We start from the raw sequence: 57,051 nt of genomic DNA, 5'->3' as shown, positions 1-57,051 counted from the left end.
TGGTAGGTTCTACAGTATTTTTTGCCGTCGAAAGTATTCGTCTGCGAAGTATCGCTACTCAGCAAGCAAAACGAAACACTCCCATTGTGGACGATGAACGCGAGGTTAGCAGAAAATATTCTTATTCTGAGCGGCGCAACTATCAAGCTGAGATGGATGCGGATTTAGAACCGCTACCCTATGAAGAAGACGAAGAAGCCCCTCAGCGTCCGAGAATTCGCGGTAGTCGAGACGAACGTTCTACCCGTGATGACTATTACGAAGATCAGCCACCACGCAGTTCACCAAACTCACGTACCAGGGAAAAACCAGAATCACCAGAAAGAAAGCGTCGTAACAATTCTGGGCGTTCAGTCAGTCGTCCCAGTGAGGGTTATGAAGATGAAAATTGGGGTTCTACTCCCAAACCAGTTGACGATTGGGAAACTTCAAATTCCCAAGATGCAGTGAGAAAACCAGCACGTCGCAATACTGGCAATAATCGCCCTCAACGCCAAGAAAATCGTGAGGATGATATTACACCTACTGCTAGACCAAGAAAACGTCGTCCACCTAGAGATTCAGTTTCTCCCAGAAGACAGGATGATGATGAAGCTATCCCAACGGAATATGTTCCTTATAATCCCATTAACAAGCCAAATAACGAGCCAGATAATTCCGATTTTGATGATGACATTTAACACGTTTGGGGTTGACGACGGAAAACAGTAATGTGAAAACATTTACACCTAGCTTCTGGCTCCAAAAGTCAATTTATTGGAGCCTAATTTTTGGTTTGACAAGCTTGCTGATATCTTGTAGTGCTGATAATATCCCCCTGGGAGTTACTTCTCTGAATAGCCGATATACTGAAGAACAACCTGCTATCAGTGGTAATGGGCGTTTTTTGGCTTTTGTCTCCAATCGTTCTCGTTATCAGCAGTTGTTATTATACGATTTAGAAAATCAAAGTTTTATTCCTACACCAAGATTAAACAGACAGTCAGTAATTATAGAAAGTCCTAGTTTGAGTTATACAGGCCGTTATATTTGTTATATTACCAGTGATCAAGGTAGACCTGTTGTTGCACTTTACGATCGCGCTTCCCAACAATCACAAGTTCTGACCCCTACTTATCGTGGTTGGGTGAGAAATCCTAGTATTAGTCCTGATGGGCGTTATATTGCGTTTGAATCCTCCAGTCGTGGACAATGGGATATTGAAGTTCTTGATAGAGGTCCAACTATTGAATTAGATATTCCTAATGGTGCAAGGGTGTCAACTAAAAATTGACCGAAAAAGTTTAGATTTTAGATTTTGGATTTTAGCTTAAATATGTCACATTTGGAGTTTTCGGTACAGATTCCCCGCCTCTTCAGGGCGGAATTAATCAAAAATACTCGCTGCGCTGCGTACGCTTCGCTAACGCCAATCTAAAGTCCTCAAGCTGCACACTTTAGCGTTGGAAAATTTCTACACTTACCTGAATATTTCAATTGTATATCGTCACTAATATCTAGTATCAATAAAAGCTAATTTTATGTTCCCTAATCTAAGACAATTTGGTATTTTAACCGTGTTTATGTTTTTTGTTCTTTCGACAAGATACCTAACTGTATCTTCGGTTCTCTATTGGTTACTTTGGGTTCGTCGTCCCCCGTCTTGGGAGGTTCGTCGTCTCCATGATATGAACAAACGCAAAAGTAAAATGAAGAGTGAAATCAAATGGTCTCTTTTTTCCTGTTTTATTTTTGCATTACCAAGTGCTTTTATGATCGAAATGATCAACTTGGGATATACCAAGGTTTACTTAAATTTTATGGATTATGGTTGGGTTTATTTACCTTTGAGCCTATTTATATACTTGATTCTCCACGACACTTATTTTTATTGGACTCATCGCTGGTTGCATATTCCTAGTATATATCGCCGCTTTCATCAAGTCCATCACGAATCTATCAACCCTACACCTTGGACTTCTTTTTCTTTTGATCCTGTTGAGAGTATTATTCAGGCAATTATCATTCCTCTGATGGTTTTTATTATTCCCGTTCACATTAGTATAGTGGGATTATTACTAGCCTTAATGACGATATTTGGTGTTGTCAATCATACGGGTTATGAAGTTTATCCATATTCATGGATACGTGGTTTTTGGGGTAAACATTGGATTACACCAACGCACCATACTATTCATCATCACAAGTTTAATTGTAACTATGGTCTTTATTTTCGGTTTTGGGATAAATTAATGAACACCGATATAATGGTCAAAACGCAGATAAACGCAGATAAACGCAGATAAATTTGTACTTCGTTAGACTAGGAAATACTATAAAAGATGATGGTTTTTGAGGATAAATAGAGCTTTGCCCATGTGACAATTGCAGACTTGGGTATAAAATAATGTTTTTTAATAATAGTAATAGAAAAATAATTCTCAACTACTTGGCAAATAAAAAATCATCTGCTATATTTAGAGCATACCCAAAAACCTAATCCCCTAATCCCCTGTCCCTACGGGGATGTAGAGACGTTCCTCGGAGCGTCTCTACTCTTTTGTATTCACCTAATCAGCATTAAGAATTTTGGGAACTCGGAAAAAATCTCCTTCCTGTTGAGGCGCACTGTTGAGGATTGCTTCTCGTTCGGGATAGGGTTGGAGAATATCTTCTCTGGTGACGTTGCTAACATCAATAGCTCTGGTTGTCGGGGCTACATTAGTGACATCCAGTTGATTTAGTTGTTCTATATAGTCTAGAATACCACCCAGTTGAGTGGTAAATTGTGCCTCTTCGTCTGCTGTTAATTCTAAACGAGCGAGATTAGCGACTTTACGAACTTGTTCACTATCAATCATAATTTGTTAATTGTCAGTTGTTAGTTGTCAGTTGTCAGTTGTCAGTTGTTCTTTGTCAGTTGTTAGGCAAACTTTTACAACCGACTAATGACTAATGACTAAGTTAAAAGAATATGTCAATTTGCGATCGCCCGGTGGTTTTTATCCAGTTCTGAGCTTCAATATAGTTATTGGGAGCCATACGAATCGCTCTAATCCAATAATCCGCTGCTTGATCAAGTAATGCTTCACCACCGTCATTATCCCCTGCTTCCTTAGCTCTCTCACCTTGAAAATGATAAATCACGGCAATATTATTCAAGGCTTGGGGTAATTGTGGATTTAATTCAATGGCCTGATGATAATACTCTAAAGCCTTATTATGATCGCCGTTACTGGCATAAATTAAACCCATGTTATAAAGGATATAACTCCGATCATTAGAGTCTTCCTCCATTTCTAAGGCTTCTGTATAGTAGTCTAGTGCTTCGGCATATTCGCCTTCTGCCTGTGCGGACATTCCATCTCGATAATAAACAAAGGCTTCTTTCGCCTTTTTGTTGGTTGGCAATATCTTGAGAATGATATCTGCCATTACTGTAAAGGATTTGTCAACAAAGTTATCGTTTTTCTGTGTTCTTGGCATATTTGTCTCTATGGTTGCTTAATTGCAGCATACCGCTAATTTAACTAATTTTTGGAGGTTTGAGTTATCCCCAGAAATATGAAGTAAGATTTTCAGAATTATTGACCGCAGATAAACGCAGATAAACGCAGATAAATTAATAGTTTTATTTAAATTTTAAATTATTTCGTTTCCATTTCCGAAACGGAAGTAAATACTATTGTATAACCGAGTTAAGTTAACTATTGCACACAAGCCACACCCAGCCGCGATGGTAAGAGAAATAGCAATTCGCACCACTGGACTCACTAAGCAATTTGAAAGACATATTGCTGTAAATGATGTTGACTTAGAAATCCATACGGGTGAAGTTTACGGATTAATTGGTCCTAATGGTGCAGGTAAAACCACCCTAATTCGGATGTTAGCCACTGCTGAAGAACCAACTACGGGTGAGATTTATATTAATGGCGATCGCGTAGCGGGTCCTTCGGACTATCGCCTCCTGCAAGATCAAAACAACTTAAAACTTAAACGTCGTCTTGGTTATTTACCCGATGACTATCCACTGTATGAAGATTTGACAGTTTGGGACTATTTAGATTATTTTGCCCGATTGTATCACTTACAAGGAAAGCGCCGTACCCAACGTCTCCACGAAGTTTTAGAACTGATTCAACTGGGTAATAAACGACATAGTATGATTTCTACCCTCTCACGGGGGATGAAACAGCGTTTAAGTTTAGCCCGCACCATTATTCATGAACCAATTTTACTACTTTTAGATGAACCTGTTTCGGGACTTGATCCTATTGCGCGGATGCAGTTCCGGGAAATTATTAAGGCTTTGCAAGAAGCCGGCATGACAATTTTAATTTCTTCTCATGTACTTAGCGACTTAGCAGAGTTATGTACATCCGTAGGAATTATGGAATTAGGTTTTTTAGTGGAAAGTTCTTCACTCAAACATCTCTATCAACGTCTTTCCCAACAGCAGATTTTTATCACCACTTTGGGCAATATAGATATATTAGTGAGTGAATTAAAAAATCATCCCTTAGTGGAAGAATGGGAATTAATACTTAGTCAAAATAGTGTGCGAGTAAATTTTTCCGGTAAACCAGAAGATTCCGCTGATTTATTGCGATCGCTTATCAGTGCAGGAATTCCTTTAACAGAGTTTCATTGTACACAAGAAGACCTAGAAACTATTTTCCTCAAATTAGGTCATAAACAAGCATCATAGATAATTTTAGATTTTAGATTTTGGATTTATTTTCTGCACAAACTTAAAAATTATTCCCAAATAAAACTTCTCAACTTTTAGAGGTATTGACAATGTTACTAAATTTCATAGACAGAGTTGGAGAATTAAATCCCCAGTTATTTCGAGAACTAAAAGGCAGATTCAAACCTTTTAATCTGATCATATCTATGGGTTCTTCCTTACTACTACAACTCATAGTTTTCATATTTCAATTCCGAGAATTTCCTGACGAAAACTACTATCTCCGAGCAACCTACTGCACTTTGCGAGAAGTATACCAAAATCAGGAACAAGAACTTTATAGACAACAAAACTTACTCAACCAAAAAATAACTAATTATCAGCAAATTCGACTATCAGATAATACCATAATTCCCAATTTAGAAGCCCAACTTCAGCAAGTTAAAACCGAATTAGCTGATCTTCAGAACTATTTATCGAAAAATATTTGTCCTTTAGATAAAATAGACTGGCAATTATGGTGGCGAGATCATTGGGAATACACATTTTTAACATTTAGTGTAATTTTCATTTTTACCCTCTTAGTTGGCGGAACTTATTTATTAATTAGTGATTTAGCCAAAGAAGAACAACGAGGAACATTAAACTTTATTCGTCTAAGTCCTCAATCAGAAACCAGCATTTTAACTGGAAAAATTCTCGGAGTCCCCAGTTTAATTTATCTTTTTGTCTTCACAGCCGTTCCTTTGCATTTGTGGGCTGGACATTCTGCTAAAATCGCCTTGAGTTACATTTTCAGTTATTATGCTGTGATTGCCGCAAGTTGTCTTTTCTTCTACAGTACAGCCCTAATTTTTGGTTTAGTGAGTCGTTGGTTTGGTAACTTTCAACCTTGGTTGGGTAGCGGTGCTGTACTTGTATTTTTGTTTATGACAATGACAATGGTATCTTCTTATGGAGGCTTTAATAATCCCCTAACTTGGATGAGATTTTTAAGTCCCTGGGATATCACCAATTATCTATTTCCTAATCTGTTTCGTTCCTATAAAGATTCATCAATCAGCCAACTACAATTTTTCTACTTACCAATAGGAAAAAATTTCCTTACCTTAGTCAGCTTTCATTTAGTTAATTACGGAATTTGTTCCTACGGTATTTGGCAAGCAATGAAACGCTGCTTTCGGAATACAGATAGCACAATATTGAGTAAAAAACAAAGTTATTTATTTATAGCCTTTACTCAGGTAATGTTTTTGGGATTGACTATAGGTGCAGTTGAGAACAAATCAGATATGGGCATCATCGTCCTCATGGCTTTACTCAATTTTGCCTTAGTTCTAATTTTAACTATTGTGCTTTCACCGCAGCGGCAAACTATCCAAGATTGGGCAAGATATAGACACCAAAATCATCGAGATAAATCTATATTAAAAGATTTAGTATTTGGTGAAAAAAGCCCAGCAATTGTTGCCATAGTCATTAATCTATTAATTGCTACCACACCCATAATAATCTGGATTCTGTTCTCACCTCCTAATTTTCATAATGGTAGTGTTGATAAGAACAAAGTCATATTAGCTATGGTTTTAGCTTTCACATTGATGTTGATGTATGCCACAATTGCTCAATTGATGCTACTCATGAAAAATCCCAAGCGTTATGTATGGACAGTGCTAACTATTGGTGTAGCGATGTTTTTACCGCCAATTGTTCTTGCCATTTTGGGTGTTAGTCCTTCAAAACATCCTATTTTGTGGTTATTTTCTACCTGTCCTTGGGCAGCTATAGAATATACTCGGACGACAACAATTTTTCTGGCACTTTTAGCGGAGTTAACAGTGGTAGCTTTGTTAAATTTCCAATTAAATCGCCAAGTCAAAGTTTTAGGAGAATCCGCAACCAAAGCACTATTGACCGCCCGATAATAGTTAGTGACTCGTAAAGTTTTACCGATAGGAATGATATTTAATTTTTGTATTCCTATCGGTGGACATCAGCCTTAAAGAAATGTACAATAATTAAAACAATTACCCAATTCCAATTTTAATCTCATCCAACGAAATTATTTTTAATTTATTTGATCAAATAGAATCGGCTTGCGAGTATAGATAGCCTTTTCGACAATATCAGCAGCATAATTCACTCCTCCAGCCCTAACAATTGCCTCTTTTAGCCTCAGTGCATTTTGTTTGTAAGAATATTCTGTTAAGACCCGCTTAATTATTTCCTGCAAACTCGTAACATTTAAACGAGACAAGGGTAAAAATTCTCCAGCACCTGTATAAGCTATCCGAGAAGCAATTCCTGGCTGTTCATTAGTAATCGGAATTGCTACCAGTGGAACTCCACTACTTAAAGCCCCTAAAACTGCATTCATACCACCAGGGGATCGCGGGAAGGCTGGGAGCCGCGTCTCTTTAGAGCGCGGGGGAAAGCCTACCCGTGCGGTTTTAACCGCTTCCAATATTCTCGATCATGATGCGGGTCATTAAATCTTTTCAACATTTTATTTCTCTCTAACTAATCTTTTTAAGGCTGACGAAAGACTCATTCCCCAACCTTGGGCGATATCCTCAAGTTTCTTTCTTTCAGTTTCATCTAGGTACACCGCTAGAGGTTTTTTCTTCATATACAATATTGGGTTGACATTACTGTAATACTGCCATATAATAGTTATATCGTCAATCACATCAACAAAATAAACCTGTGCAAATACGCTGGAGATTCAAGCTACAACCATCTATTGGGCAACAAGCCTTAATGTCTGAGTGGCTTGTTACTTTACGGAAACACAGAAATTATTGTTTGGCAGAACGTCAGCGCGGATTTGAAACTAATAACCAGAAATCAGACGAGTCAGTAATTTACCAATATGGTGCATTTTCAGACTTAGATACTCGTATTGAATATGGCTCTTATTGCCCTTTGACCTGCCCCGTCGTTAAGCATGGTGTAATGTCCTCTGGGTTAACAAAAAATAGTAAGAAGCATGGTTTAACCTGGGGTAGTGCGACTGATATTCAAGGCAAGAGAACAACTGAACTACGTTCTGAGTCTGAATGGTATAGCCGAATTAATTCAGATGTTTTACAAGGCAATTTAGCTAAATTAGATATTGCTTATAACGGATTTTTTCAACACAAAAGGGGTTTCCCTGCGTTTCGTAAAGCAGCCAACTTTAAAACATTTCAATTCAAGCCAGGACAAGTAAAATTAACTGTTAATCGTGAATCTAATCAGCCCCGATGCTATTCCCATGCCTACTTTCCTGGACTGGGGACTATGCGCTATTTTGATAGTCGTACTATTCCAATAGATGCTGATATTAGAACGGTGACAGTGATTAAAGAAGCTGACGGCTGGTACATGAGTGTATTACTCGAGTTACCTGAATCCCTACCTGAAGTTACAGAAATTGAAACCGTCAAATCAGCAGTAGGTATTGATGTAGGAATTAATAAATTAATTTCTTTGTCTGATGGTTCGTTTATTGAAAATCCTCATCTGGCAACTAATAAGAAAATTCGCCGTCAATTAAGAATTAGACAGCGCCGAGTTAATCGTAAAGTCAAGGGTTCTAACAATCGCAAAAAAGCTGGGAAAATAGTTGCCAAGCTACATAAAAAGATTGCAGATAAGCGAAATGATCATCAATGGAAAGCAGCCAATAAAGTTGTTAACACCGCTGAGGCAATTGTCCAAGAGCATCTAAATGTTAAGGCTATGAAGTCCCGCTGCAAACCCAAAAGGCAGCAAGGACGATTTATGGCTAATGGTCAATCTGCAAAACGTGGATTAAATCGCTCTATTTCTGATGCCAGTTGGGGCGAATTATTTTCTAAGATTGCTTGGCTGGCATTGAAGTCTGGTAAGCCAGTATTATCCGTTAATTCTAAATTTACTTCTCAAGAATGTTCGGCTTGTCATCATATTAGTAAAGCTAATAGAGATGGCGAAAAGTTCATTTGTGAAAACTGTGGTCATATTGACCATGCTGATACTCAGGCTTCTCGGACAATTTTACGAAGAGCTAATTTGAAATTCGTCAGCAACAGACGTAAAAAGCCGACGCACCAATCGTTAGTGCCTACTCCTGGACTGGGAGAAAGTAACGCCCTTTTATGCAACGATGCCGCCAGAAATGGCAAACGGCATCAGGCGGGGAACCGTACATCTAAGGTAATACCTGAAAAGCGGATATTATTCGAGCAGTTGTGTTTGCAATTATTCGATTAAGAATCCCCGTGTCTTTAGACCGGGGAGTGTCAACATGAGTAATAGTGAGAACAGATTGCGAAATCAATTGCTGTTGGGGCGCATAAGGTACGACTACAGGTGAATCTGCGAGGTTAAAATCTAATTCTTTTATTTGTGGCTGACCCAAAGAAATCACAAGTTGTACATCCAATTCCATAGATGCTTCTGCAATCATTTGAAAAATTTCCTGTTTGCGATTTTGTAAAGTACCTAATGCAGCGTAAATTAATGGTTTACCATTCAATTTCTCAAAAGGAAAAGGCATTGGTGATAATGAAAGAGGCTCTAATCCTGATGGATCTTGCAAGGGACCAGTATAATGAAATGTTTTAGGTAAACGCACTCGCGGAAAGTCAAATTCAGCAGGTAGCTGACATATCTGAGCGAGTTTTCCACCAGCATCATCACGACAAGTGTAATTTGCTAAATTCCATTGACGACGTTGATCTGCTACTAATTTCCAGATTTTTTGTGATAACTGATTAAGTAAAAAGTTACCTGCACGGTTTCGCAAAGTAGACAACCAGGCTGTATTATATTCCCAATTGGTAAAATAAGGTGGAACTCCTGGTTCCCTATTAATAAGAAGAGCATTGCATACAGTGATAAAAGGTATTTTTAGAAAATCGGCAATAGTTCCGCCTCCAATTGTTACTTGATCTACTAATAAAGCCTCTATTCCTGCTTTCGAGATTGCTGTAGGTGCTTCACCAAATAGCATCTTCGTTTCCTTTTCTAGCCAATCTATTGTAAAATTTAATGCTGCCATTCCACTCAATTCTCCTAACTGTTTGTACATTACTTCTAATGTTCCAGGGGAAAATTCAGCTTCTCCTATTTTCCAAAATTCTAATCCAGCCTTATCAACCTTAGATTGAACATCGGGGATGTGGAATAATGTAACACGATGACCACGCCGTTTTAATTCTCTTCCTAAAACAAACATTGGGTTGAGATGGCCTATTGCTGCTGGACAAAGAATACCAAAATGAGTCATAAGTTATATTTTTTGGTTAATTACAATGATTTATACCAGAAAACCGCTTTATAAATTCAAATTACATCATTTTTACTTCACTGCTTTGGTCAAGTATATAAACATACTCTCAATAAAATGATTAACACAGATCATAATGGCTAATATATGAGTTAATACTGTTTTGTCAAGAACATGAAGATCCTAATATTTTCACGTCTTCAAATTTTTCAATATAAAAGAGCTTCATTAACACCTATTTAATACAGCACCTGCAAATTAGAAGTTAAAATATTTATCTACACTCTTAGGGAACTATTTTGTTGTAATATCATTGCGTCAGACTTTCACCAAAGTCAGTACCAAGGGAGTTATGATTAAATCTTGGATGATAATTGGCACTATAGCATTCTTCGTCGGCTTCGCTGGTAACTGGATTACACCCAACCAGAGTCAATGGTTTCGGCATTTACAAAGACCTAAATGGTTAACCTTTGAATCAGCAATTCCCCTGATTTGGACTATAATTTTTATCTGTGGTGCTTGGTCAGCTTATATTATTTGGGAACACAGTCCAAATACCGATATAACTCGCCTAATGATGGGTTTGTACCTACTTCTAGAGATATTTACCATAGCCTATAGCCCCATAATGATCCGTCTTCGCAGTCTCATTGCTGGTACAATCATTGGTGGCACTGGACTACTAATTTGTATATTAATCACCCTTGCAGTCTTATCTGTATCGCTGTGGGCAGCATTACTATTATTACCTTATTTAATTTGGAGTCCCATAGGTACATACACCACATGGCAAATGAGTCGTCTTAATCCGCAAGATGCTTAAAGCAGGAAAGTTGAAAGTCTTAATGATGTTTGACCTTCAACTATTTACATTCTGCCTTTGCGTCTTTGCTCCTTTGTATCTTGGCGCGAAAAAATACTCTTTTACAAAACAGAAGATTTATTTTCTGTTGTCTGAATGAAAGTTTGAAAATCCCCATTAGGTGTCCATTGAATCGCACCATCTTTACCAGTAAAGAAAAGTTTTGTTTGTCCTTTACTTAATAAAGATAATGTTTTCTTATCTAGATTATTAGCAGGAGAAATTGCTATTTGTGGTTTGAGTGCTAAAACTAAATCTTGCAAAGATTCTGATGGACTCCACAACACCTGGGGAGAAGACAAATCACCACTTTTAATTAATTCTTTAATTTGTTGAGATTTAATATTCCCTACTAATAACCAACTTTGACCAAAAATTTGTAACTTTAAAATCGGTACTTGGTCATTAATTAATTGTGCTGTGATTGTGGGAGTATTTATAGGTTGTCCAACTCCTAAACTTTGATAAATTCCTTGCTGTTTTTGGAGTTCCTGTTGTAGTAATTGAGTTGCAATATTGTCCTCTAACTTAGGAGCATATTCATACAAATTTTTAATTGGTAGACTTTGCATAATTTCCAACCAAGCATCATTAGTATAACCTGTAAACTTACTAGCGATCGCCCAATTAATCTGATTTACCCCTTGCTGTCTCAAAAATGGCAAAATCGTAAATCTACCCGTGCCTTCATTTCCACTATTAATTACGGCAATATTTCCCCGATCTTGAATTACTAAAACAGGTTCAGTTCTAGTATCTAACAAAGTAATTCTCACCAAATTATTAGCAGAATGCCAAATGGGAACAAGTACCAAACCAATTGCTATGAAACCTGCAAACCACCAACGTTTTTGCCACCACCCGACTAACCAAACTAAAATAATTAAGATATAAATAGTGAGCATTTGCAAAATTGATATACTCCCAACTGCTACCAAACTACCTGGCAACTTAACAAAAAATTCCACCATTTGAATTAATAAATGGGTTGGATAATATAAAAAACTGGCTAAAGTGCCACCTAAATCTGGGGAAATCAAACTCACCAAACCGCTAATCATGCCCCCAATACTAATGATAGAAATAAATGGTGTCGTCAAAATATTTAGAGGCACACTATAAACGGGAATGACACTAGAAAACTCTAGCAGTCGGGGTAAAGTCCAAATTGTGGCTGCTAAGGGTACAGAAATTAAAGAAGCGATCGCAGGTGGTAGCCAATCTAAACGTTGAGTGATTGCAGATGCACTGACAATTAATCCCAAAGTCGCTAAAAAACTCAGTTGAAAACCTAAATCCCAAATCCATAGAGGATTAAATAACAATAATAATGTTGCGGCTATTAATAAAGATCCCAATTGCTTCACATTTCTTTCTAAAGCCAAACCCAACAAAGCGGCAAAACCCATAATTACGGCTCTTAATACTGCGGGTTGAAAACCTGATAAAAACAGAAAAGTAATTAATCCCAAGCTACCAAGAGTAATTTGTGTGGCTTTATTTGTACGTCTTGTTAGCTGTAAAACTACACCCAAAATTAGAGAAGTTTGAAACCCAGATGCGGCTAAAGCATGGGCTAAACCTGCTTTTACGAATAAATCCCGGATATCATAGGGTAAATCAACGGCTTTACTACCTAAGACCATTGCACTAACAAGGGGACCTTCAGGAACACCTAATAAACGAGATTGCGATCGCCCAATTTTCTCACGAACCTGCCACCATCCCCAAGGATGTTCATCATCCAAAATATTAATCTGCCTACCAATTAAACCCGCAAAAGTCCCCTCCTGCCGCAGATATTTCTGAAAATCAAAACCACCAGGATTAGAAGCCGCAGTTGGTTTATACAAAAATCCAGTCACCGCAATTTGTTGTCCAGGATATAACCCCGTAGATTGCAATATCGGCACAGTCACATATAGCCTACCCGTCACACCCTTGGGAATCCCCCCTCCCTCCTGACCCTCTTGCAGCGGCACTAGTTCCCTCCGGGACGCTCCGCGAACGCTATCATTTTTCACCTCATCTAACTGAGTCGCTGCTAACCAAAATTGTCCCCGTTGATTACGAGTTACGCGGGGATTACTATCCACCAACCCCCGTACAATCACTAATTGTTCAAGATTACTATTATCCCCAGCCGCAAACTGACTAATATCCTTAATTCCCGGTTGAGGAACACGCAATTGCCAATAAACAGTAGCCAACAAACCCACCACACCAGCAATTAACCATATTCTCGGATGAGGAGTAGCCGTCCAGTTATTAGCGATCGCCTTATCTTTGCCAACAGCACCTTCTCTTTTCAGAGCAAACTTCCGCAGATTAGCATATATGCGGCGAAAGAAAACCGCCCCAACCACACCCAATAATAAAATCCACACACCACCCCAAGGAATAGCCGTAAACAGCAAACCCAAAATATAACTAAGACAGATAATTATTCCACTCGTCTGCATCATAAGAATTTAATTGCCAAAGCACCCAGTTCAGAGAATACCGCATAAATATTTAATCTGCTTGGGAAAGATATAATTCATCTGTCAAATTTATTTTGACGGGAATGATCGGAAAAAACCTCTGTTCTTCCCTCCCCTACCCCCCTACCTCCCCTACCCCCTACCTCCCCTACCCCCTACCCCCCGCCTCTCTTCTCCCCCTGCTTGCCTTCACCCGTCATTTTCGGCTTCACAGACTACTAGGACTTACAGCAGAATTCAGGAGGTAGGGGCGCAGGTCCTGCGCCCAATCAGGAATTAAGAGTAAAACCCGCTTGCTGTCCGGGGTAGAATTTAGATTCTGTACCTCATTAATTTGCAATTTGCTGTAAGTAATTGGACAAAAATATTTGGTGTTGCTGATTAAGGGTATGAATTTTAGTCTCACGCAAAGGCGCAATCACGCTTCGTGATCTCGAAGAGTAGACGCACTGAGGTTTGAGTTTTAAAGGTTTAATTTGGGAATTTCATACCTTAGTTCAGCAACGCCAAATATTTACAGTCATTGCGAGCGAAGGGAAGCAATCACAACCCTTGGAATTGCTTCATTTCACTGCGTTCCATATGGCTAACGCCACGCTGCGCTAACGCAATGACATTGTGTAATTAATTCTGTCTCACTACTTATTTAAAATAATTTGAATTTAGCCAATTGGTTTTCAATCATTCCTGTCAGCATTTGCTTGAGTTCCGTACCATTTTGAAATTGTAAAACCTGCTGGGTAGGTAAATCAAAAGGAAACTGTCCTACCAAGTCTGGACGTTGCATTTGCACCAGCAAAATTTGTTCAGTCCGTTTACTGTGGATAGCATAACCCATTTCGACACAGACATGAGGACTGGGAATTAGTTGATTTGTTTCCTGACTGTCAATGCTAGTTATGGCAGTGGTATCAGCAATAAATAATAAACTCTTACGGATTTTTCTCATGCTGGCGCGATTTAAACGCAAACAAGCATTTTTTGGACGAGGTGATTCTACTAAAGTTAGGGGAAAATGCGATTTTTCATTTATACTTTTCAAAGTGGTAAGCAATTCTTCTCTAAGGAGATCATTAGCTGTCCCATATTCGGTTTGATAACAGAAATATATTGTCGGATCTAATTGGGCTAATACAGCCTGTTTAGTAAAATAAATCTCATGACTAATCAAGTCAATGTTAGCTACAGAATATCCACCGCTGCCTTCAATATAAAACTCAATATTTTCTCCTTCTAAATATCGCCCAAACCAAGTTGATGTTTTTACTGCGTCGCTATCCTCTAAAAAGTCTGCTCGCAATCCTGATTTTAATAAGCTTTTTTTACTCAGCCGAATATCTGGAGGACGTTTTTCCAGTTCTGTAATCGGTTCATAATCGGGTAGATACCACGCTTTGAGCGCAATAATTGACATAAGGCGCTATTTTCAATGTCTCTTTCTATTTAATTCTAGTCCAAAATTACAAACAACAACACCCAAACATCTACTCGCCTGTTGATTTCCTCTTCTTGTTGATCCTAGCCAGGGATGTACTACCTTTCACCAACTTGACAAACAAGTGATGGAAATCAGTCACAGCGCCCTCTGATCTTCAGTCATGTGAGGAAATATCAGCTTTCGCGTCGGGTGTCGTTGTTCGTTGACGAGACAGATGTAAATTAAACAGCGCTTTTACCTCTTATTTAACTTGTGGTTTCTCTCTTCTTTCTCTCTAGCTGTCGTATCTGCCAGGGAAGCTATACCTGCTTCAATTATTAGGATAACAGCTTTAAATTCGATGGGACATTTTTGCAATTAAACTTTACTAAATAAAAAACATAAGTTTGATGAAAACCTATATTTTTGGGAATTACACACTACTTTTAGCAGTAATTTTATTTTGATGCAATTGAGTAATTACTCAGGATTTTTTAAGTTTTGAAACAAAACAGATTTCACCCTCATCCACCCTAAAATAAGTAGGTAAAGAGAAAAATTTAAAGGTATGTGACGAAATGTAAATTCAATGAATGCCTTGCAAATAGGTTATTTCACGGTTTTTACAAAACTAAACATATATCGTTTTTATTATGTTTACCTACTTACCTTAAAACCCTCCTAATGCACGAATATTATCAAGAATGGTAACTTCTCCATAGGGATCGCCCACAGCCCGCATTAAAGGTAAAGCTTGGTTGTAAAAGTCCAGTGCCTTTTGCTTTTCTCGTGACATACTCCACACACTCCCTTATGCCTTGCGGCACGCTTGCGCGAACAGGTGAGTGTGGGCTTCTCGGCGACTCCTCTATGAAGACATTAACCGAGCTTTAAAGCCCTATGCCCTAGGGACTTTTTGAGATAATTTTTAACTTTTTTGATAGGCTGCTTTTCAGCATTTAATTGAGTTACACCTACCCTTGAAAATTATATCAAATATTTGAAAAAAAATCAAGAAAGTGTTCATTCCTCATCGCCTTCCTATCGGGTAGGTGAGAGGCTTCTACTGTTTAAGCTAAACAGTATTTTAATAGGCAAGCAGTATAAAATTTTTCATATTTCCAATAACTGTAACCGTATTTCTGCACGTACACTCATGAGGATTTTACCGAGGTGATTTTCTCCTGTATGATTTGCACCACATCCCCAGAAATAGTCTGTAGGCGAATTTTCTATGAGCATTTCATCACCTGTGATTAATAATATTTCCCTAATATCAGGATGAGTGATAAATTTCTTGAATACTGCCCTTCGCATCACCTGAGTTTTCACTAATTCCCAATCTGGACGGAGACGACGAGAGGGACAACGTCCTAAAGCAGCAGCTTCTTCAGGGGTAGGAGCAGCGAAGATTAAAGGTATAATCGGGGCATCTGGACTACCAACAAACTTTTGTCCTTGATAATAATGCTCAACAGTTGGCCAATAAGTACCTTCGACATCAATCCCGTGAGGAGAAAAATTAGAAAAACACCCGTATGGCTGGGAAACCTTATAAAAGTAAATAGTCATGCTATTGGAGGAGGTAGGGGTGCAGGGACTGCGCCCAGTCAGGAGGAGTGCTGTAAGGCTTTTGACTTAATTTTTGGACTTCATTCAAGTACATACCGCTATAACATTAGCAAAATCAGTAATGATGTAAATAAATAATAGGTTGAGCCATTCTGTTTTATGACTACAGATGCTTTTGAACAAACAAATTGGGTGTGGCAGTTTTCCTTATTCCAACAGCAGGTAGGAGAATGGGTAGAATACCAATTTTCCAGATTTGAAACCACCAGGGGATTGCGGGAAGGCTGGGAGCCGCGTCTCTTTAGAGCGCGGGGGAAAGCCTACCCGTGCGGTTTTAACCGCTGCCAATATTCTCAACCATGATGCGGGTCATTAATATATCTTTCTATTGTGTCGGCGGCAACATTCCCCGCAGTTGAAAAGAAATAGCTTTTTTTCATAGATTTTAGCTATTGACTTCCTTTTAATTGGAGATTAACATAGTTATATCATCAATTACATCAACAAAATAAGCCTGTGCAAATACGCTGGAGATTCAAGCTAAAACCGAATATTGGGCAACAAGCCTTAATGTCTGAGTGGCTTGTTACTTTGCGGAAACACAGAAATTATTGCTTGGCAGAACGTCAGCGCGGTTTTGAGACTAATAACCAGAAATCAGATTTGTCAGCAAAGACACTAAAAACCTACCGGGGGACTCTCGGAAAGTTACGCTTGTCAGAGATGATTCTGCCAGTAATGGCAAACAGGATCAGGGCAAGAACCGTACATCTAAGGTAATACCTGAAAAGCGGATATTATTCGAGCAGTTGTCTTGACAATTATTCGATTAAGAATCCCCGCGTCTTTAGACCGGGGAGTGTCAACTTACCAGAGTTGCCTCCTGGCTGGTCAATCAGTCCTTGGTTAAATGAATTACTAACAATCCTATTTTGGTCAGGATTGGGTTTGTTCTTGGTATGGGTAGGTTGGCACTTATGGCAAGAATTTAATCCTTATATCTATACCTGGCTGAAGGCGGTGAGTAATGCTAGGGGTTCTAGAACCAAAGCTAATTCCAGAGAAACATCCATTACCCTGTTATTAAGCCAAGCTCAGGAATTTCAACGGCAGTATAATTATAGAGAAGCCTGTCGTTGTGTTTATTTAGCAATGTTACAACAATTACATGAACAAGCGATCGCTCGCCAACAACCCAGCCGCACAGACGGAGAATATTTGCAATTACTCAAATCCTCCGTCACCCTCCTCCAACCATATCAAACATTAATCACCACCCATGAACAACTGTGCTTTAGTGAGCATGACATTTTAGCAGAAAATTATCAACAGTGTTGGCAAGCTTATAGAAAAATCCAGGAATCATTAGTCAGGAGTCAGGAGTAAAAGTTTCTTTTAAGGGACTTCCAAATAAAAATATGTCCCAAAACTAAGGCAAAAACTCTCTCTATTTCTTCTCTCTCTGTGTTCTCTGTGCCTCTGTGGTTCTTTTGTTCATTTATTGGGATAATTTTTTTTTGGAAGTTCCTAATTCAGATAAATCATGAAACGCAATCAGCGCGTTGCTTGGTTAGGTGCGATAGTCTTAGCCGTGATTATTTTACTTACCACTATAGCAGCCCCCAACACCCAAATAACTAGTGGTTCTACTTATAATCGCGGCCCTGATGGCTATGGTGCATGGTATGCCTTTATGCAAGACCAAGATATCAGTATTCAACGTTGGCAAAAACCATTTAGTGATTTACCAACCACAAAAAGCCCTATTACCTTATTACAAATTAATAGCACTCTTCAAGAAATAGAAATATATTCAGAACCAGAAGAATGGGTAAAAAAAGGGAATAACCTCGTAATTTTAGGAATTAAACAACCAGTAACAGCAGCAGTATTTGGTACACAGCAGCAATCACCCTTTGGAAACATCAAGATTGATACCCGTCGCCGATATCATACTTCAAAAGCAGAACAAGTCATATTAGGAGACGAATTTGGAGCAATAATTTGGCAGAAAAAATCCGGTAAAGGCACAGTAATTTTAGTAACAACACCATATTTAGCTGCTAATGCCTATCAAGACAATGACAGTAATTTTAAATTATTAGCAGATTTAGTCACTAAAAATAGTCAAAAAGTATTTGTAGACGAATATATACATGGCTATAAAGACAAAGATATTCAGAAAAAAGTAGGAGAAGATAGTATATTCAATTACTTCGCCAAAACTCCCCTATTACCAGCCTTTATCCAGCTAATTGTCCTATTATTGGCATTAATTTGGGCAGAAAATCGCCGCTTTGGTAAACCAGTAAACTTAGAAACACCCGTTATAAATAATAGTCAGGCTTATATTCAAGCTTTAGCGGGAGTTCTCCACAAAGCAGAATCTACCGATTTTGTCGTGGAAATGTTGGGGAAAGAAGAACAAATACAACTGCAAAAAGCTTTGGGTTTGAGTCAAATTCCTGTAGACAATCAGGTTTTACTAAAAATCTGGGAAGAACAAACAGGGAATAATACAGAAAAACTTAATGCAGTATTACAACTACAATCACAAAAACGCCGAATAAGTGAACGAGAACTGATAAGCTGGTTAGAGAAATGGCGTAATTTGTGAAAATAATTAAACGCAGATGAACGCAAATAAACGCAGATAAATACGGATGATTATGATTCTGTGCAGCTTTAGATAAATTTGGTATAGGTCTTTTGATGAATATGATATTTCTCGAAATCTTTTTTTATTCCTTTTTTTTGTGAGTGATTGATAAATATGAGTGAAACTAATAATTCGGTTTTAATTAACCTGGGAAAAGCAATTAATCAAATAGTTGTTGGACAACCTACTTTGATTAAACAGACATTAATTGCTTTATTAGCAGGTGGACATATTATTTTAGAGGGAGTTCCCGGCACAGGAAAAACATTATTAGTCAAAGTATTGGCACAATTAATAAAATCTGATTTCCGTCGTATTCAACTAACCCCAGATGTTCTCCCGTCAGATATTACAGGGACAAATATTTTTGACTTAAATACCCGCGATTTTACTTTGAAAAAAGGTCCCGTTTTTACAGAAATACTTTTAGCCGATGAAATTAACCGCACTCCTCCAAAAACCCAAGCTGCACTTTTGGAAGCAATGGAAGAAATGCAAGTTACCCTCGACGGTGAAAGTTTACCATTACCTGATTTATTTTGGGTAATTGCTACCCAAAACCCTTTAGAATTTGAAGGAACTTATCCTTTACCAGAAGCACAATTAGATCGGTTTTTGTTTAAATTAGTTGTAGATTATCCAGAACAAGCAGCCGAAAAACAAATGTTATTAAATCGTCAGTCTGGGTTTACTGCAAAACGTACAGATATTGCTAACTTAAAACCTGTCACTACAGTAATTGATATTTTGCAAGCTAGACAAGCTGTAAAACAAGTTCAGGTATCAGAAACAATAGTTGATTATTTATTAGAAATTGTCAGAAAATCCCGTCAATATCCTGATTTAGCTTTAGGTGCATCTCCTCGCGCAGCGGGTGCTTGGTTACAAACTTCTCAAGCCGCAGCTTGGTTATCAGGAAGGAATTTTGTCACTCCAGATGATGTAAAATCAGTGGCTTCACCCTTATTGCGTCATCGGTTATTATTGAAACCGGAAGCAATGCTAGATGGTTTACAAATTGATGCAGTGGTTGCAGCAGTAATTAATCAAGTTCCAGTTCCTAGATAATTCATTGATAATCTCATGTTGAACACGACTCTTATCACAAGAATTACATTCCCTAAAGAGACAAGGATAGTTAATAAAAACCATGAATGATTCAGCATTTATTATCTTTATTATTTTTGCAATAATTTGGCTTTCAATGGCAACTGCATCTGTAATTATCTTCTTAAAGTCAGATGGGCAAAAAATTCATTTTGGCAAAACCGGACTGATTATTTCTATCTCTATTATTCTCCCAATTATTATGGCTCTGAGTTATGCAGCATTTAAGGGAACATTTTGAAATTTCCCTAATAGTCTAGTTGCAATTCGTCACAAAATTGACCGCATAAGTCAGTATTCATAAATTCATCCTTGATAATATGATTCCATCCAAAAAAGTTTATTTTTTATTAATTGTGGGAATATTTATCTCCCCAATTTTATCTATGATTCTGGGAATTTATCAAACTGGAAGCATCAGCCATAACCCAATATTATCATGGATTTTGTTGGGTTTCGCTATCGCTCAACCCAACCTACATTTCCTTGGGACTTCCAATTAAAAAAATACCCAAAAATTTCTTGTGGTGCAGGACGAAAAGCCTGCTAATCATCAAGGACAGGCAGGATGCCCATCCCACAAAATTGTGATTGCTTCCCTTCGCTCGCAATGACTGTAAATATTTTTGTCCAATTACTTACCCAAAAATTTCTTGTGGTGCGGGACGAAAAGCCCGCTAATGATCAAGGACAGGCAGGATGCCCATCCCACAAAATTGGGTAATTTATTTTTTGGTGTTCCCTTAACCGACAAGTATTGCTACTTAATGGTGATTTTACCTTCAGCAAATTGGATTAAAGCTGTTAATTCTTCTGCTGATCCTACCACTAATAGGCGATCGCCTAAAAGGAGTGTAGTTTGACTATTGGGATAATCAATTTCTTCTCCATCAACCCGACAAATAGCCATTAAACTCACCCCAGTTAAATAACGCATATTCACTTCTTCTAAAGTCATGCCAATTAAAGGTGAATCTGCTGGTAAGTCATACCAACGACGATTTAGATCACGGGTGACTTTTTGTAAATATTGAGAAACTTCAGCAGCAGAACTTTCAGGGCGTAAATCCAAATAATGATCTTGGCGAATTTGTTGCATTTTCTCTTGTACCACTTCTGGTAACAAACCCACAGTAATTAAGAGATGATTTACCATTTCCAAACTAGCTTCAAATTCTGGTTGGACAACTTCCTTTGCCCCCAATTGATAAAGAAGCTCAATATTTTTATCTTGGGTAGCACGGACAACTGTATCTAATTCTGGACATACTTCCAAAGATCGTTTTAAGCATAGTCGAATACTAGCAGGATCTGGGAGTGCGATCGCCATTCCTTGAGCATGACTGACACCAGCGGTTTCTAAGACATGAAGACTCACCGCATTACCATAAACATAGGCAATTCCTGCATCCCTTAACTGTTGAATCCGACTTTCTGATTGGTCAATTACCACCACAGATAATTGATATTGCTGTAACAACTTCACCAGATTTTTACCCAGTCGTCCATAACCACAAACTACGATATGATTTTTCTGTGGCAAATCTTCCGAAAAATCACGAGCTTGGTCATCCACCAAATATGGTTTTAACCAAGGCATAGATTCAGCAAAATCGAATAAAAATGGCACTAATCGCAAGACAAAAGGAGTCAACATTAAAGTGACAGCGGTAGTTCCTAAAATTAGTAAATATACCCGCCGAGACACCAAACCCAAAGCTTGCCCTTCACTAGCCAGAACGAACGAAAATTCCCCAATTTGTGCTAATCCCAGCCCCACAATTAAAGATGTTTTTAAAGGATAGCGAAACAGACTTACTAAAGGAGTAATAATTAAAAACTTACCCACAAAAACCAAAGCCACCAATCCGAGAATCAATTCTAGATTTTGCCACAAAAATACCGGATCAATCAACATCCCAATGGCAGCAAAAAATAAACTAGCAAATATATCCCGCAATGGTTCAACAATAGTCAAAGTTTCATCAGCATATTCCACCTCAGAAATCATCAATCCAGCGACAAATGCCCCCATTTCAATAGATAACCCCAAGTATTCTGTGAATATGGCAATTCCTAAACAGATGGTGACAATACCTAATAAAAATAACTCCTTACTTTCCGTTCTGGCTAATAATCTGAGTAAGGGGGGAATTAACCAAATCCCCGCTACAACCGCACCAGCGGCAAATAAACCAATCTTTAGCAATGCCATCAACACAGCAATGCCAATCACCTCTCCTGGTTCATGGAGGGCTGGTAAGACAGCTAACATTAGTCCCAGGGCTAAATCCTGGACAACCAACATCCCCAGCATCACCTGACCGTGAGGTGTTTCCGTTTCATTGCGTTCCATTAAGCACTTGAGAACCACCGCAGTGGAAGACAGAGACAAAATCGAACCCAAAAATACACCCTTAGCGGGTAAAGTTCCCCAAGCGCCAGTGACACCGCAGACCAAAACAGTGATGAGAATAGTGAGGATAATTTGTAAAGTACCACCTCCGAGAGCGATCGCCTTAACTTTCCTAAGTTCCGTTAAGGAAAACTCCACACCCAAAGCAAACAACAAAAACGCCACCCCAAACTGAGCCAAGGTTTCCACTTGGATAAGTTCCTTAATCAGTCGCAGTCCAGAAGGACCAACAACCATCCCACCAATCAGATATCCCAGCAAAACAGGTTGTTTTAACAGCGCAGCTAATAGTCCACCGCAAGCTGCAACAGCAAACACCAAAACTAAATCAATAATTAAACGAAAATCTTCTTGCACCAGTTTTAATTAAGAACTATAAACAACCATATAGATTCAGCATACAAACTTTTAGCAATTTGCGGGGAGGGCTGGGATAGAAGAAAATATAGCAGGGGGGCAGGGGGCAGGGGGCAGGGGGCAGGGGGCAGGGGGCAGGGGGCAGGGAGCAAGGGGGCAGGGGGCAGGGGGCAGGGGGCAGGGAGCAAGGGGGCAGGGAGCAAGGGGGCAGGGGGCAGGGAGCAAGGGGGCAGGGGGCAGGGTTTATTGAAGATTCCTCTGCGCCTCTGCGAGAGCAAAAAATCTAATTCAAGTACCCAAAAATCAGCCTAAAACCCGATAACCAATATCTCGGCGATAATACATTTCATCAAATTGAATGCTCCTTATACCTGCATAGGCTTGAGCTAAAGCTGCTTGAAAATCCTCACCCAAGCCAGTGACATTTAACACCCTACCGCCATCTGTCACAACTTCCTGGACGGCATTTAACCTTGTCCCCGCGTGAAAAACCGTCGCCCCGGCGGTTTGGGCTGCGGCAAAACCAGTAATTACCTTACCCTTAATATACTCTCCCGGATAACCACCAGAAGCAGCCACCACTGTCGCCGCAGCCCCTTGTTTCCAAGCAATCGGCGGCATATCTCCTAACCGCTGTTCTATACAAGCCAAGATTAAGTCTTCCAAAGGTGTTTCTAGCATTGGTAAAATCACTTGGGTTTCTGGATCACCAAAGCGACAGTTAAATTCTAAAACCCGAAAATCCCCATCTGGTGAAATCATTAACCCCGCATACAAAATGCCTCGGTAGTCAATGCCCCTACTTTGTAAGGCGTGAATAGTTCTTTCTAATACTTCTGTTTGTACCCGTGCCATTAACTCCGGTGTCGCAATTGGCGCAGGAGCATAAGCACCCATGCCTCCAGTATTGTCTCCTGTATCACCTTCACCAACACGCTTATGATCTTGAGCAGGTAATAATGGACGAATGGTTAAACCATCGGTGAAAGCTAAAATAGATACTTCTTGCCCGACTAAACATTCTTCAATGACGACGGAACTACCAGCAGATCCAAATTGTCCTTGAAAAATTGCCTCAATTGCTGCTTCAGCTTGGGCAATGGTTTCAGCAACTGTGACACCTTTACCAGCCGCTAAACCATCGGCTTTAATCACAATGGGCGCACCTGCGGATTGAATGTAAGCTTTTGCTGGGGCTGCTTCTGTAAATACCGCAGATTTAGCTGTGGGAACTCCGGCTTCTGTCATTAATGCTTTAGCCCAGGCTTTACTTGCTTCTATTTGCGCCCCTTCCTTATTTGGACCAAATACCATTAAGCCTTGATTTTGCAAATAATCAGTAATTCCCTGAGCTAAAGGTACTTCTGGTCCAATAATTACTAGAGGAATATCATTATTTACCGCATATTGGCTAATACCTGCAAAATCATCCACTGCTAAGGGCAAGTTTTTACAACCGGGCATAGTTGCAGTACCACCATTACCTGGTACACAGACAACTTGCTCGATTTGATCAGATTGCAGCAGTTTCCACGCTAGAGCGTGTTCCCGTCCCCCATTCCCGATAACTAAAACTTTCACTTATTTCCTCGCGCGTAATCCAGCAAAACGAGAATATATGATACCATCTTCAATTGTCCAAGCTGGTAATCTGGCTAGATTTAGGGTTTGTGTGCCAAAAGAGCGAACTGCTTGCAGCAGCACTTTGCGATCGCACAATCATAATCTAATAATATGCTATTAGTTTTATCCTAGATGCTATTTATCAGCTATATTATTCATAATGGCTGTATGATAAGCTTAAATTATAGAAAATCAATAATACTTTTGATATTTATAACTTTTAGCAATTTGCCTTTAGATTTTCTTAATAATTAATTGAGAATCTTTTCTATTTATCAACGAGGTTGCTATACTTTCAGCGATTTGCTATAATTTCAGAGAATTTCATAATTAGCTTACTATTGTCAATTTTGGATTTTTCAGAAGATGTTAGTCTTAAACCCTTTATTGACAGTAGTTTCAGAAGTTAATTTCCCAGGCTAATACAAAACTTTACAAAAATTTTAGCCATAAATTTGCTCAGAAATGATCTAATTTGAGCGACAGTAAAAATTTACTATTGACAAATTGACAAATAAGTGATTGGTAACCTTTCAACGTTATTAATTTTAGTGATATGAAGTCAATATGAATCACTTTAACTTCGATATATGGTAGGGGTTTAGCACTACTCATTGGTGTCAACTTAGGTTACAGATGGCTTATTTGTTTGGCTTCTACACCCGCCAGGGAATAAATTCCCTGTCTCATAGCTCAAGTCCGTTAAAACGGACTAATGAATTTTCCTAGTATTTAGTCATCTTTTAGATGACTTTCGCTATTAGCAAGGAACTTGAGTTCCTTGCGGGATGAAGATTTTGCGTTAAGTTGACACCATTAAGCTTTTGCTTTACCCCTACCCACAGAATCAAATTATTAAGGCGTGTTGAGTATAGCATATTGCAATGACAATGACATTACGGTATTTGGTGAAAAAATCGCTATTTCTGGTAATAATTATAGCTAAACCCCGTCTAAGATGAAAACCATAGTTATTGAAAGTAGTGGGAGCATCTTGCTCCCTGCTGTTAAGTAGCAAGCAAGATGCCCGCATTACTTCAGGTTTCAAAATGGATGAGGTTTATAGCCATTAAGTAGAGATATTCCGCCGGAACGTCCTAACTACCCTGTCTGGTGCTATACAGCACTTCCTGATGTTATGAGGTACGGTTTTTTATCGCCAAACCCGTAGGGGCGCAGGGTCTGCGCCCTCCATTGCATTTCATTAGAGCGAGAATTGGGGGTTTTTGGCAAGGAAAGGTTAATATTTTTGATGATTTTGATCCGATTAGTAGGTCGCGGTTCAATACTGTTCGGTTAAGACTAAAAAACAAAAATACGTAGGTTGGGTTGAGGAACGAAACCCAACATTTTCAATGATTTTTTGGTTTTATACAATAGGTTGTTTACGTGGAAATTTTCGTTAACCGAACAGTATTGGGTCGCGGTTCGCTATCGCACTAACTTAATTGAGATTTGATATGTTCAGAAATTTGTCTTAAAATTTCTTCAATATCAACAGGTAAATATGGAAAAACGGAATCTTCAAAACCATCATGTAAATAATGGGGATAGGTTGAAATTTCAGGATGATGGGGTGCGTTATCCCAACGTTTTATTAGTTTTCTATTTTCAGTTTGTCAATGGAAACTATATTTAATTATTTCTACTTTGATGCTATTTGCAAGAATTCAAACATTTCTAAAAAGCTACCATCTTTTAATGTCAGACGATAACGTCATAGTCCTTTATCAGTTTGTGATTCTTCTCGAATAATCGTTACATTTACGACTTCTGGACAAAGTGCAATTACAGATTTTATCCATGCCAAATAGTCATTGGCATTTCTAACATTTTTCATAAAGCTTGTTCTAATTTATGGATTTTTTGTAAGATATCTTTGCGTAGTTCGCGTAAGCCGAACCATTCAAAAAAATCCATTTCATCTCCCAAATTTCCTGAGTTAAATTGTTCTAAAAATTGTTCAGAAGCGAGTTGATATTTTTTCTCAAATTTATCTATATCTAAGTTATAGATAGCGAGTTTTTGACGATAACGAGTTAAAATTACATTTAAAAGTTGTCCAATAATTCTATCTAATTCTGTGTTGTCGCTACGGGTTTCACTCAACAATTCTAATTTTTCTAATGTATTCATAATTATATATATGTTTTTAGTGAATTTTTTCTTGATCATACACTATTCGAGGCAATAAATACCATATATGGGTGCGGCTCTTTTAGGAAGACAAAATACTACATCCGCGTCTGGGGATTGTACAATTTGCCCAAACCCGCTATACTTGTACAACAAACAGTACAGGTTCTCCGCCAATGAAAATTATCTCTTTTAGCGAGGCCAGAAATAGTCTGAAAACGGTTTTAGACCAGGTGACGGAAGATGCCGACTATACAATTATCACTAGACGGGATGCTGATGATACGGTGGTGATGTCCCTGGAGTTTTTTAATAGTCTCATGGAGACTGTGCATTTATTGAAGTCTCCGGCAAATGCAGCCCATTTAGAACGTTCCATTGCTCAATTTAAGCAGGGGAAAGTGGTGCAGCGAGATTTGTTAAATGAGTAGAATGTTGGCTTGGACTGATGAGGCTTGGGGTAATTATCTTTACTGGCAAGGGCAAGACAAAAAGACTCTCAAAAGAATCAATAAGTTGATTGAGGAGACGATGCGGATGCCTTTTGAGGGTATTGGTAAACCAGAGCCTCTCAAGGAAAATTTAGCCGGATTTTGGTCACGGCGAATTGATGATACAAATCGTTTGGTTTATGCTGTTGATGATGTCTATGTAACTATTATTTCTTGCCGATATCATTATTAATTTTGCACTAAGTAGGTTGGCGTTAAAAATTGTCGTTATGACAAGGGAACAGGGGACAGGTTTTGGGAGATTTTACTTTTCTTTACACAGTTTGGTTTTATAATGTTGACCTATTTATATTATTCATAATGGCTGTATGATAAGCTTGAATTATAGAAAATCAATAATACTTTTGATATTTATAACTTTTAGCAATTTGCCTTTAGATTTTCTTAATAATTAATTGAGAATCTTTTCTATTTATCAACGAGGTTGCTATACTTTCAGCGATTTGCTATAATTTCAGAGAATTTCATAATTGACTTATTATTGTCAATTTTGGATTTTTCAGAAGATGTTAGTCTCAAACCCTTTATTAACAGTAGTTTCAGAAATTAATTTCCCAGGCTGATACAAAACTTTACAAAAATTTTAGCCATAAATTTGCTTAAAAATGATCTAATTTTAGCGATCGCAAAAATTCCTTATTGACAAATTGACAAAAAAGTGATATGTAAATTGTCAATATTATTAGTTTTAGTGATATTAAATCAACATGAATTACCTTAACTATGAAGCAATCACAACCCTTGCGATTGCGTCCCTTCGCTCGCAATGACTGTAAATATTTTTGTCCAATTACTTACCCCACCCTAACCCTCCCCGATGCTTTGGGGAGGGAACTAATTTTCCGGTTTCCCCCCAAAGCATCGGGGGGATTAAGGGGGGTAATTTAACTTGTGTGTACACGATAGCCTCTTGTAAGGGGGGTAACAATAAAATAAAAATCTGCTTCCCTCCCCTTGACAAGGGGAGGGTTAGGGAGGGGTAAAACATTTGATACAACAATCTTCAATGTTGTTAAACTTAACTAATTCATAATTATTTAATTTCCTTTTTTTCCTTACCAGATAATATATCGTGCATCTTAACGACTGCACCAATTACAGCTATTGCTGGGGCAAGAAATCCTTTTGTTTCCACTTGTTGGACAATTGTTCCTAACTCACCAATTAATTCTTCCTGTTCTAGCCGAGTTCCCCAGCGAATTAAGGCAATGGGTGTATCTAAACTCAATCCAGCTAGGGTAAATTGTTCAATAATGTAGGGTAAATTATGAATACCCATATAAATTACTATAGTTTCCGAACCGTGAGCGATCGCTTGCCAATTTACCTGGGGTTTATACTTACCAGCGGATTCATGTCCAGTTACAAAGGTGACAGAAGAACTATAAAGACGATGGGTTAAAGGAATACCTGCATAGGCGGCAGCGGCGATTCCTGATGTAATTCCGGGGACAACTTCTACCTGGATACCTGCGGCTATTAATTCCGCCATTTCTTCCCCACCACGACCAAAGATAAAAGGATCACCACCTTTGAGGCGGACAACTATGGCATGATTTTCTGCTTTTTCAATGAGTAATTGGGTGGTGACTTCCTGTAACAGTGAATGTCTACCCATACGTTTACCCGCGTTGATTTGTTCGGCTTGGGGATTGATCATTTCCAGCACTTCTGGACTCACCAAAGCATCATAAATAACCACATCTGCACAAGCTAATAAACCTTTTCCTTTGAGAGTCATGAGTCCAGGATCTCCAGGACCTGCACCGACTAAATAAACTTTACCCAACAACTTTTTCCTCTTCTGTGATGAAATTCTCAATTAAATCAGCAAATTCTCGACTTGTTCCTAATGGTTGTGCGAGTTGAAAACTGACTGATGGAAATTGTAATTTTAGCGTTTCTACTGCCAGGGCGATCGCATCAGTTATCCCACCTGTAAATAAAAAATAGGGGAAAATCGCAATTCGTCCATAACCAGCAGCGATTAATTCTTGTACTCTGACTTCTAAACTGGGAGGGACAGACCAATAGGCTGTAACTGCGCCGACGGTAGCTGCTATACTTTCGACAGAGGTATGAGAACCAGCCCGTCGGCTACCATGAGCTAAAATAATGGATACATCTGCTTTAATCGTAGTCATTATCCCCGCAAAAAACTTTTCTAAACCAGGATAACTACCAATATAAGGACGCAATTCTATTATCATTCCTTCACTGATAGCCTGTTCTGCTAGGGCGATTTCTGCGGGAATATCAGTCATCACATGAAATCCCGGTAACAAAAATAGGGGAATAATTTGCAGCTTTTTACAGCCAAAAGCCTGAACAAGATGAGCAAAATCTTGAATTTGCAGATGTAAAGGTTGGATATTTGCCTCTAGGGTAGCAACTTCTACGAAATTTTCCCCTGGGGGTAATATCTCTCTTAACAGCCTAGCTAATTGCTGCATAGCCATATCTGGACGAAGATCACGACTCCCATGAGACACTAAAAGATAAGCGGTAATGTTGTTAAGTTGCATATTAGGTAAATCAAACAAAAGCCGCAGCGGGGACTGTAAAGATTAAATCACAATTCGCCCTATACTCTGACTTTGTTCAAAATTCATTCTTGTTATAGGAAGGATAAAAATCATGAATAAACTTCTTTTATATTTTGCATTAACAACAGGTACAGCGTTAACCCTCGGACTCACAGGAATCATTCCCTCTCAGGTGGCAAATTTAATGCCAATTGGTAGCAATCCTGCTTTAGCGCAAACAAATATTGATTTGAATGTTCTTAGAAGCAATGCTTTGTCTAAACATAACGTTTATCGAGCTATCCATCGTAGTCCCAATATGACAATTAGTAATTCTGCTAATAACACTGCTCAAACCTGGGCGCAATACTTAGCAACCAATGGATTGCTTCAACACAGTGCAGCTAATCAGCGCAATAATGCTGGAGAAAACTTATATGTTTACTACACTACAGCCCCTTCGATAAGTTCAGACAGCCTGGCTAACACAGCAGTTCAGTCATGGTACGATGAAGTCAAAGCTTATAACTATAATAGTCCAGGTTTCTCTTCTGCTACCGGGCATTTTACCCAGGTTGTGTGGAAAAGTAGCACCCAGTTAGGTTGTGGTGCGGCAAGAGGCACTAAAACTATGAATGGGACTAAATTCAACGCTTTCTATGTGGTCTGTCATTATATACCCGCTGGTAACGTGCAAGGTCAGTTTCCCGCCAACGTTCTAAAACCGTAGAGAAAAAGTCATTTTTCTGTTTTCCATACTCAAAACGGCTGGGACATAAGTAGGTGAACACAATAAAACCAATCTATGTAAAGAAAAGTAAAATAGCCCAAACCCTCTTCACTCTTGCCTTTTGCATGAGTGCCTCTTGCCTTGCCATAACGACGATTTTCAATGCTAACCTACTTAGACTTTTGCAAAATTATGAAAAACTTAGTAGTTCGTCAAATTTATTTTGACGGGTAATGATCAGAAAAAACTTCTGTTCTTCCCTTCCCCCTGCCTCTCTTCTCCCCCTGCTTGTCTTCTATTGGCTTCCACACCCGCCAGGGAATGAATTCCCTGTCTGATAGCTCAAGTCCGTTTTAACGGACTACTAAAGCAGTGCGAAAGTCAAAACTAAACACGGGTGAGATTTAAATTGCCAAATGACAAAGAACCCAGATGTGTAGGGGTAAAGCAAGAGCTTCATTGGTGTCAACTTAAGCTCAAATCCCTACCACATCTCGTTCCTAGTCTCTGACTAGGAATGCAGTTGATGAGGCTCTGCCTCTAATATTATTGAAGGCAGAGCCTTTTAGAATTCATTCCCAGTCAGAGACTGGGAATGAGGTGAAAAATTTCCGGGTTATTTAGTCATCTTCAGATGACTTCTGCTATTAGACTGGGAATTCATTCCCAGGCGGGCTACAGGTTTTACGTTAAGTTGACACCTATGAAGCTCTTGCTTTACCCCTACGTTTAGAATCAAACAATCAAGCCGTTTTGAGTATAAATCTCTACTAATTCTTGATTCCTAACTTTTGATTATTTGCAATTTACCATTTTTAACTAGTTTAAATTTTGTCCCTCGCCATTCAATAGTATTACCAAAAAATCCACAACACCAAATTATAAATCTCACTATATCCGCAACAGGAATCAGCCAAAAGAATTTTTTAGTAACTGCGTCATTGAGAAGTTTTACTCCTATTACCCAAGCCATAATCAAGCGCATTAGCAAAGTGATGGAGAAAACTAAGCAAGAAAAAATAGAACCACTGCTAGTTATTAATAATAGTAAACTAGAAACTGTGCCAAAAGTAAATATTAAGCCGATATAACCCCAAGGACGAGAAACACGAATACAACGCGCCCAACGAATTTGGCGATTGATAGAATCTAATAAACTACTATGTCCTAATCCGTGTTCGACGATATAGTTAGATAATACTACTTTGTCACCTGCTTGGGTTGGTAAATAGCCGAGTTGATAATCATCTGCTAAATAATCAGCTAGAGCGGCAAAACCGCCAATTTTTGCTAATGTGGTTTTACGCATGACAATAGTTGAACCCAAAGCGAACTTTATTCCCTCTAATTGTTTACTAACTAAAATACCCGGTTGAAAGTCTGTGGCTGTACAAATAGCTTCTAAAATCGTGGCTATTCCTTCGGCTGTAGAACGATATAAACAGGTGACAACACCGACTTTTTGATCTTGTAATGGTTGAATAACTGTTTGCAAATATTCTGAACTGACACGAATATCACTGTCAGAAATGAGGAAAATATCATGTTTGGCGGTGGTAACAGCATTAGCTAAGTTACTAATTTTCAAATTAGCACCGATAATATGATCTTTCACCACTAAACTAATATCTATTTCTGGAAATTGTTGAATTAGTTTCTCAACTACTTCTATACTAGGGTCTGTGGAACTGCGGACACTAAAAATAATTTGATATTGGGGATAATCTTGTTGACAAAATGAAGCTAGGTTGGCGTAAGTCCCCTTATCAACACCACATAGGGGTTTCAGGATAGTGACAGGGGGATGGAAATCGGGGTTTATGGGAGGAGAGTCCCGCAAAAAAGCTATCGCTGTATAAACCCCATAGGTGTAAAATAAAACGGCTGATAAACAGAATATCAACATAAGCAGGGGAAATAGTTTTCCTAATGACTAATAACTAATGACTAATAACCAATGAATCTAATTTACTTTCTTTTGCGTTCTTCTTGGACAATGGTAGCGATCGCTATTATCACAGGTTTTTTGAGTGGTGGTAGTAGTGCGGGATTAATCGCCTTAATTAGTAGTGCAGCGAGTAAAAGCAATGCCGCACCTCTGACAACTATAGCTTGGGGTTTCGTCGGTTTAGTCACCGTAGCCTTAATTACTGGCGTAATGTCCCAAATCATGTTAATTCGCTTATCTCAAAATGCCGTTTTGCAATTACGAATGCAGTTAAGTCGGCAAATATTAGCATCGGAATTAAGTCATTTAGAACAATTAGGAAACCCCCGCCTATTAGCAACTTTAACAGAAGATGTCCAAGCCGTAGCAAATGCTGTCTATGTCATTCCATTTTTATGTATTGATATATCAATGGCTTTAGGCTGTTTATTATATATAACTTGGCTATCTTGGTTAGTATTTATTATGGTTGTGGTTTTAATGATTGCGGCTATTGCTAGTTGTAAATTGTTATTAGATAAGGGAGAAAAATTATTAGCTTTAGCCCGTGAAGATCAAGATAGTTTATTTAATAATTTTAGCACGATTACAGCCGGCATTAAAGAACTCAAACTTCACTATCAACGCCGTCAATTTTTCCTGAGTAATCGTTTAGAATCCACAGCCAGTAGATTTAGAAATCACAATGTTCAAGGTTTAACCTTGTTTGCGACAACTGCCAGTTGGGGTAAACTCATATTTTTCTTTGCCATTGGTTTTGTTCTCTTTATTTTACCCCATTTATTCGCCATTGATGCCGAAACTTTATCCGGTTATATTCTCACATTTACTTATTTAATGTTGCCTATGGATAATATTTCCAATAACTTACCATTAATTAGTAAAGCCAGCGTTGCCTTACAAAAAATCGAATCTTTAGATTTATCTTTAGCCAGTCGGGCGGAAATTGCCACAGCACCACCTCATGCTCTCACAAATTGGCACAGTTTACAAATGATAAATGTTACTCACACTTATTATACAGATAAAGAAGATAAAAGCTTTATTCTCGGTCCAATTAATCTTACCCTTTACCCCCAAGAATTAGTTTTTATTGTGGGAGGTAATGGTAGCGGTAAATCGTCTTTAGCGAAATTAATCACTGGGTTATATATTCCCGAACAGGGCGAAATTATTTTAGATGAAACTTTGATTACAGAAAATAACCGCGAATGGTATCGGCAACATTTTTCTGTAGTATTTTCTGATTTTTATTTATTTGAAGAATTGTTAGGATTAGAAAATAATCATAACTTAGATATTCAAGCCCAAAAATATTTAGAGAAATTACAACTTGATCATAAAGTTAAAATCGAAAATGGGCAACTTTCCACCACTTCCCTTTCCCAAGGACAAAGAAAACGCCTCGCATTACTCACAGCATATTTAGAAAATCGGTCAATTTATCTATTTGATGAATGGGCGGCTGATCAAGATCCATTATTCAAAGATATATTCTATACTCAATTACTGCCAGAATTAAAAGCACAGGGAAAAACAATTTTAGTAATTAGTCATGATGATCATTATTTTCATTTAGCCGATAGAATTATTAAATTAAACTATGGTAAAATTGAATTTGATAAACTCCCACAAACTTAAAAAATCAAGACCTACGCAAAATATCTCTCAAACCCTCTTTCTCTGCGTCCTCTGCGCCTCTGCGGTTCGTTTTCCCTAATAAATTAAAATTGTGAGGAATTAATCATGACAGAAGCTAAAAACGTACTGGGAACAAAATTAGAAATTTGCTGCACTTCTCCCATGACTGGATTTTACCGTGACGGGTTTTGTACCACAGGTGGACAAGATATGGGAATGCACGTCGTTTGCGCTCAAGTCACAGAGGAATTTTTGCAATATACCAAATCCCAGGGTAATGATTTGAGTACACCTGCACCTTATTTTGGTTTTCCCGGCTTAAAACCCGGTGATTGTTGGTGTTTATGCGCTGCAAGATGGCAAGAAGCTTTAGAAGATGGTGTTGCACCGACCGTAGTTTTAGAAGCTACCCATGCTAGGGCTTTAGAAGTTTGTAATTTAGCAGATTTGCAAAAACATCGGGTAATTCGTAATGAGGAAAATGGTTAATAATTATTAATAAATATAGCATTTGTAGGGTGTGTTAGGCAAAGCCGTAAGGCACACTAAACCTTCAAAATCAGCGAACGGACAGATTTCATTCTAGATTTAAGCAACGAATTTAGGTATTTCCAGCCATCGTGAGATAGAATTCCATCAAGCCCAAAATGGCGCATTCTCGTAAATACACAAAATGTCAGATTTTAGAATGAAATAATCCTACTAATCACGCAAAACTAATTCGGAAAGTAGTTGATAAGTGTATTCGTTTAGAGGAAAAACAACCGACTACTTCTAATGAAGGATAATGCAAAATGCAAGAATATGAATTCACTCTAAAATTCAAACTTCCCAACCCTGTTACTGATCCTGAGATGTACATTGAAGTCCTTTATGAATCAGGCTGTGATGATGCAATTATTGGTATTGGTATGAAAGGTTTTATTGGACTTGATTTTATTCGTGAGGCATCATCTGCGTGTGAGGCGATTTCCAGTGCAATAAAAGATGTAAGAAAAGCCATTCCACAAGCAGAACTTATAGAAGCTTCACCTGATTTTGTTGGTATAACAGATGTTGCAAAACTTCTAGGATGTTCGAGACAAAATATCCAAAAATTACTATCAAAAAGTAATTCAAACCTTCCTTTAACTGTTTACGAAGGATCGCAATTGGTCTGGCATCTTTTTGAAATTCTTACTTGGTTGATTGAGTCTAAGGATTATAATATTGATCAATCTCTGTTAGAAATTGCTAAAACCACGAGGAATTTAAATTTTATCAAAGAGTCCCAAAAGTTAGATCATGAGATGCAAAAACAATTCCAAGAACTCGTTTTTTCTAACAATATGTAATATCTATGAAAATACTGACACCCGATGGAAAAACCGTGATTTCTGGTTCACTTGACAAAACTATCAAAATCTGGGATTTAGCAATGGGAAGAAAAAGATCAAATTTATTTTATTTTCGCTCGTCTCCCCTATCAAAAATCCCATAGTGGCTTGTTAATTGAAGCACCTTCACAGATTTTAGATTTAGCAGATTATCCAGTGGAAAATCGGGAGGATATTCAAGCATATATTCGGAAGAAACGAACCGCAGAGACGCAGAGTTCGCAGAGAAATATAGTTGAATTAATTAATGAAAATGAAGATAATTTTATGTATGTGCAGCAGGTTTTAAAAGCTATGGCTGATGGTTTTTATTCTGTCAATAATTTTGACCAAATTCCCCTAGATTTAGAAACCTATTATCAACAACATTGGCAAAAGATGCAAGGTGATGGTTTATCTGATGTTGCGATGGATATTTTGCGGGTTTTAACTGCTGAAGAAACTCAACCAATGTCAACGGTAGCTATTAGTCAAATTATCAAAGCTGATGTTTTTGATGTGGCGGAAATTATGGAAACTTGGTTAGAATTTTTGCAAGAAACACGGGAGGGTAAGGAAACTAGATATCAATTATATCATCACAGTTTCCGGTTATATCTTCATGATTACAGCACTTTGCCTAACGGTTAAATACAAGAATTAAAGGAATAATTTTAAAAATTAAGATGAAACCTGTCCCAGTCGCGCAAAGTGTTGTAATCATGAGAATAATTCACCGCAGATAAACGCAGATAACCGCGGATGAATTAATGGATTTTATAATTCTGTGTAGGATCATATCAAGTTGGGATATAGCGGTATGCACTTGAATAAGATACAGTAATAAGCCCCCTCATCGCTTGCGGGGAGGGGGTTGGGGGTGGGGTGGATATTGTTAATTAAAATCCATCATATCTCCAAAGTCTTCCATCATCTTATCCATTAATTCTTCCATCATATCCTGCTGCATAGAACGGAGACTTTCTGGTCCTGCGAGAAATTCTTTAATAGTTATTTTTTTATCTTTAAAATCTTTAACAAAATCACGAATCTCCGCAACTATTTTAGTTTGATTTTGCATGGTTTCCACCATCATCCCGATACAATCAACACCTTGTTTAGCTGCTTTTTTGTAATCAGCAACCATTGTTCCTTCTGGCGTGTTTTTTGCTAATCGAAGTTCTTGCTTCAATTTCTCATATTGATTTTTGAGAATTTGATTGTGTTGTTCCATATTTTTACATTTGCGACTTAAATCATCTTCACTATTATTATCAATTGTTTCTCCAACTTCATATTTACGTTCAATTTCCAAAAGTCGCGCTAAATCTCCATCTTGATAAGCTTTATTAATTTCCTTCATGATTTCCGTGTGAGTCATTTGGGTTTCATTGTCTTTAACCTTATCCGGATGAAAGATTTCCGCTAACCGCAAAAATGTCTGTCGAATTTTCCTAGATTCATCTGTTCTCGCTACCGTTGGAGATTCGGAATCTTGTTCTGCTTCCCAAAATTGACGACGACGTTGATGGTTTTCTTCAGAATCATCATCTTCAAATAATTCATCTAATTCTTCATCATCATCAATAGGTTTATAACTAATAATTCCTCCCATTTGTAAACTTCTGTACAGTGATTCTATATTTTTTTGGGTTTGTTTTCCCATTTTTCTCGTAGTTAAAATTTCTGCAAACAAAGCATGAATTTCTGCATCTAATTCCGCCATTGTTTTCATGTTCGGACTAACTTTATGAAATACCTCTGTCGCCAAAGAACGCATTTTTTCGACAAAATTATTTAATTCTGTCCGCTTTCTCTTAATTTGTTTCAATAAAGATTCATGTTCCTTCTCTAAACCCTGTAACTGGAGATGTAAGTCAGAAAGCGCGAGAGGAGTGACTGTAGTTGAGGATACTGTTTTTGTTTTGCGTGCCATAATAGTAGATGCAAGTAAAATCAGGGTATTTATCTGTGTTTATCCGCGTTTATCTGCGTTTAATTATTCTCGAAGATTCTACACAAATTCAATAAAAGTTAGAATGGACAACAACAGACGCTACTAAACAACATTATATTTTATATATTAATATTTATACAAAATTGTTAATTAAATTAACTGATTATAATTACTTAATTTAAAATCTTTCACAGTCAATAATTGACGCACTTCCTGACTCAATAAAGCCGCTAATTCTACTTCACCACCGTTATTTGTCTCAGTATTTACTAAAGCCGGATGAGAATAAATTTCTACCAATTCCGCTTCTATTTGTGGTATTAAATCTAGTAAATATTTTTCACTCATGTCACCAGTTTGTAACAATCCATAAACCCTGTCAGCAAATTTAATATTATTAGCTTTTAATAAACCTTCTCCATAACGGCGTAATTGTCCAAAAACAATAGACCAAACTATTTTAGTGAGTAAATTGCGTTGATCAATTTTGAGATTTTTTGTCAATTCTTCCGATGGTAAACGGATAAATTTAATCTGAAATTCCGCTGCAAATTCTGTTAAAATATTCAAAATTACAGGATGTACATGAAGGTGTAAATGTCCATCAACATGACTGAGATTTAAACCAGAAGCGCGGAATTTTGCTAATTGGGCATATATTTCTAAGCGCAATTCGGCACGGGTAGCCTGATTAAATTGATAGTTTAATCCTGCTTGGGTGGGATTACTGGAAAAGTTACCCTGAGAGTCTACTAAATGTGGAATTTGCGAAGGTGGTAAAACTGATTTACCACAAACTAAAACTAGGTGTAAACCTACTGCTAAATGAGGATGATCTTTTGCCAGAGCGATCGCCTCTTGTGCAGCATCACCACTTACCATTAAACTAGTGCTAGTTAAAACGCCTTCCTCATGGGCTTGAATAATCGCCGCATTCACACCCTGGGAAAACCCGAAATCATCAGCATTAATAATTAAATAAGACATTGGTATATAGATAATTAGGATTAAAAATGTCAGAATCAGGATTGACAAGATTTAATTTAATTAATCCTGTTAATCCTTTAATCCTGGGTATCCTGATTCTGACGATTTACCTAGCTAAAGCTTGAGTCCGACGGTCTTTCAAATAACCAAAGAATTCCTTACCTTCCCGCAAGCGACGAACTAACATTTGTCTATCAGCCAGCATTTCCCGCACAATCGGAATAATCGCTTTTGGACGGAAGTAAAACTTGCGATACATTTTTTCAACCGAATCTTCAATTTCCGCACTCGAAAGACTGGGATATTGCAAAGTTGAAGTTTGAATACCGGAAGTTGAAACTAAAGACTCATTCGCAAACCAACCTTTTTCTCTGGCTTGTTCATACAACTCTGTACCAGGATAAGGTGCAGCAATAGAAACTTGAATTGTATGGGGACTCAACTCACAAGCGAAGCGAATTGTTTCCTCTACAGTTTCTGGAGTTTCTATTGGCAATCCGATAATAAAAGTACCATGTACAGTAATACCAAGTTTGTGGCAATTCTTCATGAATTCTCGTGCCACTTCTAGCTTAATACCTTTTTTGATATTATTGAGAACTTCTTGATTGCCAGATTCAAAACCTACTAATAACAATCTTAAACCGTTATCTCGTAAAGTTTTGAGAGTATCATAATCTAAGTTTGCACGGGCATTGCAACTCCAAGTTAAATTGAGTCGCTTCATGTGTTTGCTAATTGCGATCGCTCGATGTTTATCAATGGTAAAAGTATCATCATCAAACATATACTCCCGCACCTTATCCCCAAAGAGAACCTTCGCCTCTTCCATTTCTCTGCCTACAGCATCAGGGCTTTTATGACGGTATAAATGTCCACCAATAGTTTGTGGCCACAAACAAAAAGTGCATTTGGCTGGACAACCCCGCCCAGTATAAAAAGAAATGTAAGGATGTTGCAAATAGCCAATAAAATACTTGCTAATATCCAAATCACGAGCGTAAACTGGCAACACACTGGGCATAGCATCCCAATCATGAATCAAAGGACGTTCCTCAGTTTGGTGGATATTCCCCAATTTATCCCGGTAACTCAAACCCTTGATTTCATCCCAAGGTTTTCCTTCTGCTAATTCCTTACAGGTATAATCAAACTCATTGCGACAAACAAAATCAATTACTGGATTTTCTCGCAAAGTTGCCTCTGGTAAAACCGCAACGTGCGCCCCCACAAAGCCAATTTGTACATTGGGGTTTTGAGCTTTGATTGTTTCTGCACACTTAACATCATTAGCCAACGATGGTGTACTGGTGTGCATAATTACCAATTCATAATCCTTGGCAATTTTCAACACATCATCCACAGTTTGCCCATGAGGAGGTGCATCAACTAACCTACTGCCAGGAACTAAAGCCGCTGGTTGTGCTAACCAAGTGGGATACCAAAAAGAAGTAATTTCTCGTTTTGCTTGGTATCGCGCCCCCGCACCACCATCAAAACCATCAAAAGAAGGTGGACTCAGAAATAAAGTAGTTTTCATGAATATCTCACACACACAAATTTTTTATTTTGGTAATGGGTAATGGGAATTTACTTCAACTCGCCTGTTCCCCGTTCCCTATTTCCTAACTAGCCTTAGCGTTCACACCCATGAGGTTTTCAATCAGGGAAACAACATCACTGCGACTGAGTTTTTCCTTACCACTAGCCAAAGCATCTAAAGTACCATGAGCCAAAGCCAAAGGAATTTGGCAAAATTGCAAAGCCGGTCCATTGGGCAGAGAGTTCGTATAGGCATCTGCTAAGATAAGATTGCGACGGGCATATTCTTGGAGATTGTCATTATCCCAACCTGCTGGGTAAAAGTTGACCCCACGATTGAGGTCTTCACCATTGTTACGCAGAATATTGACCGCTTGCAAACCCCTACCAAATCCTATGGCTTGAGTGCGGTTGCTTTGAGTTCCATCATACCAGTTCCATAAATCTGAGAGTAACAAGCCCACAGCACCAGCCACCCCAAAGGTATAACAGTCTAGATCCGCTTCTGTTTCTATTTTCCAATTTTTATCTGCCCAATAAGCCATTCTATCAGCCATTGCCGCTGTTGCATCCCAAATTCGCGGAGCAATACTTTCAGGTGCTAATATTGACCATTCTCTAATCCGTAAACTAACTTCTTGTAAAGAATTTTCGTAACCTTTAAACCCTACAGAGAAAGCATCCAGCGAAAAACCATCTACTCCAGCTTGCAATGTGAGGCTAATATTCTGCAACAGGCGTTTTTTAGTCTCGTTATCCAAGTTTGGATCATCTTCAATTTGGTCAATGGCACGCATACACAAGTATGCTGATGCCACTGCTTCTTGTAATCCTGATGGTAAAATACTAATTGGGATATAAAAAGTTCTACTAGTGTCTTTAAGGATTTGCAACGCATCTCCACGTAAATCCATTTTGTTCACTCCTGTCTTGATTTTCACACCACACCTAATTTCCGACTTTTCGATAATACTAGATTTAGTCTTTATTAAACCTTAAAAAGCATAAACACTCTAGTATTCAATCTAGAAATACATAGTTAATAGTGTCATATTTAACACAATTTTCGAGCTTATCAGAAAAATGCCCAAAATCCTTAAAGGTGCGCCCCACTCAAGAGGACACACCTGTGATACTTCTACGCCGTGCAGGCTATCAAATAAGGTATGCAGGCTAAAGCCAGGATTTATTCTGCACTGAGATTCTGTGTATATTGTATAATGAATAGTTATCGAAAACAAACAAAGTTTAGTAACAAGATTAAATCAGTGCTAGTTCTAGAATACAAGGTTGGGCGATGCGTTGATTCATACATCACGGTATAAATTCCGTACAAGAAACCAGAATTAATCCATCCTGTTAAAGCACGGTTGGAATGAATGCTTATCAGTTCAGGGGACAAGAAAAAACCTTTAACTTTTTTCCTTTAATCCTTGTTCTTGATCATTATCAAATAATTCTAATAAACCAAATATCCCCACAAAAAATGTATAAGCTGCATATTTGATTGATGCTTGATTGCGAGCAGGTGCATAATAAGCAGCAATTAAGGCTTCGAGAAAATGAGCCAACAGCACAATATGAGTGATAATTAAAGCTGGAGTTAAGATACTCGGTAGTTGACTGTTAGTGATTGATGTTTGAATATTCCATAATTCTAAGCCTACTGCACTGGTTGTGAGTGTGATGGATATAATTTTGAAGATGGGGAATAATCCTTGTTTGATATCTTTGAAGTTCATTGATTTTGGGAAATATTTTATAAATTATTTCTTTGTTTTCTAGGAAAAAAGTAACACAATTATTTCATTTTTGTCAAAATTATGGTGAGATGCAATATCTCTAATTATTGCATTCACAGTTCCTATTTTCATAGGATCATGGGCAGGAACTGTAACATGATGCTCACCATTCAATTGGGTAGTTAATCTAATGTGACTACCTGTTTGATAACTAACTTTTTACTCTAAACGGGCAAGAGCTTTTACTAATTCTGCACCTGATAAATCTTCTGGAAGTTTCAAGAAGCTATTACCTCATCTCGAACTATATGTAACCGAATAATTTTAGGACGTTTTTCTTCATCAGGAAAATGACAATGAACAGCGTCACGAATCATTACTCTCAGTGTTTCTATATCATCAGCTTGAGTAAAAATTGATTGACCTAATGCTGTGGCTGTATAACCACTATCTATATCATCTTCAACGAGAAATACAATTTCCATCATGAGGATATTTTCTCAGACATATTTTGAAGTTCAAATTATTGTATAGAAATAATCGTATTTTACAGTTTATTCTATCAAATTATTGATTAATTCATCTATTCTTAAAAGTTCATAAGTAATTTGGGTTACAGTATCTAATTCATTTGCAGGATCTGGAGTTTGAATAGTCATATATGATGTAGCTGAAGTATGGGCGACAAGACCTCGTTTTTCTCCAAATGTATTCATGATAGCAAGCCAAGCAGGATCTAGGTCATCACTATCTATTCCTATGGGTAAAAGTAAGGACAAAATATGATCTTCTTTGACTCCATGATTTTGACTAATAACTCTTTTAAAACTTTCCAAAGCTAAATTTATTTTTTTTGATATTTTGATTTTTTCCTCTTTAACGGTTTTACTGCCCTTTTTTGGTGTAAGTGTATCTGGTGGTTCATCCATAGTTAAACCAGAAAACCCAAGTAGACATATTAAAGTACGAGTTGTTTTACCGCTTTTATCCCAAAGAGTTTTGGCATTTTGAACAACTTCCCACGCTCTTTCTTCAAGATAAGATTCAATTTCAGCATGAGCTAAAACTCTATATGCAGCAGTTTTAGATAACTGACTTTCAGAATATAAACCCGTTGGGTTAATCTTAGGAATAAATTGTTTTTTTAACCTATTTAACTCTTTAGTTAAAGTACGAAATCTAGCTGATTTTGACATATTATAGATAATAACCTATCTCAAACTATTGAAAATAATACGATTATCAACGAATTCAGGTAGGTTAAATTCTACATCTAAAACTTCTAGTAGACTTTCGCCCCAAAATCTAAAACGATTGTAAGTTTGAATAATGTTTTTGGTTGTTCCTTCAACACCTTCCTTAAAGTCGTTGTTTGATGAACATAATTTCTTTAAAGCTTCTTGAACTTTGTCTTGATTTTTTTCAGCAGATTGTCTAATAATTTCATCTGAAAAATAAAATACCATCACATCTAAAATTGCTCTATTAAAGCGTCTTCTATATTTTTTATCATTTCTTAACCACATACGAAAAAAGTTTTTTTCTCCAAATATATTAATAGTTGTTTGTACTGCTTCCTCAAATTGGTTAACTACATTTTCAATATCATTATGTTTGTTATTCCAATCTTTATTAAGTTCTGTGCAGGTCATGTCAAGAAATGATTTAAGGTTTCCACTATATTTAGATAGAAAATAATGAAATCCTACATAACGTAACAATAATTCGACATCTCTCATCCGAAAATCAGGATGTGGTGATTTGAATATTTTTTTAAGAGCTTGACTTTTAATTGATTGATCATCTAGAAAATTGATAAATGAACCATGATGTAATGCTTGTCGAAGTTCTTGAGCTGATAAAGGTGTACTTTGTACATTCAAACGTAGAAAAATTTTATACAGGAAATTTTCATCTTTTATATTCCGCAGAAGCATAGTGCGAATAGTTTGATTATCAAGATTATCAGTATCTCTACTCAAAAATAAATCACTTCTTATGTCTTCGTATGTTTTGCCAATTAAATCACGTCTAAATTCTAGATTTCTTAAAGCAAAGGCATTATTTGGTATTTTTTCATCACTCCTGCCATAAAATTGCAGAATTGTTAACAAGCGTTGCTTACCATCAAGAACAATAAATTTACCTTGTTCTTGACTAGCTGCTAATACTATTTGTGGTACTGGAAATCCCAGTATAAGTGATTCGATAAATCTACTTTTGAGTGTTATATCCCAAGCATCTCGTCTTTGAAATCTTGGAGTTAATTGGATATTATTGCGAAGAAGCTGATCAAGTATTGTTGCTGTTGTCCAGTCACTACCAGAAACAACAATTTCTTGAATTTTCTTTAATTCAGGAATTAACTCAATCAGCGGTTGAGACTCAATTTCTTGATCTTCCTCTTCCTCAAAAAATATTTCTTCTTCGTTAGTCATAGTTTCAGTCTGCATAAGGATTTGAATTTAAATACAATATATCATATTATTTCTTTAGATTCTAGATGTTATCAATTTTTACTTTAAGCTTTCAACGCTTCTTTTCCCTTAAAATGCCAAATCAAAACCAAACCCCCCTCATAGATGCCTTGAAAGCCTGTATAAACCGTCCTCACGCACCTTTTTACACCCCAGGACATAAACGCGGTGCGGGAATTTCGCCAATTTTAACAGATTTAATTGGTAAAGATGTCTTTCGGGCTGACTTAACGGAATTAGCAGAGTTAGATAATTTATTCAAACCAGAAAGCGTAATTCTCGCAGCCCAAGAACTCGCAGCAGAGGCTTTTGGGGCAGAGAAAACATGGTTTTTAGTTAATGGTTCTACCTGCGGAATTGAAGCCGCAATTCTCGCTACTTGTAGAATGAGAGATAAAATTATTCTGCCTAGAAATATCCATTCTTCTGTTATTTCTGGATTGATTCTTTCGGGGGCAATTCCTATTTTTATAAATCCTGAATATGATGAAGATTTAGATATTGCATACAGCATTACACCAGAATCATTAAAAGCAGCATTAATACAACATCCAGATACCAAAGCAGTGCTGATAGTTTATCCTACTTATCATGGTGTTTGTGGAGATTTGCCAGCATTTGTACACCTTACTCATCAATATAATATTCCCTTGATTGTGGACGAAGCACACGGCGCACATTTTCATTTTCACCCAGAATTACCCACATCAGCTTTAAGTGCAGGTGCAGATTTAACTGTCCAATCAATTCATAAAACATTGGGGGCAATGACACAGGCATCAATGTTACATATTCAAGGTAAAAGAATTGATATTGATAGAGTTAATAAAGCCTTACAATTAGTTCAATCTACAAGTCCTAGTTTTATTCTTTTAGCTTCTCTCGATGCTGCACGTCAGCAAATGGCAATACATGGAAAAAAGCTCATGTCTCAAACTTTGGAATTAGGGAAAGCAGCCAGAACTCAAATTAATCAAATTCCTGGGTTATCTACTCCTCTTTCTCAAAAAGAAAAATCACCGGGATTTATAGATTTAGATAAAACTAGATTAACAGTTAATATTAGTAAATTAGGATTTACTGGCTTTGCAGCCGAAGAAATTTTAGATGAGAAATTTAATGTAACTCCAGAATTTTCATCTTGGCAAAATCTCACATTTATTATTAGCTTAGGAAATACAGAAACAGATATTCAAAATTTAATTAATTCTCTAAATAATCTTACTCATGTTAATCCATTAAAAACTCAAAATTTATTGTGTAAATCCAAAAAAGATAACACAAGTAATATTATAGCTATTTCTCCCCGTGAGGCTTTTTTTGCTAATAGTGAAATCTTGCCTTTCGAGAAAGCTCAAAATCGGATTTGCGCGGAAATTATTTGCCCTTATCCTCCAGGAATTCCTGTATTAATGCCTGGAGAACTCATTACAAAATCGGCTTTAGAATATTTGCAAGAAATTCAAAAAATGGGTGGTTTTATCACTGGTTGTGCAGATGAAAGTTTGCAAACTTTAAAAGTTGTGAAAACATAAATCATTGAGTATAACTATCATAATCATAAGAATATTCTAGTGTTGAAATTATTCTAGCACTAAGATTTCGTGCTTATATAAAGTTAGCACTTTATCATAAAATTAAATAATTCCCGTGTTAGAAGCGTGCGTACTGATAACAATACTGTGTGGTTTTTTTGGCATCATCCTCAAAAAAAACTTAGTGATGAAAATTGTCTCAATGGATGTGATGAGTACGGGTGTGATTGCTTTTTATGTACTAATTGCATCACAACAAGGCTTATTTACTCCCATTATTTCCGAGGTAAAAAATATTGCTTATGCTGATCCTGTTCCCCAAGCAGTCATATTAACAGCGATAGTCATCGGTTTCTCGATACAGGCTTTGATGCTAGTTGGTGTGATGAAATTAGCACGGGATAATCCCACATTGGAAAGTAACGAGATTGAGAAAAATAACACACCATGAATACTATTACACTGACTTGGATTGCTACCCCATTTTTTCTAGGGTTCATCATTTTTCTAGTCCCCAAACTTAACCGACATTTGACATTGTGGGGGACTATTGCTTCTGCTGCTTATGGGTTACAGCTATTTATCGAACCATCACCCATCACCCTGAATTTACTGGATAGTTTCGGTATCACTTTAGTGGCTGACGAGTTAAGCGGTTACTTTATTTTCACAAATGCCCTGGTAACGGCTGCTGTTGCCCTCTACTGCTGGCGCAGTGATAAAACGGCTTTTTTCTATGCCCAGATGATTATTGTGCATGGTAGCCTGAATGCTGCCTTTGTCTGTGCAGATTTCATTAGTTTATATGTGGCTTTAGAAGTAAGCGGTATTGCGGCTTTTCTATTAATTGCTTATCCTCGTAGCGATCGCTCAATTTGGGTAGGTTTACGGTATCTCTTTGTTAGTAATACTGCCATGTTGTTTTATCTGGTTGGTGCAGTGCTGGTTTATCAGACACATCATTCCTTTAGTTTTACCAGTTTAAAGGGATCACCACCAGAAGCACTAGCATTAATTTTCCTGGGCTTATTAATCAAAGCGGGGATTTTTATATCCGGTTTATGGCTACCTTTAACTCATTCTGAATCAGAAACACCAGTTTCGGCATTGATGTCAGGAATTGTCGTTAAAGCCAGTGTTTTGCCTTTATTGCGTTGTGCATTTGTTTCCGAAGAAATTGATATTATAGTCAGAATTTTTGGTGTGGGAACAGCTTTAATGGGTGTATCCTATGCTGTCTTTGAAAAGGATACCAAGCGCCTGTTAGCATTTAGCACTATTTCCCAGTTAGGCTGGATTCTCGCTGCACCGGCTGTAGGTGGATTTTATGCCCTCACCCATGGATTAGTCAAATCATCTTTATTTTTGATTGCGGGTTCTTTACCCAGTCGCAATTTTAAAGAACTGCAAAATAAACCCATTCATACTAATATTTGGATAGCCTTAGTTATTGCTAGTTTATCAATTTCTGGTTTACCTTTGTTGTCAGGTTTTGAGGCAAAAGTATTAACGACAAAAAATTTAGAATCTTGGCAATTTATAGTTATGAATATTGCCGCAGTTGGTACAGCCATATCTTTTGCTAAATTTATTTTTCTCCCCCATACAAAAGCAGAAGAACAGAAAATAAAACCAGGTTTTTGGATATCAGTAATATTTTTGATTACTGGATTATTTGTGGCAAATATTGTCTATCTTCCAGCTTATGAAATCACCAATATTACAAAAGCACTTTTAACTATTGCTGCGGGGTGGTTAGGATATCATTTCATTTTCAAGAAATTATCCATATCTCTACCTCGTGTATTTGAAGAATTTGAGCATTTAGTTGGTGTCATGAGTTTAACTTTAATCCTATTATTTTGGATGGCTTTCCCATGATTGGACATCTCATATTAAGACTAACAATTTGGTTATTACTCACTGCTAATGTGAGTTTAACAAATATTATCATCGGTGTAATTATTGCCTTACTTTTACCACGTGGTAAGTCATCACCAGAAAAATTAAAATCTTGGGTAAAGGTAATAATTAAGATATTCGTTGCGATTCCGGTAGCTTTTATGGAGGCATTTGAAATTATCTTCCGTCCCCATAACCAAGAAGAAATTATCATGGAGAAAGTCAAACTCAACAGATCACCTTTATTGATTTTCCTCGATATATTTCTGATTACCTTTACCCCCAAAACCATAGTTTTGAAGTACCACGAAGAAGGATGGTATGAAGTTCACCAAATTAAACCCAGGAAAAAACAAGCATGAACCTAGAAATAGTCTTAATAGCAATGATTTTGGCTTTACTTATTCCCATTTATGAAGCTTGGAAAAGTGATGATACATGGCAGAAAATGTTAGCTTTTGGCAGCATTTCCAGTAAAGTAGCCATCATGATTCTCGTAATTTCCGTTTGGCGCGATGATTGGATGATTGGTGTAGTCGCAGCGATTATTTTGACAGTAGGAAATGCCGGCTTAATGTTATTAGCACATATCCTCAGAAGATTAGGTGAAGTATGATCAACTTTCTTAGTTATACCTGTATAGGGATAGGCATATTTTTCTGGTTTTGGGGAACTTCTCATTTAGTCAGCAACAGATCAGTATTATTCAAATTACATGGACTTTCTGTTGCTGATACTTTAGGTTCAATGATGATTATTGTCGGACTACTACTGAAAATACCCAGTGAATGGCCATTACTTATTCTTGGCATTATTTCCTTAGCAATTTGGAATACTATGCTGGGTTATGTATTAGCATACTGTTCAACAGAAGAGGAAAAACATGAATCATAGTTATCTCTATTTAATCATTGCTTTATTACCCTTAACTGCGGGGATGTTAGTAACTCAAACTAACCCCTATCATGCCTTAGTAATTCGTGGGGTACTCGGTGCAGTTGCAGCAATGGTAGATGCAGTTTTAGGTGCAGCAGATGTGGCTTTAACAGAAGCATTAATGGGAACAATGCTATCAATTACTCTCTATGCGATCGCAGTTCGTTCATCCTTAGTATTACGTCTTGGTGTCATGGAAAATCAGTCAATAGAAAAAAATCAAGATGGCAATTTTCAACAACTTATGAGCGACTTTCGCCGCATTTCCAAGAAACATTATCTGCGTCTAGAACTCGTACCTTACACTACTAAAGAAAATTTACAACAGGCGTTAATAGAAAAAGAAATTCATGCTACCTGTGCGCCATTAGAAAAGTTTGTGGAAGCAGAAGAAACATACCAAACCGTGATTAGAGTGCAACGCATTTATAACATCATAGAAAGCGAACTTTCATCACCAAAAACAGATTTAAAATATTTCAATGTTTTAGATTCAGGGGAGCAAAATTTATGAAATTAGTTTACATTTTAGCCGGAATAGCGTTATTTGTAAAAATGCTGATCATGCCTAATTCCGAACTAAATTTACCAGATATTTCTATTGTGGAAACAGTGGTAAAAGAAAGTGGTGTTCCCAATGCAGTATCAGGAATTATTTTCAGAAATCGGCTATATGATACAATTTTTGAAGTTATTGTTTTTACTATTGCCATTCTCGGAGCTAATTTTTTATTAGCTAATGAAAAACCATCTTGTAGCATCTATCAATTTAAAGACCAACCATCCATCATTTTAGCTCGTCTAGGGGCGACAATTGCGGCATTAGTGGGCATTGAATTAGCAATTAGGGGGCATTTGAGTCCGGGGGGTGGTTTTGCGGCTGGAGTCGCTGGGGGAACAGCAATCGGACTCATAGCAATTACCTCATCATACCAATGGATGCAGGATATTTACCAACGTTGGCACGCGGCTATTTGGGAGAAGGTTTCGGTATTAGTTTTCATTGTTTTAGCAGTGATCACTTTGTCGGGAATAGAATTACCACATGGAGAGTTAGGAACATTATTTAGTGGTGGAATTCTCCCGATATTAAATATCCTAGTTGCTGTTAAAGTGGCATTAGGTTCTTGGGCTGTGATTTTGATTTTTATTCGTTATCGAGGTTTATTATGAAAAATGGGAGTTTGAGGAATTAGCGATCGCACTTAAGTAGGTGAACACAATAAAACCAAACTGTGTAAAAAAATGTAAAATCGCCTAAACCCTCTTCACTCTTGCCTTTTGCCTTGCCATAATGACAATTTTCAACGCCAACCTACTTAGGGACTTCCAAGAAATAAATTATCCTGATTAACGAACCACAGAGGCGCAGAGGACACAGAGGAATAAGGGTTTGAGAGATTTTTGCGTTAGGTGGTTGAGTATTTTTTTATTTGGAAGTCCCTTAGCTTGTGTTAACCTATCGCTTAACCTCACCTAGAAATCAATGCTAAAGTGCAATAATAGCTGGTACTTCTTCTTCAATTTCATAACCATTTGCTAATCTTTCTATCGCACCATCAATCAAATCTAAACCTTGTTGGACAGTTTCCATTAAACTTAATTTACCCCGTAAATCAGCCGCACCCATAAAGCCTTTAGCATACCAAGTCATGTGTTTACGAGCTTGACGTACCCCCCTATCTCCTTTGTATTCCCATAAAGCAAAAAGATGTTCTCTGGCACATTCTAAGCGTTGAATTGGGTTAGGTGGTGGTAATAATTCTCCAGTTTTTAAGAAATGATCAACCTCACCAACTAAAAAGGGATAACCTAAAGTTCCACGAGAACACATTACTCCATCTGCACCAGTTTGTTCTAAACATTTTACCGCAGCTTCTACAGAAAAAATATCCCCATTCCCAATCACAGGAATTGACAAAATTTCCTTGACTTTAGCTATCCATTCCCACCGCGCATTACCATTATAACCTTGAGCGCGAGTGCGTCCATGCACGGTAATCATTTTCGCTCCCGCGTCTTCCATTCTTTTCGCAAAATCAAGAATAGTAATTTCCTGATCATTCCAACCAATGCGGGTTTTTACGGTTACAGGAACATCTACCGCTTTGACAACTTCCCGCACAATTGCTTCCGCAATTTCTGGTTGACGTAATAAAGACGAACCACCACCATTTTTAGTAATTTTATTCACAGGACATCCCATATTAATATCAACAGTATCTGCACCTTCAGCAACTGCTTTTATGGCTGCTTCTGCTAAAAAATCGGGACGACAATCAAATAATTGAATACTAATAGGTCTTTCTTGAGGATCTACTTCCATGATTTTTGGTAATTGGTTAACATAGTGTAAACCCGTTGCATTTACCATTTCCGTATACATCATGGAGTCTGGTGCATAACGACGCACCAAACGCCGAAACACCAAATCAGTTACCCCTGATAAGGGAGACTGTAAAACACGGCTTTTAACCTCAAATGAGCCGATTTTTAGAGGTGTGGAAAGTCTAGCTTGCAGTTCAGGAGAAAGGGAAATCATGGTGATAAATAAATATAATGGTTAATTGGGGAATCGAAGACTAACCAAGGGTAGTTAATTGCAGTGTGGGTTTTTAAACCAGTAAATCCTAATGGACATAAATAAGATGACTATAAAAAATACTGAACATAAAGACCGTCTTCTTGTCTCTTACCTCTTGTGTGGGGCTGGTTTTTTGGGAATAGGTGGTTTACATCGCTTATATAATGGTAAAACGGCTACTGGTTTATTATGGTTCTTTACCTGTGGGTTCTTTTACTTGGGACAAATCTATGATTTATTAATCATACCTAACATGGTGGACGAATATGAGCATAAATTGCTACTAAAAGCAGGTTTATCACCTTTAGGCGTATCCATGAATGAACGGATATTTATTTCCCAAGTTCACAAACCGACGGAGAAACCAATGATTGTTAAACTAATAGAAGCCGCAGAAGCTAAGGGTGGTAGTTTAACTGTAACTCAAGGTGTTAAGGCTACAGGAATGAGTTTTGCAGAAGTCGAAGCTACACTCCAAGAAATGCTGAAATCAAATCATATCAGAATTGGTAATGACCCCATTTCTGGAGTCGTAACTTATTATTTTGATGAATTGTAATAATCAAAAATAGCATCTTTAAGTAGTCGGACAAAATTAAATTCACTCTTGAGAGAGGGAACTCTTAACTGGGAACAGGGAACAGGGAACAGGGAACAGGGAACTCTTAACTGGGAACAGGGAACTCTTAACTGGGAACAGGGAACAGGGAACAGGGAACAGGGAATAGGGAACTCCCTCGGTTTTTTCAAGCCAACTCATTTAGATTATGAATGAGTTACTTTGTTTTTTGTGACTTTGCGGCAGATAAATTCATATCACACAAGTCAACCAACTTACAAATATCACAACTAGGAGAACGGGCTTTACAGACAGCCCGACCATGATAAATCAATCTAATTGACCAATTTTCCCAATCTGGTTGGGGTAATAACTTCATTAAATCCTTTTCAATCCCCACAGGTTCAGTATTTTTTGTCAATCCCAAACGCTGACTTAAGCGCTTGACGTGAGTATCTACAGTTACTCCAGCATTAATACCATAAGCATGGGCTAAAACCACATTTGCAGTTTTCCGGGCTACTCCTGGAAGCTTTAATAAATCTTCCATTTTGTTGGGAACAACAGAGTTAAAATCCTGAACAATCATTCGACAAGCGCCTTGAATATTCTTGGCTTTATTACGATAAAAACCTGTCGAACGTACCAATTCTTCTAACTCTGTTAAATCTGCATTTGCTAGACTTTCCGCGTCAGGAAATTTGCCAAATAATCCTGGCGTTACTTTGTTTACCCTTTCATCTGTACATTGAGCGGAAAGAATAGTTGCTACTAATAATTGTACAGGGGTGGCATAATCTAGGGAGCAAGTTGCGTCTGGATAAAGATGCTGGATACGGGAAAGAATTTCTAAAGCCCGTTGTTTTTTGGTTAGTGATTTGCGACTCAATCAATTCTCTCTTGTTAGTGGTCAGTTGTTAGTGGTCAGTTGTCAATAGTTTTTTGAATTTACTCATCTATTATTGCCTAATGGGAGCATCCCAAATGTGCAAATTTCCCAAAATAAAATATAGAATCCAGCCGACTGGAAGTCACGGCTACACAGGCAAAACCCACCTGCGTGGGTTTTAAATTTCCCTAGTCCGCGTAGGCGGACTTTGTTTGTATAGCCGTGTATCCCTGACGGGAGCGCATCTTTCTAATCGCCAGCTTATTTCTGCAAAATTGGGATGATCCCTTGCCTAATTGGCAATTGACGTTAATCAGCAAATGTATTTACTGAAGTAATTTTTGTACCCATTCTAGCTGGGATGTTAATTGGGTTGTTTCTTTGACAATTAGGAAAATACCTAATCCTAAAAGTAACACTAATCCAGTTTGCATCACACCTTCTTGAATTTTGTTAGGTAAAGGCTTACCAAATAATCCTTCAATGAGTAAAAAGGCTAATTGTCCACCATCTAAAGCAGGAAGAGGCAAAATATTAATAATTGCCAGGTTAATACTAATAATTGCCGCAAAAGAAAATAAATTTGTGCTATCACTAGCTGCTAATTGTGCGCCAATTTGGACGATTTTCACAGGACCGGAAACTTGTCCCACCGTTTGCCCAAAATTAGTAACTAATTGCCCAAAACCTTGAAATGTTCCTACAACTAACTGTTGGAAGCGATTAGCAGCAACTTTGATAATCTCGACAATATCTTGAGGACGACGATAAATTGCTTTACCATTTGGACCCAATTCAATTCCTACCACACCTTTACCATCAGCACCTTGTTTGGGTGTTAGTTTCAGGTTGGTTTGTTGGGTTTCGTGTTGAATTTTCAGGTCAATTTCTTGATTAGGGTGGGTTTGGATTTCCTTGGTTAATAATGTGGTTGCATCTTTACCTAGTGGAATTTCTTGACCATTCACAGCTATAATAATGTCTCCTTCCCGAATCCCTGCTTGATAAGCGACGGATTGTTCGTTTACAGGTTTGACAAGTACACCTGGTTGATACTGAAATTCTTGGGGTATACCAACGATTCCCAGTTGTAAAGCCAACATTAAATACGCAAAGATTAAATTGGCGATTACACCGGCACTAATGACTATGGCACGGTCTAAAACTGGGCGGTTACGCAGTAAGTTTGGGTCATTGGGGGGAATTTCGCTATCTGAATCATCATCGGGAAAGCCGACAAAACCACCCAAGGGGAAGGCACGGATAGTGTATTCTGTTTCTGATCCTTGGTACTTTAAAAGAATCGGACCAAAACCCAAGGAGAAGCGGTTAGCATAAATGCCTTGAGAACGGGCGGCTATGAAGTGTCCCAACTCATGTACTAAGATCAAAATAGCCAAAACTGCGATCGCTGCTAAAACTGACATAGAGCAAATTAATCAAAATATTCGGATATATATTCTTATTGTAGTTTGGGAATGGGCAGACAGAACCCATTTCCTGTATTAGTTTTGTCTCGGTTGGGCTATCCTTGCCCAGATAATGCAGTTGCATTACTTTTTTGATATAATCATTGGCTGCAAATTTGATACAGTGTTATTAAGAAATTGGGTAACGGATAATGCCTTAATTCTCAGCAGAAATTTCTATGGATGGGGGTAGAAGCAGCTTGATAATTTCTACCCATAACTATCCATATATTACTGTTTGTCCAAGTCTTCAAGAAGTTGATCAACAAAATCCCTCAACCGTTGCTGCCAATCAGGGACGGTTTTAATTTTTTCCCTGACTCCAGGTAAAACCTTAAATTGCAAGGGTGATTTATCGGAGGCTACTTGATTTTGTGGCTTAAATTTAATCCGAGGCATTGCCAAATCTTAATATATCTGATATACTAGATGTCATAACACAACATTGAAGGTCGAATCAATGCTTTTATCATTCAAAACCGCATTAATTCCAAATAACGGACAGGTTACAGCTTTTCGTAAAGCATCTGGAGTAGCTAGACACGCCTATAACTGGGCAAATGCTCAAATCAAGGATATTTTAGCTGCTCAAAAAGAAGGCGAAAAACTTAAATTACCCTCAGCGATTGACTTGCATAAAAAGTTAGTCGCCGAGGTTAAATCTGAACACGCTTGGTATTACGAAGTTAACAAAAATGTCCCACAAAAGGCGTTAACTGACTTACGCCAAGCATGGGATAGGTGTTTTTCCAAAACATCGAAACAACCCCGATTCAAGAAAAAAGGACAGCACGATTCTTTTTATTTAGAGTCAGGGACTAAGGCGAAACCGTTAATTAAAAACGATGGTAAAAGAATTAAATTACCGTCAATCGGCTGGGTAGGTTTAGCAGAACCTTTACCGATTACAGTAACTCATAATTGCGTGATTTCTAGACAGGCTGATAAATGGTTTATTTCTGTTAAATACGAAGTTGAAAAACCTCCTATACTTGCAGACAGACCGACCATTGGCGTTGACATTGGTATCAAAGAATTAGCAGTTTGCAGTAATGGTGAAGTATTCAAAAACCCCAAAGCCTACCGCCGGATGAGTAAACGCATGAAACGTTTACAGCGTAGTGTGAGCAGGAAAATTAAAGGCTCTAATAACCGTAAAAAAGCTGTGAGAAAATTAGCTAAATTACACGCCAAAGTTTCTAATATTCGCAAGGATTCTATTCACAAATTAACCTACTATCTAGCTAAAAACCACAGCATAATTAAGATAGAAGATTTGCACGTTAAGGCATTTTTGAAGAACCACAAATTAGCAGGTGCAATTGCAGATTGTGGGATGTATGAATTTCAAAGGCAATTAGAGTACAAAACTGAGAAGTTCGGGAGTGAATTAATCCTTGTAGATAGATTCTTTCCTAGTTCGCAAATATGCTCTAACTGCGGTAATCATCGTCATAAAATGCCATTAAAAAGCCGCGTTTATGTTTGTCCTGATTGTGGACATAGAGAGGATCGTGACCTCAACGCAGCTAAGAATATTGACCGATGGTTTGTGGATATTTTTATCCCTGTAGCGTAGCGGTTCTTTTTAGGAACTACGGTCAGAAACGGTAAGTTCTACCGAGATTGTCTGTCGAGTGGAAAAACCTCTTAGAAGTCATTCTAAGACCACGATGAAGCAGAAAATAAACACTAAGATTATCGCTGTCCAGATGTGTCTAGACTTTGGTAATTTTGGGTAAGTTTTATAGAACGGAGGTTACACTATAGCTAACTCACTCTACAATTTTATAGGCGGGTAAATTATGATTCAAGCTTTACCTCAAACTAAATTAGTCAGCTTTGAAGAGTTTACAGAGTGGTATCCAAATACAGGAGTCCGCTATGAATTACATGATGGAGTAATTGTAGAAATGACACCACCCGTAGGAGATCATGAAGAAATTGTTGGATTTTTAGCTACACAAATTACATTAGAGTTTAGTCGGCTAAAACTTCCTTACTTCATCCCCAAATCAGCAAACAGCAAATCAGCAAACAGCAAATCAGCAAATCAGCATACTTACCAGACATAATACTGTTAAATCGGCCTAATCTCGTCAATGAACCTTTGTGGAAAAAACAGTCTACTATTAGTGAATCTGCGTCTGTTCCTCTTGTGGTGGAAATTGTCAGTACAAATTGGCGTGATGATTACCACAAAAAATTGGCTGATTGTCAGTAACCCAGCCCTAAAGGGACTGGGCTTGCAAGAGTAATCAAGCAAGCCGTACTGACCAGACCACCCTGAGTTTACTCTCATGGTAGCCGTTATTTGAGTCACGACACCCCGGAATGCGTTGCTAGTTCCCTGCTCTGTCATTTGCAATTAAACAGTTTTAAGGTCACTGAAACAGTGTTGCAAGTCTAAAAAGCTCTTATAACAGGTCGTTCGCGCAGCGTGCCGGAGGCATCTAGCTAACATTACCCCAGAAATGGGAGTTGGTTTCCAGGTTCCAATCAAAAATCTGGTTTTAATTTTAATTTAATATCCACAGCGGTTAAAACCGCTCGTGTCGTTTCCCTCTCAGGTCTAAAGACGCGCTCGTTTCCCACTTACCGGGTATTCTTATGAACAAATGGGGATTGTTGAATATTGGATTGTTGATTATGCTGCTTTAGGTGGTAGAGCATTTATTGGCAATCTCAAACAACCAACTATTTCTATTTATCACCTAATAGATGAAGAATATCAAGTTAGTCAGTTTAGAGATAATGACCTGATCATATCACCAAGTTGGCCAGAGTTAAATTTAACTGCTAATCAAATTTTTACAGCCGGTGTTTAGATGACCATCACAAAAAAGCAATTACCGAATTTCTGGAAATTTCCGAAAAATCCTAGCCTCTCCCAGCGATTAATGCAGATTGGGTTAGGTATGACTCTATTTTTCATCTTTTTAGCCTTTTTTGCTCCTGTTTTCCAAAGTTGGGGGTGGTTGCAAAACCCGAAGGAATTTCTTGCTAATCCTATTCATGAAGCACCTTCGGTTAAACATTGGTTTGGCACAAGTCGTTTAGGCTATGATGTCTTTTCTCGCAGTGTGTTTGGTGTGCAAGCGGCGTTGCAAGTTGTGACTTTAGCAACATCTTTGAGTATGATTATTGGTGTGCCATTAGGAATGGTTAGCGGTTATTTGGGAGGAAAATTAGATAAAGCT

Annotated in this window: 63 protein-coding genes and 2 pseudogenes (2 of these 65 running past the window's edge); 35 read left to right on the top strand and 30 right to left on the bottom strand. The window is 37.8% G+C overall.

Translation table 11 applies throughout. The features are described from left to right. From NG743_RS24020 to NG743_RS24010, 3 genes are all read left to right on the top strand, one after another. On the top strand, window positions 1–680 hold the 3' portion of the coding sequence (locus NG743_RS24020) for a Ycf66 family protein (protein ID WP_027401502.1). Its footprint begins 247 nt before the window's first position; only the last 680 of its 927 coding nucleotides appear in the window; its start codon lies off the left edge, out of view; the stop codon is at window positions 678–680. A gap of 32 nt (window positions 681–712) precedes the next feature. Further along, a complete protein-coding gene (locus NG743_RS24015; protein ID WP_027401503.1) occupies window positions 713–1,273 on the top strand; it encodes a TolB family protein in 561 nt (186 codons plus the stop codon). Window positions 1,274–1,799: 526 nt separating this feature from the next. Further along, window positions 1,800–2,285, top strand: coding sequence for a sterol desaturase family protein (locus NG743_RS24010; RefSeq protein WP_257121045.1), 486 nt, complete (start codon window positions 1,800–1,802; stop codon window positions 2,283–2,285). Between the two features lie 264 nt (window positions 2,286–2,549). Here NG743_RS24010 and gatC read toward each other — a convergent pair whose 3' ends face one another. Continuing rightward, on the bottom strand, window positions 2,550–2,840 hold the full coding sequence (gene gatC / locus NG743_RS24005) for an Asp-tRNA(Asn)/Glu-tRNA(Gln) amidotransferase subunit GatC (protein WP_027401505.1): 291 nt from the start codon (window positions 2,838–2,840) through the stop codon (window positions 2,550–2,552). 103 nt (window positions 2,841–2,943) lie between these two features. Continuing rightward, window positions 2,944–3,465, bottom strand: a complete 522-nt coding sequence (locus tag NG743_RS24000; protein ID WP_027401506.1) for a photosystem I assembly protein Ycf3 — start codon at window positions 3,463–3,465, stop codon at window positions 2,944–2,946. 250 nt (window positions 3,466–3,715) lie between these two features. Between NG743_RS24000 and NG743_RS23995 the strand changes: the two genes are divergently transcribed. Beyond that, a complete protein-coding gene (locus NG743_RS23995; RefSeq protein WP_027401507.1) occupies window positions 3,716–4,690 on the top strand; it encodes an ABC transporter ATP-binding protein in 975 nt (324 codons plus the stop codon). A 92-nt stretch (window positions 4,691–4,782) separates the two neighbouring features. After that, window positions 4,783–6,597, top strand: coding sequence for an ABC transporter permease subunit (locus tag NG743_RS23990; RefSeq protein ID WP_027401508.1), 1,815 nt, complete (start codon window positions 4,783–4,785; stop codon window positions 6,595–6,597). Between the two features lie 143 nt (window positions 6,598–6,740). Here the strand turns inward: NG743_RS23990 and NG743_RS23985 are convergent, their stop codons facing one another. Beyond that, window positions 6,741–7,049: a glycosyltransferase gene (locus NG743_RS23985; RefSeq protein WP_257121044.1), complete on the bottom strand. Its 309-nt coding sequence runs from the start codon at window positions 7,047–7,049 to the stop codon at window positions 6,741–6,743. A gap of 129 nt (window positions 7,050–7,178) precedes the next feature. Further along, window positions 7,179–7,301 carry a histone H1 gene (locus tag NG743_RS23980; RefSeq protein WP_027400631.1) on the bottom strand — a complete coding sequence of 41 codons (123 nt, stop codon included), beginning with the start codon at window positions 7,299–7,301 and terminating at the stop codon, window positions 7,179–7,181. Between the two features lie 131 nt (window positions 7,302–7,432). Between NG743_RS23980 and NG743_RS23975 the strand changes: the two genes are divergently transcribed. Then, on the top strand, window positions 7,433–8,908 hold the full coding sequence (locus tag NG743_RS23975) for an RNA-guided endonuclease InsQ/TnpB family protein (protein ID WP_257121043.1): 1,476 nt from the start codon (window positions 7,433–7,435) through the stop codon (window positions 8,906–8,908). On the opposite strand, the gene NG743_RS23970 is transcribed toward NG743_RS23975, so the two are convergent. Then, window positions 8,847–9,926 (bottom strand): glycosyltransferase, encoded by a 1,080-nt coding sequence (locus NG743_RS23970; protein ID WP_257121042.1) that lies wholly within the window; start codon window positions 9,924–9,926, stop codon window positions 8,847–8,849. The two genes, NG743_RS23975 and NG743_RS23970, sit on opposite strands and share 62 nt — an antisense overlap. A 352-nt stretch (window positions 9,927–10,278) precedes the next feature. Between NG743_RS23970 and NG743_RS23965 the strand changes: the two genes are divergently transcribed. Next, window positions 10,279–10,752 carry a TspO/MBR family protein gene (locus tag NG743_RS23965; RefSeq protein WP_027401510.1) on the top strand — a complete coding sequence of 158 codons (474 nt, stop codon included), beginning with the start codon at window positions 10,279–10,281 and terminating at the stop codon, window positions 10,750–10,752. Between the two features lie 101 nt (window positions 10,753–10,853). Here the strand turns inward: NG743_RS23965 and NG743_RS23960 are convergent, their stop codons facing one another. The 4 genes from NG743_RS23960 to ybiA form a co-directional block, all read right to left on the bottom strand. Then, window positions 10,854–13,256, bottom strand: a complete 2,403-nt coding sequence (locus NG743_RS23960) for a ComEC/Rec2 family competence protein (protein ID WP_027401511.1) — start codon at window positions 13,254–13,256, stop codon at window positions 10,854–10,856. 664 nt (window positions 13,257–13,920) lie between these two features. Continuing rightward, the gene (locus NG743_RS23955; RefSeq protein WP_193963391.1) at window positions 13,921–14,688 is read right to left on the bottom strand and encodes a hypothetical protein; all 768 of its coding nucleotides are present in this window, start codon (window positions 14,686–14,688) and stop codon (window positions 13,921–13,923) included. A gap of 673 nt (window positions 14,689–15,361) precedes the next feature. Continuing rightward, the gene (locus tag NG743_RS23950) at window positions 15,362–15,487 is read right to left on the bottom strand and encodes a hypothetical protein (protein ID WP_255549979.1); all 126 of its coding nucleotides are present in this window, start codon (window positions 15,485–15,487) and stop codon (window positions 15,362–15,364) included. Between the two features lie 317 nt (window positions 15,488–15,804). Next, window positions 15,805–16,263, bottom strand: coding sequence for a riboflavin biosynthesis intermediates N-glycosidase (ybiA, locus tag NG743_RS23945; RefSeq protein ID WP_027401513.1), 459 nt, complete (start codon window positions 16,261–16,263; stop codon window positions 15,805–15,807). 159 nt (window positions 16,264–16,422) lie between these two features. On the opposite strand from ybiA, the gene NG743_RS23940 reads away from it, so the two are divergent. The 6 genes from NG743_RS23940 to NG743_RS23915 all read left to right on the top strand — a co-directional run bounded on the left by NG743_RS23940 (window position 16,423) and on the right by NG743_RS23915 (window position 20,270). Continuing rightward, on the top strand, window positions 16,423–16,626 hold the full coding sequence (locus tag NG743_RS23940) for a hypothetical protein (RefSeq protein ID WP_257122189.1): 204 nt from the start codon (window positions 16,423–16,425) through the stop codon (window positions 16,624–16,626). A 207-nt stretch (window positions 16,627–16,833) separates the two neighbouring features. Next, window positions 16,834–17,043, top strand: coding sequence for a hypothetical protein (locus NG743_RS23935; RefSeq protein ID WP_257121041.1), 210 nt, complete (start codon window positions 16,834–16,836; stop codon window positions 17,041–17,043). A gap of 96 nt (window positions 17,044–17,139) precedes the next feature. Continuing rightward, a complete protein-coding gene (locus tag NG743_RS23930) occupies window positions 17,140–17,649 on the top strand; it encodes a DUF4129 domain-containing protein (protein ID WP_236630487.1) in 510 nt (169 codons plus the stop codon). 157 nt (window positions 17,650–17,806) lie between these two features. Beyond that, entirely contained in the window at window positions 17,807–18,880 is a 1,074-nt protein-coding gene (locus NG743_RS23925; protein ID WP_257121040.1) for a DUF4350 domain-containing protein, read from the top strand. Between the two features lie 156 nt (window positions 18,881–19,036). Continuing rightward, window positions 19,037–19,990, top strand: coding sequence for an AAA family ATPase (locus NG743_RS23920; protein ID WP_027401515.1), 954 nt, complete (start codon window positions 19,037–19,039; stop codon window positions 19,988–19,990). A gap of 82 nt (window positions 19,991–20,072) precedes the next feature. After that, a complete protein-coding gene (locus NG743_RS23915; RefSeq protein WP_027401516.1) occupies window positions 20,073–20,270 on the top strand; it encodes a hypothetical protein in 198 nt (65 codons plus the stop codon). A gap of 519 nt (window positions 20,271–20,789) precedes the next feature. On the opposite strand, the gene NG743_RS23910 is transcribed toward NG743_RS23915, so the two are convergent. Next, on the bottom strand, window positions 20,790–22,802 hold the full coding sequence (locus NG743_RS23910) for a monovalent cation:proton antiporter family protein (protein ID WP_027401520.1): 2,013 nt from the start codon (window positions 22,800–22,802) through the stop codon (window positions 20,790–20,792). 303 nt (window positions 22,803–23,105) lie between these two features. Further along, complete coding sequence (purD, locus tag NG743_RS23905; RefSeq protein ID WP_257121039.1) at window positions 23,106–24,383, bottom strand: phosphoribosylamine--glycine ligase; 1,278 nt, start codon at window positions 24,381–24,383, stop codon at window positions 23,106–23,108. Window positions 24,384–24,420: 37 nt separating this feature from the next. Here purD and NG743_RS23900 point away from each other — a divergent pair, with 37 nt between their 5' ends. Beyond that, on the top strand, window positions 24,421–24,546 hold the full coding sequence (locus NG743_RS23900) for a hypothetical protein (protein ID WP_257121038.1): 126 nt from the start codon (window positions 24,421–24,423) through the stop codon (window positions 24,544–24,546). Window positions 24,547–25,272: 726 nt separating this feature from the next. Here NG743_RS23900 and NG743_RS23895 read toward each other — a convergent pair. From NG743_RS23895 to NG743_RS23885, 3 genes are all read right to left on the bottom strand, one after another. Further along, a complete protein-coding gene (locus NG743_RS23895) occupies window positions 25,273–25,458 on the bottom strand; it encodes a hypothetical protein (protein ID WP_152540422.1) in 186 nt (61 codons plus the stop codon). A 406-nt stretch (window positions 25,459–25,864) separates the two neighbouring features. Continuing rightward, window positions 25,865–25,987: a hypothetical protein gene (locus tag NG743_RS23890; RefSeq protein WP_236630549.1), complete on the bottom strand. Its 123-nt coding sequence runs from the start codon at window positions 25,985–25,987 to the stop codon at window positions 25,865–25,867. 274 nt (window positions 25,988–26,261) lie between these two features. Further along, window positions 26,262–26,561 carry a hypothetical protein gene (locus NG743_RS23885; RefSeq protein WP_257121037.1) on the bottom strand — a complete coding sequence of 100 codons (300 nt, stop codon included), beginning with the start codon at window positions 26,559–26,561 and terminating at the stop codon, window positions 26,262–26,264. 176 nt (window positions 26,562–26,737) lie between these two features. Here NG743_RS23885 and NG743_RS23880 point away from each other — a divergent pair, with 176 nt between their 5' ends. Both NG743_RS23880 and NG743_RS23875 read left to right on the top strand, forming a co-directional pair. Next, complete coding sequence (locus tag NG743_RS23880; protein ID WP_027401523.1) at window positions 26,738–26,992, top strand: type II toxin-antitoxin system Phd/YefM family antitoxin; 255 nt, start codon at window positions 26,738–26,740, stop codon at window positions 26,990–26,992. Beyond that, entirely contained in the window at window positions 26,985–27,245 is a 261-nt protein-coding gene (locus NG743_RS23875) for a Txe/YoeB family addiction module toxin (protein WP_027401524.1), read from the top strand. Before NG743_RS23880 ends, NG743_RS23875 begins: the two co-directional genes overlap by 8 nt. An 861-nt stretch (window positions 27,246–28,106) precedes the next feature. On the opposite strand, the gene cobA is transcribed toward NG743_RS23875, so the two are convergent. Both cobA and NG743_RS23865 read right to left on the bottom strand, forming a co-directional pair. Continuing rightward, a complete protein-coding gene (gene cobA / locus NG743_RS23870; RefSeq protein ID WP_193964702.1) occupies window positions 28,107–28,862 on the bottom strand; it encodes a uroporphyrinogen-III C-methyltransferase in 756 nt (251 codons plus the stop codon). Continuing rightward, entirely contained in the window at window positions 28,855–29,598 is a 744-nt protein-coding gene (locus NG743_RS23865) for a sirohydrochlorin chelatase (protein ID WP_027401526.1), read from the bottom strand. Before NG743_RS23865 ends, cobA begins: the two co-directional genes overlap by 8 nt. A 112-nt stretch (window positions 29,599–29,710) precedes the next feature. Between NG743_RS23865 and NG743_RS23860 the strand changes: the two genes are divergently transcribed. Beyond that, complete coding sequence (locus NG743_RS23860) at window positions 29,711–30,328, top strand: CAP family protein (protein ID WP_257121036.1); 618 nt, start codon at window positions 29,711–29,713, stop codon at window positions 30,326–30,328. Window positions 30,329–31,112: 784 nt separating this feature from the next. On the opposite strand, the gene hpnI is transcribed toward NG743_RS23860, so the two are convergent. Beyond that, window positions 31,113–32,234 carry a bacteriohopanetetrol glucosamine biosynthesis glycosyltransferase HpnI gene (gene hpnI / locus NG743_RS23855; protein ID WP_257121035.1) on the bottom strand — a complete coding sequence of 374 codons (1,122 nt, stop codon included), beginning with the start codon at window positions 32,232–32,234 and terminating at the stop codon, window positions 31,113–31,115. 51 nt (window positions 32,235–32,285) lie between these two features. Between hpnI and NG743_RS23850 the strand changes: the two genes are divergently transcribed. The 5 genes from NG743_RS23850 to NG743_RS23830 all read left to right on the top strand — a co-directional run bounded on the left by NG743_RS23850 (window position 32,286) and on the right by NG743_RS23830 (window position 35,923). After that, on the top strand, window positions 32,286–33,917 hold the full coding sequence (locus NG743_RS23850) for a cyclic peptide export ABC transporter (protein WP_257121034.1): 1,632 nt from the start codon (window positions 32,286–32,288) through the stop codon (window positions 33,915–33,917). A 105-nt stretch (window positions 33,918–34,022) separates the two neighbouring features. Next, window positions 34,023–34,406 carry a DUF2237 family protein gene (locus NG743_RS23845; RefSeq protein ID WP_193964150.1) on the top strand — a complete coding sequence of 128 codons (384 nt, stop codon included), beginning with the start codon at window positions 34,023–34,025 and terminating at the stop codon, window positions 34,404–34,406. A 305-nt stretch (window positions 34,407–34,711) separates the two neighbouring features. Continuing rightward, window positions 34,712–35,251, top strand: a complete 540-nt coding sequence (locus NG743_RS23840; RefSeq protein WP_193964148.1) for a DNA-binding protein — start codon at window positions 34,712–34,714, stop codon at window positions 35,249–35,251. A 5-nt stretch (window positions 35,252–35,256) separates the two neighbouring features. Further along, on the top strand, window positions 35,257–35,397 hold the full coding sequence (locus NG743_RS23835; protein WP_257121033.1) for a hypothetical protein: 141 nt from the start codon (window positions 35,257–35,259) through the stop codon (window positions 35,395–35,397). Window positions 35,398–35,401: 4 nt separating this feature from the next. Next, window positions 35,402–35,923 carry a hypothetical protein gene (locus NG743_RS23830; RefSeq protein ID WP_257121032.1) on the top strand — a complete coding sequence of 174 codons (522 nt, stop codon included), beginning with the start codon at window positions 35,402–35,404 and terminating at the stop codon, window positions 35,921–35,923. Between the two features lie 244 nt (window positions 35,924–36,167). Here NG743_RS23830 and NG743_RS23825 read toward each other — a convergent pair whose 3' ends face one another. The 9 genes from NG743_RS23825 to NG743_RS23785 form a co-directional block, all read right to left on the bottom strand. Further along, window positions 36,168–37,208 carry a J domain-containing protein gene (locus NG743_RS23825; protein ID WP_257121031.1) on the bottom strand — a complete coding sequence of 347 codons (1,041 nt, stop codon included), beginning with the start codon at window positions 37,206–37,208 and terminating at the stop codon, window positions 36,168–36,170. A 171-nt stretch (window positions 37,209–37,379) separates the two neighbouring features. After that, complete coding sequence (hpnK, locus tag NG743_RS23820) at window positions 37,380–38,216, bottom strand: hopanoid biosynthesis-associated protein HpnK (RefSeq protein WP_027401534.1); 837 nt, start codon at window positions 38,214–38,216, stop codon at window positions 37,380–37,382. Between the two features lie 106 nt (window positions 38,217–38,322). After that, window positions 38,323–39,756 carry a hopanoid biosynthesis associated radical SAM protein HpnJ gene (gene hpnJ / locus NG743_RS23815; RefSeq protein ID WP_193963650.1) on the bottom strand — a complete coding sequence of 478 codons (1,434 nt, stop codon included), beginning with the start codon at window positions 39,754–39,756 and terminating at the stop codon, window positions 38,323–38,325. A gap of 85 nt (window positions 39,757–39,841) precedes the next feature. Beyond that, window positions 39,842–40,672 carry a squalene/phytoene synthase family protein gene (locus tag NG743_RS23810; RefSeq protein WP_257121030.1) on the bottom strand — a complete coding sequence of 277 codons (831 nt, stop codon included), beginning with the start codon at window positions 40,670–40,672 and terminating at the stop codon, window positions 39,842–39,844. 498 nt (window positions 40,673–41,170) lie between these two features. Further along, window positions 41,171–41,500 carry a hypothetical protein gene (locus tag NG743_RS23805; protein ID WP_257121029.1) on the bottom strand — a complete coding sequence of 110 codons (330 nt, stop codon included), beginning with the start codon at window positions 41,498–41,500 and terminating at the stop codon, window positions 41,171–41,173. Between the two features lie 39 nt (window positions 41,501–41,539). Next, the gene (locus NG743_RS23800; RefSeq protein ID WP_257121028.1) at window positions 41,540–41,674 is read right to left on the bottom strand and encodes a type II toxin-antitoxin system HicA family toxin; all 135 of its coding nucleotides are present in this window, start codon (window positions 41,672–41,674) and stop codon (window positions 41,540–41,542) included. Between the two features lie 104 nt (window positions 41,675–41,778). Beyond that, window positions 41,779–41,988: a 2-oxoisovalerate dehydrogenase E1 subunit beta gene (locus tag NG743_RS23795; protein ID WP_257121027.1), complete on the bottom strand. Its 210-nt coding sequence runs from the start codon at window positions 41,986–41,988 to the stop codon at window positions 41,779–41,781. Window positions 41,989–42,054: 66 nt separating this feature from the next. Then, window positions 42,055–42,696: a HEPN domain-containing protein gene (locus NG743_RS23790; protein ID WP_257121026.1), complete on the bottom strand. Its 642-nt coding sequence runs from the start codon at window positions 42,694–42,696 to the stop codon at window positions 42,055–42,057. A gap of 15 nt (window positions 42,697–42,711) precedes the next feature. Beyond that, window positions 42,712–43,938, bottom strand: coding sequence for a DUF262 domain-containing protein (locus tag NG743_RS23785; RefSeq protein WP_257121025.1), 1,227 nt, complete (start codon window positions 43,936–43,938; stop codon window positions 42,712–42,714). 113 nt (window positions 43,939–44,051) lie between these two features. Between NG743_RS23785 and NG743_RS23780 the strand changes: the two genes are divergently transcribed. From NG743_RS23780 to NG743_RS23745, 8 genes are all read left to right on the top strand, one after another. After that, the gene (locus NG743_RS23780; protein ID WP_257121024.1) at window positions 44,052–45,512 is read left to right on the top strand and encodes an aminotransferase class I/II-fold pyridoxal phosphate-dependent enzyme; all 1,461 of its coding nucleotides are present in this window, start codon (window positions 44,052–44,054) and stop codon (window positions 45,510–45,512) included. Between the two features lie 115 nt (window positions 45,513–45,627). Then, window positions 45,628–45,963: a cation:proton antiporter subunit C gene (locus NG743_RS23775; RefSeq protein WP_027401542.1), complete on the top strand. Its 336-nt coding sequence runs from the start codon at window positions 45,628–45,630 to the stop codon at window positions 45,961–45,963. Continuing rightward, on the top strand, window positions 45,960–47,393 hold the full coding sequence (locus tag NG743_RS23770) for a cation:proton antiporter (RefSeq protein WP_257121023.1): 1,434 nt from the start codon (window positions 45,960–45,962) through the stop codon (window positions 47,391–47,393). The genes NG743_RS23775 and NG743_RS23770 overlap by 4 nt, the downstream gene beginning before the upstream one ends. Further along, window positions 47,390–47,776: a Na+/H+ antiporter subunit E gene (locus NG743_RS23765; RefSeq protein WP_193963303.1), complete on the top strand. Its 387-nt coding sequence runs from the start codon at window positions 47,390–47,392 to the stop codon at window positions 47,774–47,776. The genes NG743_RS23770 and NG743_RS23765 overlap by 4 nt, the downstream gene beginning before the upstream one ends. After that, complete coding sequence (locus NG743_RS23760) at window positions 47,773–48,030, top strand: hypothetical protein (RefSeq protein ID WP_027401545.1); 258 nt, start codon at window positions 47,773–47,775, stop codon at window positions 48,028–48,030. The genes NG743_RS23765 and NG743_RS23760 overlap by 4 nt, the downstream gene beginning before the upstream one ends. Beyond that, window positions 48,027–48,308, top strand: coding sequence for a monovalent cation/H(+) antiporter subunit G (locus NG743_RS23755; protein ID WP_257121022.1), 282 nt, complete (start codon window positions 48,027–48,029; stop codon window positions 48,306–48,308). Before NG743_RS23760 ends, NG743_RS23755 begins: the two co-directional genes overlap by 4 nt. Next, window positions 48,298–48,864, top strand: coding sequence for a DUF4040 domain-containing protein (locus NG743_RS23750; protein WP_027401547.1), 567 nt, complete (start codon window positions 48,298–48,300; stop codon window positions 48,862–48,864). The genes NG743_RS23755 and NG743_RS23750 overlap by 11 nt, the downstream gene beginning before the upstream one ends. Further along, window positions 48,861–49,523, top strand: coding sequence for a Na(+)/H(+) antiporter subunit B (locus tag NG743_RS23745; RefSeq protein ID WP_027401548.1), 663 nt, complete (start codon window positions 48,861–48,863; stop codon window positions 49,521–49,523). The genes NG743_RS23750 and NG743_RS23745 overlap by 4 nt, the downstream gene beginning before the upstream one ends. 316 nt (window positions 49,524–49,839) lie before the next feature. Here the strand turns inward: NG743_RS23745 and dusB are convergent, their stop codons facing one another. Further along, complete coding sequence (gene dusB / locus NG743_RS23740) at window positions 49,840–50,892, bottom strand: tRNA dihydrouridine synthase DusB (protein ID WP_027401549.1); 1,053 nt, start codon at window positions 50,890–50,892, stop codon at window positions 49,840–49,842. 106 nt (window positions 50,893–50,998) lie between these two features. Here dusB and NG743_RS23735 point away from each other — a divergent pair, with 106 nt between their 5' ends. Further along, on the top strand, window positions 50,999–51,493 hold the full coding sequence (locus NG743_RS23735) for a TM2 domain-containing protein (RefSeq protein WP_027401550.1): 495 nt from the start codon (window positions 50,999–51,001) through the stop codon (window positions 51,491–51,493). Between the two features lie 217 nt (window positions 51,494–51,710). On the opposite strand, the gene nth is transcribed toward NG743_RS23735, so the two are convergent. The 3 genes from nth to NG743_RS23720 form a co-directional block, all read right to left on the bottom strand. Further along, window positions 51,711–52,382 carry an endonuclease III gene (nth, locus tag NG743_RS23730; RefSeq protein WP_257121021.1) on the bottom strand — a complete coding sequence of 224 codons (672 nt, stop codon included), beginning with the start codon at window positions 52,380–52,382 and terminating at the stop codon, window positions 51,711–51,713. Between the two features lie 326 nt (window positions 52,383–52,708). Continuing rightward, a complete protein-coding gene (gene rseP, locus NG743_RS23725) occupies window positions 52,709–53,809 on the bottom strand; it encodes an RIP metalloprotease RseP (RefSeq protein ID WP_027401552.1) in 1,101 nt (366 codons plus the stop codon). Between the two features lie 273 nt (window positions 53,810–54,082). Next, window positions 54,083–54,250 carry a hypothetical protein gene (locus NG743_RS23720; protein WP_168465365.1) on the bottom strand — a complete coding sequence of 56 codons (168 nt, stop codon included), beginning with the start codon at window positions 54,248–54,250 and terminating at the stop codon, window positions 54,083–54,085. Between the two features lie 61 nt (window positions 54,251–54,311). Between NG743_RS23720 and NG743_RS23715 the strand changes: the two genes are divergently transcribed. The 4 genes and pseudogenes from NG743_RS23715 to NG743_RS23700 form a co-directional block, all read left to right on the top strand. Then, complete coding sequence (locus NG743_RS23715; RefSeq protein WP_257121020.1) at window positions 54,312–55,430, top strand: RNA-guided endonuclease InsQ/TnpB family protein; 1,119 nt, start codon at window positions 54,312–54,314, stop codon at window positions 55,428–55,430. Window positions 55,431–55,656: 226 nt separating this feature from the next. Next, window positions 55,657–56,066, top strand: a pseudogene (locus NG743_RS23710) (Uma2 family endonuclease); the annotation flags it as partial. A 394-nt stretch (window positions 56,067–56,460) separates the two neighbouring features. Continuing rightward, a pseudogene (locus NG743_RS23705) lies at window positions 56,461–56,679 on the top strand (Uma2 family endonuclease); the annotation flags it as partial. Then, window positions 56,680–57,051: the 5' end (the start) of an ABC transporter permease gene (locus tag NG743_RS23700; RefSeq protein ID WP_027401554.1), read on the top strand. The gene runs 519 nt beyond the window's last position; only the first 372 of its 891 coding nucleotides appear in the window; it begins with the start codon at window positions 56,680–56,682; its stop codon lies beyond the right edge, outside the window.

Origin of the sequence: Dolichospermum heterosporum TAC447 (assembly GCF_024584745.1) — a bacterium.
GTDB classification, from domain to species: domain Bacteria; phylum Cyanobacteriota; class Cyanobacteriia; order Cyanobacteriales; family Nostocaceae; genus Dolichospermum; species Dolichospermum heterosporum.
This window is presented reverse-complemented; position numbering and strand designations above follow the sequence as displayed.

Bases quoted from the DNA above. Each gene is read 5' to 3' on its own strand.
- NG743_RS23755 (WP_257121022.1), top strand. From the start codon at position 48,027: ATGATCAACTTTCTTAGTTATACCTGTATAGGGATAGGCATATTTTTC.
- hpnJ (WP_193963650.1), bottom strand. From the start codon at position 39,756: ATGAAAACTACTTTATTTCTGAGTCCACCTTCTTTTGATGGTTTTGAT.
- NG743_RS23940 (WP_257122189.1), top strand. From the start codon at position 16,423: ATGACTACAGATGCTTTTGAACAAACAAATTGGGTGTGGCAGTTTTCC.
- NG743_RS23720 (WP_168465365.1), bottom strand. From the start codon at position 54,250: ATGCCTCGGATTAAATTTAAGCCACAAAATCAAGTAGCCTCCGATAAA.
- NG743_RS23975 (WP_257121043.1), top strand. From the start codon at position 7,433: ATGTCTGAGTGGCTTGTTACTTTACGGAAACACAGAAATTATTGTTTG.
- NG743_RS23965 (WP_027401510.1), top strand. From the start codon at position 10,279: ATGATTAAATCTTGGATGATAATTGGCACTATAGCATTCTTCGTCGGC.
- NG743_RS24000 (WP_027401506.1), bottom strand. From the start codon at position 3,465: ATGCCAAGAACACAGAAAAACGATAACTTTGTTGACAAATCCTTTACA.
- NG743_RS23980 (WP_027400631.1), bottom strand. From the start codon at position 7,301: ATGAAGAAAAAACCTCTAGCGGTGTACCTAGATGAAACTGAAAGAAAG.
- NG743_RS23885 (WP_257121037.1), bottom strand. From the start codon at position 26,561: ATGAATACATTAGAAAAATTAGAATTGTTGAGTGAAACCCGTAGCGAC.
- NG743_RS23845 (WP_193964150.1), top strand. From the start codon at position 34,023: ATGACAGAAGCTAAAAACGTACTGGGAACAAAATTAGAAATTTGCTGC.
- NG743_RS23960 (WP_027401511.1), bottom strand. From the start codon at position 13,256: ATGATGCAGACGAGTGGAATAATTATCTGTCTTAGTTATATTTTGGGT.
- NG743_RS23955 (WP_193963391.1), bottom strand. From the start codon at position 14,688: ATGTCAATTATTGCGCTCAAAGCGTGGTATCTACCCGATTATGAACCG.
- NG743_RS23765 (WP_193963303.1), top strand. From the start codon at position 47,390: ATGATTGGACATCTCATATTAAGACTAACAATTTGGTTATTACTCACT.
- NG743_RS23925 (WP_257121040.1), top strand. From the start codon at position 17,807: ATGAAACGCAATCAGCGCGTTGCTTGGTTAGGTGCGATAGTCTTAGCC.
- NG743_RS23750 (WP_027401547.1), top strand. From the start codon at position 48,298: ATGAATCATAGTTATCTCTATTTAATCATTGCTTTATTACCCTTAACT.
- NG743_RS23875 (WP_027401524.1), top strand. From the start codon at position 26,985: ATGAGTAGAATGTTGGCTTGGACTGATGAGGCTTGGGGTAATTATCTT.
- hpnI (WP_257121035.1), bottom strand. From the start codon at position 32,234: ATGTTGATATTCTGTTTATCAGCCGTTTTATTTTACACCTATGGGGTT.
- NG743_RS23735 (WP_027401550.1), top strand. From the start codon at position 50,999: ATGACTATAAAAAATACTGAACATAAAGACCGTCTTCTTGTCTCTTAC.
- NG743_RS23790 (WP_257121026.1), bottom strand. From the start codon at position 42,696: ATGTCAAAATCAGCTAGATTTCGTACTTTAACTAAAGAGTTAAATAGG.
- NG743_RS23805 (WP_257121029.1), bottom strand. From the start codon at position 41,500: ATGAACTTCAAAGATATCAAACAAGGATTATTCCCCATCTTCAAAATT.
- dusB (WP_027401549.1), bottom strand. From the start codon at position 50,892: ATGATTTCCCTTTCTCCTGAACTGCAAGCTAGACTTTCCACACCTCTA.
- NG743_RS23985 (WP_257121044.1), bottom strand. From the start codon at position 7,049: ATGAATGCAGTTTTAGGGGCTTTAAGTAGTGGAGTTCCACTGGTAGCA.
- rseP (WP_027401552.1), bottom strand. From the start codon at position 53,809: ATGTCAGTTTTAGCAGCGATCGCAGTTTTGGCTATTTTGATCTTAGTA.
- NG743_RS23935 (WP_257121041.1), top strand. From the start codon at position 16,834: ATGTCTGAGTGGCTTGTTACTTTGCGGAAACACAGAAATTATTGCTTG.
- NG743_RS23785 (WP_257121025.1), bottom strand. From the start codon at position 43,938: ATGACTAACGAAGAAGAAATATTTTTTGAGGAAGAGGAAGATCAAGAA.
- NG743_RS23990 (WP_027401508.1), top strand. From the start codon at position 4,783: ATGTTACTAAATTTCATAGACAGAGTTGGAGAATTAAATCCCCAGTTA.
- NG743_RS23780 (WP_257121024.1), top strand. From the start codon at position 44,052: ATGCCAAATCAAAACCAAACCCCCCTCATAGATGCCTTGAAAGCCTGT.
- NG743_RS23900 (WP_257121038.1), top strand. From the start codon at position 24,421: ATGATACCATCTTCAATTGTCCAAGCTGGTAATCTGGCTAGATTTAGG.
- NG743_RS23770 (WP_257121023.1), top strand. From the start codon at position 45,960: ATGAATACTATTACACTGACTTGGATTGCTACCCCATTTTTTCTAGGG.
- ybiA (WP_027401513.1), bottom strand. From the start codon at position 16,263: ATGACTATTTACTTTTATAAGGTTTCCCAGCCATACGGGTGTTTTTCT.
- NG743_RS23915 (WP_027401516.1), top strand. From the start codon at position 20,073: ATGAATGATTCAGCATTTATTATCTTTATTATTTTTGCAATAATTTGG.
- NG743_RS23715 (WP_257121020.1), top strand. From the start codon at position 54,312: ATGCTTTTATCATTCAAAACCGCATTAATTCCAAATAACGGACAGGTT.
- NG743_RS23995 (WP_027401507.1), top strand. From the start codon at position 3,716: ATGGTAAGAGAAATAGCAATTCGCACCACTGGACTCACTAAGCAATTT.
- NG743_RS23840 (WP_193964148.1), top strand. From the start codon at position 34,712: ATGCAAGAATATGAATTCACTCTAAAATTCAAACTTCCCAACCCTGTT.
- gatC (WP_027401505.1), bottom strand. From the start codon at position 2,840: ATGATTGATAGTGAACAAGTTCGTAAAGTCGCTAATCTCGCTCGTTTA.
- NG743_RS23760 (WP_027401545.1), top strand. From the start codon at position 47,773: ATGAACCTAGAAATAGTCTTAATAGCAATGATTTTGGCTTTACTTATT.
- NG743_RS23970 (WP_257121042.1), bottom strand. From the start codon at position 9,926: ATGACTCATTTTGGTATTCTTTGTCCAGCAGCAATAGGCCATCTCAAC.
- NG743_RS23795 (WP_257121027.1), bottom strand. From the start codon at position 41,988: ATGATGGAAATTGTATTTCTCGTTGAAGATGATATAGATAGTGGTTAT.
- NG743_RS23745 (WP_027401548.1), top strand. From the start codon at position 48,861: ATGAAATTAGTTTACATTTTAGCCGGAATAGCGTTATTTGTAAAAATG.
- NG743_RS23950 (WP_255549979.1), bottom strand. From the start codon at position 15,487: ATGTCACGAGAAAAGCAAAAGGCACTGGACTTTTACAACCAAGCTTTA.
- NG743_RS23895 (WP_152540422.1), bottom strand. From the start codon at position 25,458: ATGCGGGCATCTTGCTTGCTACTTAACAGCAGGGAGCAAGATGCTCCC.
- NG743_RS23860 (WP_257121036.1), top strand. From the start codon at position 29,711: ATGAATAAACTTCTTTTATATTTTGCATTAACAACAGGTACAGCGTTA.
- NG743_RS23835 (WP_257121033.1), top strand. From the start codon at position 35,257: ATGAAAATACTGACACCCGATGGAAAAACCGTGATTTCTGGTTCACTT.
- NG743_RS23810 (WP_257121030.1), bottom strand. From the start codon at position 40,672: ATGGATTTACGTGGAGATGCGTTGCAAATCCTTAAAGACACTAGTAGA.
- NG743_RS24010 (WP_257121045.1), top strand. From the start codon at position 1,800: ATGGATTATGGTTGGGTTTATTTACCTTTGAGCCTATTTATATACTTG.
- NG743_RS23865 (WP_027401526.1), bottom strand. From the start codon at position 29,598: ATGCAACTTAACAACATTACCGCTTATCTTTTAGTGTCTCATGGGAGT.
- NG743_RS23850 (WP_257121034.1), top strand. From the start codon at position 32,286: ATGAATCTAATTTACTTTCTTTTGCGTTCTTCTTGGACAATGGTAGCG.
- hpnK (WP_027401534.1), bottom strand. From the start codon at position 38,216: ATGTCTTATTTAATTATTAATGCTGATGATTTCGGGTTTTCCCAGGGT.
- NG743_RS23825 (WP_257121031.1), bottom strand. From the start codon at position 37,208: ATGGCACGCAAAACAAAAACAGTATCCTCAACTACAGTCACTCCTCTC.
- NG743_RS23920 (WP_027401515.1), top strand. From the start codon at position 19,037: ATGAGTGAAACTAATAATTCGGTTTTAATTAACCTGGGAAAAGCAATT.
- NG743_RS23880 (WP_027401523.1), top strand. From the start codon at position 26,738: ATGAAAATTATCTCTTTTAGCGAGGCCAGAAATAGTCTGAAAACGGTT.